Here is a 54797-nt window from a genome sequence, read left to right as displayed (position 1 = left end):
GGCTTCGATCCGGTCCTGCTCACCCAGCGCGCCGACGAGGCGATGTACGTGGCCAAGCGCGATCCGCAGGCGCGGGTGCAGATCGCCACGCTTTGAGCGCGGTCCGCTGACGCCATCCCGATGTCCGTGCCTGCGGCGACGGCGCCCGACGCCGACGTGCCGCGCCGCGGCTACCGCGTGGCGTCCGCGGCGACGCGGCGGAACGCGAAGTGCGCGTCGCCGGCGTCGAGCGTGCCCTGGTCGGCATCGCCGGGCGTATCGAAGCCGATGACGATGTCCTGCGCGCTCAGGAAGAACGCATGTTCCGACGCGGGAATCAGCGGGTACGCCTGGTCCTTGCGCAGCTCCACCAGCAGGCGCCCCTGCGCTTCGCGGATCTGGAACGTGCCCAGCTCGGCGATGGCGAAGTTGCCGACGAAGCGCCGCCCGGCACGTGCAGCGCGTGCATCTGTTCGCGCAGCGTCAGCCGTGCGCCGGCCTGGTCCTGGGCGACGACGGCCGGCAACAGGCCGTGCTCCACCTGCCGCCTCGTCTGGCCGGAACCTGGCGCGGCAGTGGCGGCGAGGGCGCTGGCGGCGATGCCGAGCGCGAGGAAGCGGATCGATGGACGCATGCGTCGCGCCAGGCGGGAGATGCGCTGCGCACCGCGAGCCAGCCGCGGTCGCCACGGCCCTGCAGGGATACGACCTGCGGCCACAGCGTCGACAGGCCCGAAGGTCACTGGCCGTTCCGGCCAACCGCCGCGCCGGCGTTGCTCAGGCGGTGGCGCGCTGCAGCCAGGCCACCGCGCCGCGCCCGGCGCGCACGCCGCTGGCGAAGCACGCGGTGAGCAGGTAGCCGCCGGTCGGCGCTTCCCAGTCGAGCATTTCGCCGGCGCAGAAGGTGCCGGGCAGCGCCCGCAGCATCAGCTGCGCATCCAGCGCCTCCAGGCGCACGCCGCCGGCGCTGCTGATCGCCTCGGCCAGCGGGCGCGGGCGCAACAGCGTCAGCGGCAGGCGCTTGAGCGTGGCCGCGGCCTGCGCCGGGTCCTGGCCGGCCTGCTTGCCGAGGATTTCGAACAGCAGCGCCGCCTTGACCCCGTCGATGCCGGCCTGGCGGCGCAGGTGCTCGCCGAAGCTGCGGCCGCCGCGCGGCTTGCCCAGCTCGGCCTGCAACCGCGACAGGTCCCGGCCGGGGGCCAGGTCCAGCCACAGCGTGGTCGGTCCGTGGGCGGCGATGGCCTCGCGCAGGTCCGCGGCCAGCGCATAGATCAGGCTGCCCTCGATACCGTGCTCGCCGACCACGCATTCGCCCTGCAGCGACTGCGCGCGGCCCTGCGCATCGTGCCAGTGCGCGACCACCGGCTTCAGCGGCGCGCCGGCGTGGCGTTCGCGGAAATGCACGCTCCAGTCCACGTCGAAGCCGCAGTTGGCCGGCTGCAGCGGCGCCAGGTCCACGCCGCGCGCGCGCAGCGTGTCCTGCCAGGCACCGTCGGAGCCGAGCTGCGGCCAACTGCCGCCGCCCAGCGCCAGCACGCAGGCCTCGGCCTGCACGCGCTGCTCGCCGTCGGCGCCGGCGAAGCGCAGCGCGCCGTCCGCGTCCCAGCCCAGCCAGCGCTGCTGCACGTGGAAGCGCACGCCGGCGTCCTTCAGCCGCCGCACCCAGCCGCGCAGCAGCGGCGCCGCCTTGCGGTCCAGCGGGAACACCCGCCCGGAACTGCCGACGTAGGTCTCCACGCCCTGCGCCTGCGCCCAGGCGCGCAGCGCGTCGGCATCGAAGTCGGCCAGCCAGTCGCCGACCGCCGTCGCGCGCTCGCGGTAGCGCGCGACGAAGCGCTCGAACGGATCGGAGTGGGTCAGGTTGAGGCCGCCCTTGCCGGCGATCAGGAACTTGCGTCCGACCGAGCCCTTGGCCTCGTACACATCGACCTCGGCGCCGGCGGCGCGTGCGGTCTCGGCGGCGATCAGCCCGGCCGGGCCGCCGCCGACGATGGCGAGGCGGCCGCGCAGCGGCGCGGCGTGCTTGCTGGCGGACATCGGCGGGTGCGGCTCAACGCGGCTGGACATCGAGCAGTTCGACCTCGAACACCAGTGACGCGCCCGGCGGGATCACCCCGCCGGCGCCGCTGGCGCCGTAGCCGTAGTCCGACGGCAGCATCAGCAGGCGCTTGCCGCCCACGCGCATGCCGGCCACGCCCTCGTCCCAGCCGCGGATCACCTGGCCGGCGCCGAGTACGAAGCTGAAGGGCTGGCCGTGGTCGGCGGAGGCATCGAACTTCTCGCCGCGCTTGTCCTTGGCGTGCTCGTCGTACAGCCAGCCGGTGTAGTGCACGGTGACGCGGCTGCCGGGACGGGCCTCCGCGCCGTCGCCGACGCGCTCGTCGGTGGCCTGGAACGCGGCGATGCTGCCGCCGGGCGGCGGCCCCGGCGGCGTGCAGCCGCCGAGCAGCCAGGCCGGCAACGACAGGCTCAACAGCAGCAGGATTCGGCGCATGCGGGAGGTCCACGGCGGGCAGGGCGTGCAAGGGTAGCGCATCGCCGCAGCGGCTATCATCGGCGCATGGCCAAACTGCTGCTCAATCTGCGCCACGTGCCCGACGACGAACGCGCCGAGGTCTGCGCGCTGCTCGACGCCGCCGGCATCGGCTACTACGAAACCCGCGCCGGCACCTTCGGCATCTCCGCCGGCGGCATCTGGTTGCGCGAGGACGCTGAGCAGCCGCGGGCCAAGGCGTTGCTGGCCGAGTACCAGGCCAGGCGCGGCGAACGCGCCCGCGCCGAGCGCGCCGCGGCGCTGCGCGACGGCAGCGCCGAGACCTTCGCCAGCCTGCTGCGGCAGCGCCCGCTGTTCGTGCTGGCGACGCTGCTGGGCATGCTGCTGGTGGCCTCGCTGGTGCTGCTGCCGTTCCTGCTGCTGCGCGGTTAGCAGCGACGGCGCTGGTGCTTGGGGCGAGGCATCAACACGCCGCCCCGACGCACCCGTGCGCGCAAGGGGCGATCGGTATCCCTGCAGCGGTCATAGGTCGCAAGCTTTAAAATGGGCCGATGATCGCCAACACCGCCGCCTACCACTTCGTCGCCATCGCCGATCCCGACGCGCTCGCCGCGCAATTGCACGCCTGGGCGCAGGACGGCGAGCTGCGCGGCACCATCCTGGTGGCGGGCGAGGGCATCAACCTGTTCCTGGCCGGCGCGCCGGCGGCGATCGACGGTTTCTACGCGCAACTGCGCGCCGATCCGCGTTTCGCCGATCTGCGCGTCAAGACCAGCCCCAGCGCACAGCAGCCGTTCGCGCGGCTGAAGGTCAAGGTCAAGCCGGAGATCATCAGCTTCCGCCGCGACGCCGCCTCGCCGCTGGCGGCGGCGCGCGCGCCGGCGGTGGCGCCGGCCACGCTGCGGCGCTGGCTGCGCCAGGGCCACGACGACGCGGGCAAGCGCGTGGTGCTGCTGGACACGCGCAATGCGCAGGAAGTGGTCCATGGCACCTTCGCCGGCGCGTTGACCCTGCCGATCGTCAAGTTCACCGAGCTGCCGGAGGCGCTGGCCCCGCATCGCGCGGCGCTGGCCGACGCCACCGTGGTCAGCTTCTGCACCGGCGGCATCCGCTGCGAAAAGGCGGCGCTGTGGATGCGCGCCGACGGCATGGACAACGTGCTGCAGCTGGACGGCGGCATCCTCGGCTACTTCGAGGAAGTGGGCGGCGAGGGCTACGACGGCCGCTGCTTCGTTTTCGACGAACGGGTGGCGCTGGATCCGCAGCTGCGGCCGCTGGTGGACGTCGTGGCGTCGGCCAGCGATTGATTGCTGCGGCGGGGATTCGGGAGTCGGGATTGGGGATTGGCAAAGGCGGTTTGCTGCCAGATGGTGCACTCGGCCCGTCAGGTGAGGCACCAGCCGCTCCAACGACTCCCCATTCCCGATTCCCCAATCCCCACGCCGTCAGGCGTATTGCATCTTGCGCGTCATCCCGCCGTCGACCACGAAGTCCTGGCCGGTAATGAAGCCGGCCTGCGCCGACAGCAGATAGACCGCCAGCGCACCGATGTCCGGCGGCGTGCCGACCCGCCCGGCCGGGTGCTGCGCATGGTCCTGCCGCGACAGTTTGGGGGCGCGCCGCGCGGTCGGCTTGCGCCAGGCGTCGGTGGCGATCCAGCCCGGGCTGATGCAGTTGACCCGCACGTCCGGACCGGCGCTGATCGCCAGTGCATGGGTGAACGCCACCAGCCCGCCCTTGGACGCGGCGTAGGCCTCGGTATCCGCTTCGGACTGCTGCGCGCGGCTGGAGGCGATGTTGACGATGGCGCCGCCGCCGGGGCTGTCGCGCAGTGCCGGCAGCGCGTGCTTGCTGCACAGGAAGGCGCCGCCCAGGCTCGCCCCCAGCCGCTGGTTCCATTCGCGCAGCGACAGCCGTTCCAGCGGTCCTGTATGCGGATCGGCGATGCCGGCGTTGTTGACCAGCCCGTCGATGCGGCCGAACCGGGCCAGTGCGGCATCGACGAAGCGGCGCACGCTGGCCTCGGCGGCCACGTCGACGCGGCGGAACAGCAGGCGCTCGCCGGCGTCGAGTTCGGCCACGCAGGCGCGTCCGGCGTCGGCGTCGAGATCGCAGAAGGCGACCCGCCCACCAGCGCCCAGCACCGCTTGCACCACGCCGCGGCCGATGCCCTGGGCACCGCCGGTGACCAGTACCACGCGGTCGCGCAACGGCAGGGCGGGAACGGGGGCGGGCGGCGGAATCAGCGACATGGGGGTGACCAGGCAAGGGCAGGGGGGCGTCAGCGTAGCCAGGGTTCCGTGCAACTGGCGTGGTAGCAGCAGGCCAAAGCCCCTCTCCCCCGGCAGAGGGGTTGGGGTGAGGGTACGGTCGCGCAGCGCTCGCGCCGATCTGACGATACGAGGCTTCGCCCGTACCCTCATCCGCCCCTGCGGGGCACCTTCTCCCGAGGGGAGAAGGGAGACGCCAAAGCCCCTCTCCCCCCGGGAGAGGGGTTGGGGTGAGGGTACGGAGCGCGCAGCGCTCGCGCCGATCTGACGATACGAGGCTTCGCCCGTACCCTCATCCGCCCCTGCGGGGCACCTTCTCCCGAGGGGAGAAGGGAAAGGCCAAAGCCCCTCTCCCCCCCGGGAGAGGGGGTGGGGTGAGGGTCCGACAGCCAGCCAACCGTCCTCCCCAGCCCTCCCACCGCGCACCACGCCCAGCGCAAATCAGCGTTCCGGCCGCGCGCCCTGCAATCGACGCCGCGCGCCCCCACATCGACGGCATCGCCTGCAGGAACCCGTTTCGCCATGATGCCGATCTCCATCCTCGACCTCGCTCCGGTCTGCGAAGGCAGCGACGCCACCGCCGCCTTCGCCAACATGCTGGACCTGGCCCAGCACGCCGAACGCTGGGGCTACCACCGCTACTGGCTGGCCGAGCATCACAACATGCCCGGCATCGCCAGCGCCGCCACCGCGGTGCTGATCGGGCATGTGGCCGGCGGCACCAAGCGCATCCGCGTCGGCGCCGGCGGCATCATGCTGCCCAACCATGCGCCGCTGCAGGTCGCCGAGCAGTTCGGCACCCTGGCCTCGTTGTATCCCGGGCGCATCGACCTGGGCCTGGGCCGCGCGCCCGGCACCGATCAGGCCACCGCGCGCGCGTTGCGGCGCTACTTCGACAGTGCCGACCAGTTCCCGCAGGACGTCGCCGAACTGCTGCGCTATTTCGAGCCGGCGGTGGACGGGCAACTGGTGCGCGCCGTGCCCGGCGCCGGCATCGAGGTGCCGGTGTGGCTGCTCGGCTCCAGCCTGTTCAGCGCGCGTCTGGCCGCGGCGATGGGCCTGCCGTTCGCCTTCGCCTCGCATTTCGCCCCGGATGCGATGGACGAGGCGCTGGCGGTGTATCGCCGCGAGTTCCGCGCCTCGGCGCGGCTGCAGGCGCCGTACGCGGTGCTGGCCTTGAACGTGGTCGCCGCCGCGTCCACCGCCGAGGCGCGACGCCTGTTCACCACCCAGCAGCAGAGCTTCGTCAACCTGCGTCGTGGCCGCCCCGGGCTGATCCCGCCGCCGATCGACGACATCGAGGCGTTCTGGGCGCCGCACGAGAAGCTGGGCGTGGAGCGGGCGCTGGCCTGCACGGTGCTCGGCGATGCCGAGACGGTCGCACGCGGGCTGTCCGACTTCGTCGCGCGGCACCGTCCGGACGAGCTGCTGCTGACCGCGAACATCCACGATCACGCGGCGCGCTTGCGCTCGTTCGAACTCGCGGCCGCGGCCTGGACGCAGGTCGCCGCCGCGGCGTGATGCGCAGGCGTGCGCGTGTGTCTACGAGCGCAGACGCGCGCAGGTGGCAATCGCCACATTTACGTTGATGCGCATCACGCTGTGACGTGCTTTCACGATGTTTTGATTTTGGCGGGTATGTGATCGTCTCGCGACGCGCATTGAGCGTGGCGTTCGGCCCAGCACATGGGCGTATCAACGACGCAAACAGGGGATCGGCAATGAACGCACAGCCTTCGACGACGGCACCGGTGCACGAATGTGGACTGGAAGCGGCCTTGCAACAGCTGAGCAAATGTCTGGAGCGCGTGCGCGGCCAGGCGACGGAACGGGCAAGCCAGGGCGCGTCGCCGCGCCCGTCGCACATGCGCAACGTGTTCGCCAGCGAGGCGGAGCTGTCCCTGGTGAAGTGAGCCGGCAGCGGAACGCTGCGCTGCCGCGCGGCGATCAGCGCAGCTTCTGCATCCATTCCCGGCCCAGGTCCACCACCTGGTCCGAGGCCAATCCCAGGCTCAGCGCCACGGCGACGCTGCCCAGCCACGACAGCAGCATCAGCCCGCCGTCGCGCTCCAGCAAGGCCAGCGCGAACAGCAGCAGCATCGCGCCGAAGGCGTAGTTGGTGAACGGGATCGGCAGCGACAGCAGGATCCCCAGCACGATCAGCAGCAGGCCGCTGAACGCACGCGCCGGCAGGCTGTCGACCAGCATCGGCAGGCGCGGCTTGAGCAGCCGGTCCAGGCGCCGCAGCCACGGCGCGATGCGGCCGACGAAGCGCTGCATGGTGCGGCGGCGCGGCCCGCGTTCGCCGATGAAGCGCGGCAGCCACGGCTTGCGCAGGCCGATCAGCATCTGCACGCCGATCAGCGTCACCAGCGGCCCGCTGATGCCGCCGGCCAGGCCCGGCACCGGCAGGAACGCGGGCAGGATCGCCACGAACAGGAACACGCCGAACGCGCTCTGTTGCAGGTCGGCGAGGATCAGCCGCAGCCGCAGGTGTTCCTCGGGGTCGCCGAGGACGAAGGTGTCGAGCAGGGTGCGGATGCCCTCGGCGCTGTAGCCGTGGCCCCGGTCCTGGTCCTCGTCGCCGGGCGCCTTACCCGGTGATGTCATCGCTGTTCTCGTCCTGCAGCTTGCGCAGCAGCAGCTTGTCCACGCGCGCGCCGTCCAGGTCGACGATCTCGATGCGCCAGCCGGCCCAGTCGAAGAACTCGCCGGCGTGCGGGATGCGCCCGAAGTAGTAGATGCACAGGCCGGCCAGGGTGTTGTAGTCGCCTTCCTCGGCGCTGGGCAGCTCGGCGCCGCCCAGCAGTTCGCGCAGGTCCTCGATGGCCAGCGAACCGTCGATCAGCAGCGAGCCGTCGGCGCGGGTCACCACCAGCGCGTCCTCGTCGGCGGTGTCGGCCGACTGCAGGCGCCCGACCACCGCGCCCATCAGGTCGCTGATCGTCACCAGGCCCTGGATCTCACCGTACTCGTCCACCACCAGTGCCATCGACTGCTGCTCCTCGCGGAAGATCTCCAGCAGCTTCATCGCGTGGGTGGACTCGGACACGAACAGGGTGTCGCGCAGGTTCTGGAAGAGCTGGGTGGCATCGCCGTCCATGCGCGTGACCAGCGATTTCACCTCCAGCACGCCGGCGATGTCCTGGTCGCTGCCGCGGTACACCGGGTAGCGCGAGAACTCGTGTTCGCGCATCACCTGCAGGTTGCGCTGCGGCTCGGCGTTGGCGTCGAGCCAGGCGATGCGGTTGCGCGGGGTCATCAGGCTGTCGGCGGTGCGGTCGCCCAGGCGCATGACCCGGTTCATCATGTCGCGCTCGTGCACGTCGATCACGCCGGCCTCGTGGCTCTCGGCCACCAGCATGCGGATCTCCTCTTCGGTCACCGAGGCCGATTCCTGCTTGCCCAGGCCGAGCAGGCGCAGCACCAGCCGGGTCGAGCGCGACAGCACCCACACGAACGGCGCGGCGATCCTGGCCAGCCAGCCCATGGGGATGGCGACGAAGCCGGCGATGACCTCCGAGCGGGTCAGCGCCAGGCGTTTGGGCACCAGTTCGCCGAAGATCAGCGTCAGGAAGGTGATCAGCACGATCGCCAGGGTCTTGCCGATCAGCGCCGACCACGGCTGCGGATCGCCGAACAGGGTGAAATTGGCCGCCAGCGCCGGGAACAGCGCCTGCAGCTTGGCGGCGATCGCCACGCCGATGGCCTCGCCGCCGAACACGCCGGTCAGGATGCCGATCGCGGTGATGCCGATCTGCACGGTGGACAGGAAGTGCTCGGGGTTCTCGGCCAGCGCCAGCGCCTTGGCCGCGCGCGTGCTGGTCTGCGCCATCTGCTTCAGGCGGCTCTTGCGCGAGGTCATCAGCGACATCTCGGACATCGCGAAGAAACCGTTCAGCAGCACCAGGGCTGCCACGATCAACAGTTCAAGCATGCGCGCGCTCCTTGGCGCCAAGGAAAGCGGGGACATGGGCGCCGTCGCGGCGCGGGGGAGGGGGGCTAGGGTGATCGTCCATAGGGTGCGCCCGCGGAGGGCGCGGCAGCGATGGTAGCAAACCCGGACCGGGGCCGCGTCCACGCCGCGCCGACGGCGCCCGGGCCTGCCGCGGCACCGCGACTACCCTCAGGTGTCAGCAAACAGTCATAATTCCGCCCCAGTGCCGTCCTTCCCGCGACGGCGGGAAGCGCGTTGCATGTTTTCGTTGCAGACCATCTTCGGTTCCGGCAAGCAGTTCTACACCCTGCTCGACGAGGCGGCGCAGGCCGCCTACGACAGCACCAAGGCCCTGCACGCGATGATGCGCGAGTCCGACCGGCAGCCGGCGCTGGACGGCTTCAAGCTGGCGCGCCTGCGCGAGCGCGCGGCCTCCGACAAGATCGGCCAGGCGCTGGTGGACAGCTTCATGACGCCCATCGAGCGCGAGGACATCGAGGCGCTGGGCTCGGCGCTGTACAAGATTCCCAAGCAGGTGGAGAAGTTCGCCGACCGCTACTCGCTGGCGATCCAGCACCTGGAGCACATCGACTTCGCCCCGCGCGCGGCGATGCTGGAGCAGGCCGCGGCGGTGGTGGTGGAGATGGTCCACGACTTGCGCCACATGAACCTGGACCGGATGAGCGCGCTCAACGACAAGCTGCGCTCGCTGGAGAACGAGGCCGACCGGCTGATGCTGGAGCTGTACCGCGACATCTACTCCGGGCGCCTGGACAACCTGCAGATGTTCCTGCTCAAGGAGTTCTTCGAAATCCTGGAGAAGGCCATCGACCGCTGCCGCGAGGCCGGCGTGGTGGTCTACCAGATCGTGCTGAAGAACTCCTGATGGACGCGCTGCGGAGTTGCTGCCTGCGCGGCCGTGGCGCCCTGCGCGCGCCCGCCGCCGCCGCCGCCGCGTGCGTGGAGGCGCGCCGATGCTGACCCTGGTCCTGATCGTGATCCTGGCGGCGCTGGTGTTCGAGTTCATCAACGGCTTCCACGACACCGCCAACTCGATCGCCACGGTGGTCGCCACCAAGGTGCTCAGCCCTGGCTGGGCGGTGATGCTGGCGGCGGCGATGAACCTGGTCGGCGCGCTGACCGGCACCGCCGTGGCGATGACCATCGCCTCCGGCCTGCTCAATACCGAGGTGGTCGCGGTGACCCCGCAGGTGGTGCTGTGCGCGCTGCTCGGCGGCATCGTCTGGAACCTGATCACCTGGTGGAAGGGCCTGCCGTCCTCGTCCTCGCACGCGCTGATCGGCGGCCTGTGCGGCGCCGGCCTGGCCGCCGCGCACAACAACTGGGGCGCGCTGATCTGGTCGCAGAACGTCGGCGACTGGGCCAAGAACAAGGGCCTGCTGTGGAAGGTGTTCGTGCCGATGGTCACCTCGCCGATCGCCGGCTTCCTGCTCGGCATCGCGGTGATGCTGCTGCTGTGGGCGGCGATCGCCGGCCTGGCCAAGCTGGGCGGCCCGCTCGGGCGGCTGGCACGGCCGCGCTGGGTCAACGCCTTCTTCGGCAAGGCGCAGATCGCCTCGGCCGCGTACATGGGCTACGCGCACGGCCACAACGACGCGCAGAAGACCATGGGCATCATCGCCATGACCCTGATCGGCGCGCAGAGCACCGGCGCCCTGGACGAGCTGCCGTCGTGGCTGGCGTTCCTGCACCCCGACGCCCATCAGGGGCCGGGCATCGCCACCTGGATCGTGCTGACCTGCGCGGTGGTGATGGCCGCCGGCACCGCCTCCGGCGGCTGGAAGATCATCAAGACCCTGGGCCACAAGATGGTCAAGCTGCATCCGATCCACGGCTTCGCCGCCGAGACCAGCTCGGCGACGATCCTGACCCTGGCCGCGCACTTCGGCATGCCGGTGTCCACCACCCACAGCATCTCCACCGCGATCATGGGCGTGGGCTTCGCCAAGAACCCGCGCTCGCTGCGCTTCGGCGTCATCGAGCGCATCGTCTGGGCCTGGATCCTGACCATCCCCGCCGCTGCCGGCGTGGCGTATCTGATTTTCCGGGCGTTCGCGGTGTTTGGTTGGGTGTGAGGGGCGGGGAATCGGGAATGGGGAAACGGGAGTCGTAAAGGCGCTGGCGTCCCAGGCATGGCGATGCCGTGTGCCTGGCTCGGCTCGCTTTCTGATGCTGCGATGAGCGCCGCTTCCGTGGCCCTCTTTCAGAGGGGCGGGGAATCGGGAATGGGGAAACGGGAATCGTAAAGGCGCTGGCGTCCCAGGCACGGCGATGCCGTGTGCCTGGCTTGGCTCGCTTTCTGATGGTGCGATGAGCGCCGCTTCCGCGGCCCTCTTTCAGAGGGGCGGGGAATTGGGAATGGGGAAACGGGAATCGTAAAGGCGCTGGCGTTCCAGGCATGGCGGTATCGTGTGCCTGGCTCGGCTCGCTTTCTGATGCTGCGATGAGCGCCGCTTCCGCGGCCCTCTTTCAGAGGGGCGGGGAATCGGGAATGGGGAAACGGGAATCGTGAAGGCGCTGGCGTCCCAGACATGGCGATGCCGCATGCCTGGCTCGGCTCACCTTTCTGGTAGAGTGACGAGGGCCGCTTCCGCGGCTCTCGTTCAGAGGACCGATGTCGGCAGAGGGATGCCGGGAACTGGGAATGGGGAGATCGGAATCGTAAAGGCGCCGGCGTCCCAGGCACGGCGATGCCGCGTGCTTATCGCGACAACGCTCCGAACAAACCAGGTCGCCTCACTGCGTCGCATGCCGGGGAGTCGCTCCTGCGATTCCCCACTCCCGATTCCCCATTCCCATCAATTGGCCCGATACATCGCCAAAACATCCTGCCGCAACGCACGCTGGCTGTCGGCGCGGTTGTAGAACATGTGGCCGCCGGGGTAGTTCTTGACCTGCACGCGGGTCGGGTCGTTGCCCATCACCGGTATCTGGTCCACGGTCAGCACCGAGCCCATGAATGGGCACGACAGGTCGTTCCAGCCGTGCACGATCAGTACGCGCAGCTTCGGGTCGATCGCCACCGCCTGGCGCAGTTGCGTCACCGAGCCCTTGCGCAGTTCGTCGTCCCAGTCCCACAGCCGGTTCACGTCGTAGTTCAGCGCCTGGTAGCGGGCGTCGATCTTCCAGCCGACCACGCGGGTCACGAAATCGACCATCGCGGTGGTGGTGGGGGCGATGATGCTGTCCAGCAGCGGGTCGTTGGCGCGCTGCTCGGGGGCGTTGGGGAAGGGGTCGAAGGCGGTGACGTTGGAGTCGTAGCGGCTGCCCAGTTCGCCCTTGTCGCGGAACACCTCGCGCAGGTAGGCCTGGGTCTCCAGGCGGCCGCCGGCGCGGCGCACGAAGGCCGGGTCCAGACCGGTCATCGCGGTCACCTGCTGGATCATGCGGGTGGTGCCGGCCGGGTCCGAGCGCCCGCGCAGCAGCGCGGTGACGTAGTCGCCGCGGGTGTAGTCGATCACCTGGCGCATCGCCTCCGGGGTCAGCTTGCCCTCGCGCTCCAGGCGCGCGGCGGCGATCGACGGCAGGGTCAGCATCCATGGCAGCGGCGAGACGTCGCCGTTGTCGTCCAGGGTCGGGTTCAGATACGGCGAGACCAGGACCACGCCGTTCATCGCCACGCCGAGCTTGGTCTGCAGGTAATGGGTGATGCGCGGGCCGCGGAAGCCGCCGTAGCTTTCGCCGACCAGGTACTTGCGCGATTGCAGGCGCTGGTTCTTCAGCAGCCAGTCGTAGATGGTGCGCGAGAGGTACTCGATGTCGGCCTGCGGGTTGTAGAACAGCTTCTTGGCCTGCTCGTCGGCCACGCGCGAGCGGCTGAAGCCGGTGCCGACCGGGTCGATGAACACCAGGTCGGTGAAGTCCAGCCAGGTGCCGGGGTTGTCGTGCAGTTGCGCCGGTGCCGAGGCGCTGTCGCCCTCGCTGCCGAACGCCACCACCTTCGGCCCGATCGCGCCCAGGTTGAGATACACCGACGCCGCGCCGGGGCCGCCATTGAGCGCGAAGGTGACCGGGCGGTCCTTGCCGTCCATGGTGTAGGCGGTATAGACGACGTCGGCGACGACCTTGCCCTGCTTGTCCTTCACCGGCAGCGTGCCGACCTTGACCGTGTAGCGCAGCGTCCTGCCATCGAGCTGGGTGGATTGGCTGGTCTGGGCGTCGGCCGGCAGCGGCGCCAGTTCGGCGGCGGCGGGCTTGTCGCCCTTGTCGGCATTCGCCGCATCGGCATCGGCATCGGCGGCCAGCGCCGCGCTCATCGGCATCGCAGCCAGCAGCACGGCCAGCAGGGCGGAGGGGAAGGTCGGCACGGGCAGTCGCTCGCAGAGAGGGGACCGGCATGCTAGGCCGCGGCGCCGGCGCGGCGGATGTGCACAAAGCCATGGTCGCCGGCGGCGCGGCCGCGGGATGGCGAGGCATCGGCGCTGGCTACAATCGCCGGCTCGTCCATGTCCAGTCCGTTCCGCATGCCCATCTTCCGTTCCCGCCTGCTGCCGTGCCTGTCGCTCGCGGCACTGCTGGCCGGCTGCGCCGGCGTGCCGCCGCCGGTGGCCGACGCGCCGTCCGCGCACGATCCGCATGCCCACGATCGCCAGCGCCTGTGGCGGTTGCTGAGCACCCGCTGCCTGCCGCAGGCGCGGGCCGGCGCCGATCCGGCGCCGTGCAGCGAGGTGCATGCCGACCCCGGCCAGCGCTATGCCCTGATGAAGGACCTGCGCGGCGACTACCAGTACCTGCTGATCCCGACCGTGCCGGTCAGCGGGATCGAGGATCCGCGGGCGCGTGCCGCCAGCGCGCCGAACTGGCTGGGCCTGGCCTGGCAGGCGCGGACCCGGGTCGCGCAAGCGCTGGGCCGGCCGCTGCCGCGCGACCTGACCAGCCTGACGATCAATCCGCCCTCGGCACGCTCCCAGGACCAGTTGCACATCCACATCGACTGCCTGGCGCCGCAGGTGCGTGACCAGCTGCAGGCGATGCAGGCGTCGATCGGCCCGGCCTGGGCGCCGTTGCCGCAGCCGCTGCACGGCCACGCCTATCGGGCCATGCGCGTGGAGGGCGAGGCGCTCGATGCGAATCCGCTGGCGCTGCTGGCGCGCGCCTTGCCGCCGCAGCAGCGCATGGCACACCAGACCCTGGCGGTGGTCGGCGCCGACTTCGCCGACGGCCGCCCCGGCTTCGTGCTGCTGGCCGCCACCGCGCTCCCCGGCGATGGTGTCGGTGCGGAGGAGCTGCAGGATCATGCGTGCACGGGCGTGGTGCCGACGGTGCCCGCGCACGGCTGACGGCCTGGGCGTCCGTCAGTGCTGTGCATGCAATCAAGAGGGCGCTACGGCACCCACCGGCCGTGCCGAGCGCAAGCGGGTATGGTGTGGGAGGGACTTCAGTCCCGACTGCACGATGTCCCGACTGCACGATGCCTGGGCATCTGCCTGCTTTGCGCGTCGCGACGGAAGGGCGCCTCGAATAATCCGCTTTTGCCGCGGATCAGGCTGTTTCGTATGGCGGCTTCCGCCGCGACGGGCTTACCCGGGAGCGCCCGTCGAGGCGGAAGCCGCTCCTACAGGACGTGTCCCGGCGTTGTTAGAGGTGCCCTGAAGTCGCTCCCGCACGATGCTCTCGGGAGCAGGCGCAACCCGCTAGCGTAAACGCGATACGGTTGTTGCCGAGCGGGCCGGGGAAGCGGCATCGGCATCGCCACGCACGCGCTGACAGGAAGCGTCAGCGCGCGCGTGCCGCCTCAGACCTCCAGCGACGCCAGGTCGCCCTTGGTCTCCAGCCACTGCTTGCGGTCGCCGGCACGCTTCTTGGCCAGCAGCATGTCCATCAGCGAGCGGGTCTGGTCGCCGTCGTCCACGGTCAGCTGCACCAGGCGGCGGGTGTCCGGATGGATGGTGGATTCGCGCAGCTGCTGCGGATTCATCTCGCCCAGGCCCTTGAAGCGGGTGACGCTGACCTGGCCCTTGATCTTCTCGCGCTCGATCTTGTCCAGCAGCGAGCGCTTCTCTTCCTCGTCCAGCGCGTAGAACACCTGCTTGCCCACGTCCACGCGGAACAGCGGCGGCATCGCCACGAACACGTGGCCGGCGCGCACCAGGGAGGGGAAATGGCGCAGGAACAGCGCGGTCAGCAGGGTGGCGATGTGCAGGCCGTCGGAGTCGGCGTCGGCCAGGATCACCACCTTGCCGTAGCGCAGGCCGTCGATCTCCTCCTTGCCCGGGTCGCAGCCGATCGCGATCGCCAGGTTGTGCACTTCCTCCGAGGCCAGCACGCTGCCGGAGGCCACTTCCCAGGTGTTGAGGATCTTGCCGCGCAACGGCAGGATCGCCTGGAAATCCTTGTCGCGGGCCTGCTTGGCGCTGCCGCCGGCCGAGTCGCCTTCGACCAGGAACAGTTCGGTGCGCGAGAGGTCCTGGCTGATGCAGTCGGCCAGCTTGCCCGGCAGCGCCGGGCCCTGGGTGACCTTCTTGCGCACGATCTGCTTCTCGGTCTTCAGCCGCGCACTGGCGCGGTCGATGGCGATCTGCGCGATGCGCGTGCCGGTTTCCACGTTCTGGTTCAGCCATAGGCTGAAGGCGTCGTGCGCGGCGCCCTCGATGAAGCCGGCGGCCTGGCGCGAGGACAGGCGTTCCTTGGTCTGGCCGCTGAACTGCGGGTCGGTCATCTTCAGCGACAGCACGAACGCCACCCGGTCCCACACGTCTTCCGGCGCCAGCTTGACGCCGCGCGGCAGCAGGTTGCGGAAGTCGCAGAACTCGCGCAGCGCGTCGGTGAGGCCGCTGCGCAGGCCGTTGACGTGGGTGCCGTGCTGCGCGGTCGGGATCAGGTTGACGTAGCTCTCCTGCACCAGCTCGCCGTCCACCACCCAGGCCACCGCCCAGTCGACGATCTCGCGGTCTTTCTTCAGGCTGCCGACGAACAGCTCGGCCGGCAGCAGCTCGCGTTCGGCCAGTTCGCCGCGCAGGTAGTCGCGCAGGCCGTCCTCGAAGTACCAGGTGTCCTGCTCGCCGGTGGCCTCGTCGTGCAGCTTGACGGTCAGGCCCGGGCACAGCACCGCCTTGGCGCGCAGCAGGTGGCGCAGCGCGCGCACCGCGAACTTCGGCGTGTCGAAATACTTCGGGTCCGGCCAGAAGCGCAGGCGCGTGCCGGTGTTCTTCTTGCCGACGCTGCCGACGATCTCCAGCTTGGAGGCGGCGTGGCCATCGGCGAAGGCCATGCGGTACTCGTTGCCCTCGCGCTTGATGAACAGCTCCACGTGCTTGGACAGCGCATTGACCACGCTGACGCCGACGCCGTGCAGGCCGCCGCTGAAGGTGTAGTTGCGGTCGCTGAACTTGCCGCCGGCGTGCAGCCGGGTCAGGATCAGTTCGACGCCGGAGATCTTCTCTTCCGGGTGGATGTCCACCGGCATGCCGCGGCCGTCGTCCGACACCTCGCAGCTGCCGTCCTTGTACAGCGTCACCTCGATGTGCCGGGCATGGCCGGCCAGCGCCTCGTCCACGGCGTTGTCGATGACTTCCTGCGCCAGGTGGTTTGGCCGAGCGGTGTCGGTGTACATGCCGGGCCGGCGCTTGACCGGGTCCAGGCCAGAGAGAACTTCGATGTCGGCGGCGTTGTAGCGGGTATTCATGCGTCTCAGCAGGTGGCGCGAAGCAGATCCGGAAGTGTGCGGTCTGCGGCGCTTTTTTGCACGTCGCCGGTGTTCAGGGCGGGTGCGGTGGCGCCGCGCTACGCTGGCCCTGGAAAAACCGCGACGTCGCCCACATCTTCGTCGCACGTCTCAAAGGAGTCCGCCATGAACGTTCGCAAGCTGTTGACCCTGGCCGCCCTGGTCGCCGCCGCGGTGGCCGTGCCGGTCGCGATGGCCCAGGCGCAGAGCGCCGATCCGGCCGCCTCCGGCGCCGCCGCCTACGAGGCGCAGGTCGCCAAGGAAAAGGCCGAGGCCGACGCCAAGGCCAAGCGCCGCGCCGCCGCGGCCGCCGAGCACAAGGCCGGCAAGGATGCGGCCGCGCCGAAGAAGGAAGAGGAAGAGGAAGCGCGCAAGCCCTGAGCCTGCGCACGCTTTCCGGCACACGACGCCCCGGTCGCCCGGGGCGTCGCTTTTTTGTGGGGCGGCTGTTGCGCGAAAGCGCTTGGGCAAATCCGCTTCACCCGTTAAACTATGGCTTTCCGGGAGGCCTTTGAGCCATGACCCCCCTGATCTTCGTTACCGGCGGCGTAGTGTCCTCGCTTGGCAAGGGCATCGCGGCCGCTTCGCTTGCGTCCATTCTCGAAGCACGTGGCCTGTCGGTCACGATGATGAAGCTGGACCCCTACATCAACGTCGACCCGGGCACGATGAGCCCGTTCCAGCACGGCGAGGTGTACGTCACCGACGACGGCGCCGAGACCGACCTGGACCTGGGCCACTACGAGCGCTTCGTGCGCACGCGGCTGTCGCGCAAGAATTCGGTCACCACCGGGCGCATCTACGAGAACGTGATCCGCAAGGAGCGCCGCGGCGACTACCTCGGCGCCACCGTGCAGGTCATTCCGCACATCACCGACGAGATCCGCCGCTGCGTGGACGAGGCCACCGCCGGCTTCGACGTGGCCCTGGTGGAGATCGGCGGCACCGTCGGCGACATCGAATCGCTGCCGTTCCTGGAGGCGATCCGCCAGGTGCGCACCGAGCGCGGCGCCGAGAAGGCCATGTTCATGCACCTGACCCTGGTGCCGTACATCGCCGCGGCCGGCGAGCTGAAGACCAAGCCGACCCAGCATTCGGTCAAGGAACTGCGTTCGATCGGCATCCAGCCGGACGTGCTGCTGTGCCGTTCGGAACAGGCGATCCCGGATTCGGAGCGGCGCAAGATCGCGCTGTTCACCAACGTCTCCGAGCGCGCGGTGATCAGTGCCGCCGACATCGACGTGCTCTACGGCATGCCGCTGGAGTTGCACCGGCAGGGCCTGGACGAGATCGTCATCGACCAGTTCAAACTGCGCGACAAGGTCGGCGCGGCCAACCTGTCGGAGTGGGAGGCGGTGGTCGACGCGATCAAGCATCCGCTCGACGAGGTCACCATCGCCGTGGTCGGCAAGTACGTGGACCACCAGGACGCGTACAAGTCGGTCGGCGAGGCGCTCAAGCACGGCGGCCTGCGCCAGCGCACCAAGGTCAACCTGAAGTGGCTGGAAGCGCAGGACCTGGAAGGCAGCGACATGGCGGCGCTGGCCGACGTGGACGGCATCCTGGTCCCGGGCGGTTTCGGCGACCGCGGCTTCGAAGGCAAGGTGCTGACCTCGCGCTACGCGCGCCAGCACGGGGTGCCGTACTTCGGCATCTGCTACGGCATGCAGGCGGCGGTGGTCGACTACGCGCGGCACGTCGCCGGGCTGGACGCGGCCAACAGCACCGAGAACGACCGGCAGTCGCCGTACCCGGTGATCGGCCTGATCACCGAGTGGCGCACCGCCAGCGGCGATGTCGAGAAGCGCGACGAGAAGTCCGATCTCGGCGGCACCATGCGCCTGGGCCTGCAGGAACAGCGGCTCAAGCCGGGCACGCTGGCGCGCGAGCTGTACGGCAAGGACGTGGTGGCCGAGCGCCATCGCCACCGCTACGAGTTCAACAACCGCTACCGCACCCAGCTCGAGGACGCCGGCCTGGTGATCGCCGCCAAGTCGATGGACGACACCCTGGTGGAGATGGTGGAGCTGCCGCGCGAGACGCATCCGTGGTTCCTGGCCTGCCAGGCGCACCCGGAATTCCTGTCCACGCCGCGCGACGGCCATCCGTTGTTCATCGGCTTCGTGCGCGCTGCGCGCGAGAAGAAGGCCGGCGGCAAGCTGCTGAAGGAAGCGCGGGCGTAATGCCCGCGCCGACAACGTGGCTCAGCGCTGCCTGCGAGCGCTTGCTCGTGCTGGGGCTGTTGCTGGTGGCGCTGGCCGCGGCGGCGTTCTGGCTCGCAGTGCTGGTGCGGTATGTGCCGTTGGGCGGTGTGTTGGCGCGGCCCGGGCTCGGCGACGGCTATTACATCGTCGTGACCGTGGTCGCCGCCCGTCGCGCCGCGTCCGTACTTTTTCTCACTGGCACGCCGCTTCTGCTGCTTGGCGGCCTGGTGCATTTGCTCAAACATAGGAATTGACGACATGAAGCTCTGTGGATTCGAGGTCGGCCTTGACCAGCCGTTGTTCCTGATCGCCGGCCCGTGCGTGATCGAGTCGATGCAGCTGCAGCTCGACGTCGCCGGCAGGCTCAAGGAGATCACCGGCCGGCTGGGCATCAACTTCATCTTCAAGTCCAGCTTCGACAAGGCCAACCGCACCTCCGGCACCAGTTTCCGCGGCCCCGGCCTGGAAGAGGGGCTGAAGGTGCTGGAAGCGGTGAAGACGCAGATCGGCGTGCCGGTGCTGACCGACGTGCACGAGTACACGCCGATGCACGAGGTGGCGGCGGTGGTGGACGTGCTGCAGACCCCGGCGTTCCTGGTGCGGCAGACCGATTTCATCAAGAACGTGTGCGCGGCCGGCAAGCCGGTCAACATCAAGAAGGGTCAGTTCCTGTCGCCGTGGGACATGAAGCCGGTGGTGGAGAAGGCCAAGTCCACCGGCAACGAGCAGATCATGGTCTGCGAGCGCGGCGCCAGCTTCGGCTACAACAACCTGGTCAGCGACATGCGCTCGCTGAGCGTGATGCGCGAGACCGGATGCCCGGTGGTGTTCGACGCCACACATTCGGTGCAGTTGCCGGGCGGGCAGGGCAGCAGTTCCGGCGGCCAGCGCGAGTTCGTGCCGGTGCTGGCGCGCGCGGCGGTGGCCGTGGGCGTGGCCGGTGTGTTCGCCGAGACCCATCCGGATCCGTCCAAGGCGCTGTCCGACGGCCCCAACGCGTGGCCATTGGACCAGATGGAAGCGCTGCTGGAAACGCTGATGGAACTGGACGCGGTGACCAAGAAGCACGGCTTCTCGCGCTTCGCGTGAGGCCTGCGCTACCGTTGCGGGCTGCGCGCTGCGCCTGGCTGGATGCGCCATCCTGCCGGGTGCCCGCGCCCGCGTCGGGATGACCGCGATGACCGCGCGTGGCCGGTGCTCCTGGGGGCTGTGCGCGCTGCTGCTGTCGCTGCTGGCCTGGGCGGCGTTGGGCGTGGTGCTGTTCGCCTTCACCCGCGCGATCGGCGCGCCCGGCGACGGCGACCACGGCATTCTGGCCATGCAGCCCTGGATCGTCGGCGGCCTGCTGGTGCTGGCGGTTGCCGGGCTGGGGACATTGATCGCTGCCGCGCTGGGCTGGGCGCTGCGGCGCGGCCGGGTCCTGGCCGGCATCGCCGCCGGCCTGCTGCTGGCGATGCTGGCCTTGATCTTGCTGTTCCTCGGCGGGATCCCGCTGGGCGCGGTGGGCCTCGGCTGAGGCGGCATTTGGCAAGGAACGGGCGGCCGGGGATAATCAGCCGGCATTCGTTTCCGCCCCCTCTTCCTACAGGTAACCGGCCCGCCCATGAGTACGATCCGCAGCATCCACGCCCGTGAAATCCTCGACAGCCGCGGCAATCCCACGCTGGAAGCCGATGTCATCCTGGAGGACGGTTCGTTCGGTCGTGCCGCGGTGCCCTCGGGCGCGTCCACCGGCACCAAGGAAGCGGTCGAACTGCGCGACGGCGACAAGACCCGCTACCTGGGCAAGGGCGTGCGCAAGGCGGTGGAGAACGTCAACACCACCATCGCCGGCGCGCTGCAGGGCTTCGACGCCGCCGACCAGCAGGGCCTGGACCGCCGCCTGATCGATCTGGACGGCACCGAGAACAAGGGCCGCCTCGGCGCCAACGCGCTGCTCGGCGTCTCGCTGGCCAATGCGCATGCCGTCGCCGCCTCGCGCAAGCAGCCGCTGTGGCAGTCGCTGGCCGCGGGCAATACCGCCAACCTGGCGCTGCCGGTGCCGATGATGAACATCATCAACGGCGGCGCGCACGCCGACAACAACGTCGATTTCCAGGAGTTCATGGTGCTGCCGGTCGGCGCCGCCTCGTTCTCCGAGGCGCTGCGCGCCGGCACCGAGATCTTCCATGCGCTGAAGTCCGTGCTCAAGGGCCACGGCCTGTCCACCGCGGTCGGCGACGAGGGCGGCTTCGCCCCGGACTTCCGCAGCAACGTGGAAGCGCTGGACACCATCCTGGAAGCGATCGGCAAGGCCGGCTACACCGCCGGCGAAGACGTGCTGCTGGGCCTGGACGTGGCCTCCAGCGAGTTCTACGACAACGGCAAGTACCATCTGGTGGGCGAGGGCAAGCGCCTGACCAGCGAGCAGTTCGTCGACTTCCTCGCCGACTGGGCCGCGCAGTACCCGATCGTCAGCATCGAGGACGGCCTGGCCGAGGACGACTGGGCCGGCTGGAAGCTGCTCACCGACCGCATCGGCAGCAAGGTGCAGCTGGTCGGCGACGACCTGTTCGTGACCAATCCGAAGATCTTCAAGCAGGGCATCGAGTCCGGCACCGCCAACGCGATCCTGATCAAGGTCAACCAGATCGGCACCCTGACCGAGACCCTGGAAGCCATCGCCATGGCCGACAAGGCCGGCTACGCGGCCATCGTCTCGCACCGTTCCGGCGAGACCGAGGACACCACCATCGCCGACATCGCCGTGGCCACCACCGCCACCCAGATCAAGACCGGCTCGCTGTGCCGCAGCGATCGCGTGGCCAAGTACAACCAGCTGCTGCGCATCGAGGAGGCGCTGGGCAGCGCCGCCCGCTACGCCGGGCGCAGCGCCTTCGTTTCGCTCAAGCGATAAGCCGTGCGCAACTGGCGCTGGCTGCTGCTGGTGCTGGCGGGACTGCTGGCGTGGCTGCAGTACCGTTTCTGGCTCGGTCCGGGGAATTCCGGCGAAGTGCTGGTGCTCGAAAGCCAGGTCGAGCACCAGAAGCGCGACAACGAAGGACTGCAGCAACGCAACGCCGCGCTCGCCGCCGAGGTCAAGGACCTCAAGGACGGCGAGGCGGCGATCGAGGAACGCGCACGCAGCGAGCTGGGCATGATCAAACCGGGCGAGAAGTTCTACCGCGTGGTCGAGAACGCGCCGGTGTCGACGCCGGCCGGCACGGCGGCGGGCGCGCAGCCGGCGCCTGTTGCGCCGGCGCCGGGCGAACAGCCCTGATGGCCACGGTCTGGGCCGTGGTCCCGGCGGCTGGCCGCGGCACCCGTTTCGGCGGCGCTACCCCCAAGCAGTATCTGCAGGCGGGCGGGCGCCCCTTGCTGGCGCATGCGCTGGAAGCGCTGCTGGCGCATCCGGCCGTGGCCGGGGCGATGGTCGCGCTGGGCGCCGACGATGCGCAGTGGCCGGGCTGGACCGAACTGGCCGGCAAGCCGGTGCTGACCTGCCTGGGCGCCGGCAGCCGCGCCGGCTCGGTGCTGGCCGCACTGCACGCCTTGCCCGAGTCGGTGAAGGCGGACGATTTCGTGCTGGTGCACGATGCGGCGCGCCCGAACCTGGCGTTGGCCGACCTGGACCGGCTGCTGGAAGCGGGGCGCGGCGATCCGGTCGGCGCGATCCTGGCCGCGCCGCTGCGCGACACGCTCAAGCGCGCCGGCGACGACGGCGGCATCGACGGCACCGAACCGCGCGCGCGCCTGTGGCGCGCGCTGACCCCGCAGCTGTTCCGGCGCATGCAACTGAGCCGCGCGCTGGAGCAGGCCGCCGCGGCCGGCGTGGAAGTCACTGACGACGCCATGGCGATGGAGTTGCTGGGGCTGCGGCCGCTGCTGGTGGAAGGCGCCGAAGACAATTTCAAGGTGACCACGCCGGCCGACCTGGCGCGTTTCGAGTTCGAACTGTCCCAGCGACGGAGCGGCTGATGCGGTTCGAGGATGCCGTGGCGTTCGCCTGGCTGCAGCAGGCCAGCGGCGAGGCGATCGTGGTCGATGGCGAGGACATCGGCCACGAGGCCCACGCCAACCTGTGGGCGTTCTCGCCGTCCGCGGAGCAATCCGCAGGCATCGACGTCGCGAGCGTGGCACGGTTCGTGGAGGCGGTCGCCGACGATCGGCAGGCCACGCTGCGTGCGCAAGCGGCGCCGGCGATGACGTTCTACTGCTGGCACGACGGGCAGGCGCGGCAATTGCGCTTCAGCCTGGTGTCCTCGGCGCATGGCCGCTTGCCGTTCCGCGTGCCCATCCGGCAGACGCCGTTGCCGGCGCTGGTCGAGCGCATCGTCCAGGCCGACTGGCGCAACCCGCGGTGGGGCGCAGCGGACGTGGAAGAAGACGCGATGCCGGCTTCCGAGGCCTTGCCGGTCTACATGCGCACGCTGCACCCCGGCGTCTGACCGTCAGGCGGCCTCGACGCTTTTCACGAACAGGATTCCCATGTCACACAGTGCTTCTGCTCCTCCCTCCTTCCGCATCGGCCAGGGTTACGACGTCCACGCCTTCGGCGAGGGCGACCACATCATGCTCGGCGGCGTGCGCGTGGCGCACGAGCGCGGCGTGCTCGCCCACAGCGACGGCGACGTGGTGATCCACGCGCTGTGCGACGCCTTGCTCGGCGCCTTGGCGCTGGGCGACATCGGCCAGCATTTCCCGCCGTCCGATCCGCGCTGGAAGGGGGCCGACAGCGCGCAGTTCCTCGATCACTGCGTGGGCCTGCTGCACGCGCGCGGCTGGCGCCTGGGCAATGCCGACGTCACCGTGATCTGCGAGCGGCCCAAGGTCGGCCCGCAGGCGCAGGCGATGCGCGAACGCCTGGCGGCGCTGCTGCAGGTCGAGCTGGACTGCGTCAGCGTCAAGGCCACCACCAGCGAAAAGCTCGGCTTCACCGGCCGTGGTGAGGGCATCGCGGCGCAGGCGGTGGCCCTGCTGGTGGCGCTGTGAGCGAGCTGCCGCGCGCGTTCGGCGCCGCGCCGCTGCAGGCGCGCATGCGCAGCACCGCCGAGGATTTCCAGGTGGACGAACTGCCCGCGTTCGCGCCCAGCGGCGAGGGCGAGCACCTGCTGCTGAGCGTGCGTAAGCGCGGCATGAATACCGCCTTCGTCGCGCGTCGCCTGGCGCAGTGGGCCGGGGTCGCGGAACTGGCGATCGGCTATGCCGGCATGAAGGACCGCCACGCGGTCACCACCCAGCGCTTCTCGGTGCATCTGCCCAAGCGCGTGGCGCCGGCGCTGGAGAGCCTGCAGGACGCGGACCTGCAGGTGCTGGAGGCGCACTGGCACAACCGCAAGCTGCCGCGCGGCGCGCTGGCCGGCAACGGCTTCGTGCTGGTGTTGCGCGAGGTGCGTGGCGAGCGCACGGCGATCGAGGCGCGGCTGGCGCAGATCGCCGCGCGCGGGATTCCCAACTGGTTCGGCGAGCAGCGCTTCGGCCGCGACGGCGGCAACGTCGGCGCCGCGCTGGCGATGTTCGGCGGCCGCCGGGTGCGGCGCGAGCAGCGCTCGCTGCTGCTGTCGGCGGCCCGGTCGGAACTGTTCAACCGGGTGTTGGCCGCACGCGTGGCCGCCGGCAACTGGGACGGCGCGCTGGACGGCGAGGTGTGGATGCTCGATGGCAGCCGCAGCGTGTTCGGTCCGGAACCCTGGTCGGAGGCGCTGGCCGAGCGCCTGCAGCGCTTCGACATCCATCCGTCCGCGCCGCTGTGGGGCGCCGGCGAGCTGCGCAGCACCGAGGCGGCGCGTGCGCTGGAACTGGCGGCGCTGGACGAGGCGGTCGCGCTGCGCCTGCGCGAAGGCGTGGAGCGCGAGGGCCTGAAACAGGAGCGGCGCGCGACCCGCCTGCGCGTGGCGGACCTGCAGTGGCGCTGGCTGGACGGGCAGGGCGATGCGCTGGAACTGCGGTTCGCGCTGCCGCCGGGCAGCTACGCCACGGCGCTGTTGCACGAACTCGGCCAGGTCGAAGAGGCGCCGCAGGCGTCCACCGAGGCTTGAGCGTCGCGCGGCGGGCGGGTCTGCACGCGGCCGCTGGCGAGGCTGGCGCCAGGCCATGGCATGCGAGCGATTCGCCGAGTGGGAGAGGCAACGCCTGGCGCGTCGGCCGCGACGCGCGCTAGAACCGGTAGGTGCCGGTCAGCAGCAGGTTGCGGCCATCGGGCAGCGGCACGAAGGTCTCGTCGAACTCGTCGGCATACAGCCGGCGGTTGAAGACATTGCGCATGCCCACGGTCACGTCCCAGGCATCGGTGCGGTAGGACACGTTCGCATCGACGCTCGCTTGCCCGGGGATCCTGATGTATCCCCCGCCCAGGCGCCGGCCGAGGGTGTGGTCGCGCGCCAGGATGCCGCCCGCCACGCCCCAGCCGCTCCAGCGGCTGTCCTGGAACTGGTAGCTGCCCCACAGGGTGAAGCGCGTGCGCGGCACGCCGGTGGTCGGCATGCCGTCGCGGCGGCCGATGCGCGCCAGCGCCAGGCTGCTGCTCAGCTCCAGGCCCGGGGCGGGCGCGCCGACGAAATCGAGGTCCAGCCCATGGTTGCTCTGGCTGTCGATCGGCCTGGCGAAGTACGACGGATGCGCCAGCACCAGATCGAAACTGCGGTCGACGGTGATCACGTAGTACGCGACGGTGAGCCGGGCACGGTGTTCGAACAGATCGACCTTCGCACCGGCCTCCACCTGTCGCGACAGCGCGGGCGGCAGCGGCCGGCCGTTCCTGCCGAGCACGGTGCTCGGCGCGAAGCCGTTCATGCTGCTGGCGTACAGCGACGCCTCCGGACTCAGCTTGTAGACCACGCCGACATTGGGCACCCAGCGGCGCCTGCGCAGCTGGCGCAGCTTGCCCTTGGCGTCGTAGTTGGAAATTTCGTAGGCCGAGCGGCGCAGCGCCAACAACACGTCCCAGTGCTCGCCGATGCTGATCTGGTCCTGCAGCAGGATGCCGCTGCGGCTCGACCAGGGGCTGCCGGGGTAATGCAGGATCCCGCGCCGCGAATGCGGCCAGTTCACCGGTCCCAGTCGCTCGTCGCCGAAGACGTCGTAGTGGCGGCGGTGCATCCGGATGAAGTAGTCGCTGCTGCCCAGGCGCGCGCGCGTGTAATCCAGGCCCAGGGTCACGGTCTGCGTCAGCGCTCCGTCGCCGAACGTGCCGACCAGGTCGTTCTGGACGGTGTAGTACGCCGTCGTGTTGCGGTAGGCCTCGGCATAGGCCCGCACGACGCCCTTCGGCGAAGGCGACAACATGCCCCAGTTGCGCGCCTCGATCGCCTGGGTCACATACTGGCCGCGGCTGCGCAGTTGCCAGCGGTCGCTGAGCCGCTGATCGAACAGGTAGTAGGCGCGCTGGGTGCGGTAGGCGGTGTGGTCCTGCCGATTGCCGAGGCGCAAGCTCCTGGGCGTCATCGCCGACACGCGGTTGCGCAGCAGCAGCGCGTGGTCGGCGGCCGGCTGGCGATCGGTCACGCGCTGCACGCCGAGCACCAGGCGGTTGTCGTCGCCCTGCCAGGCGATGGACGGCGCCAGGTAGGCGGCGTTGCGCGGGCCGTAGCCCTGCGCCGTGGCATCGGCATGCTGGCCGGAGACGATGAGGCGATAACGCAGCGGCGTGGCGCCGATCGGCCCGGTGGCGTCGAGCCCGGCCTGCACGTCGCCGCGTTCGCCGAGGGCATAGCGCAGCGCGCGCTGTGGCGTGCGCTGCGGCTGCTTGGTGACGACGTTGATCAGTCCACTCATGTCGCCGCCGTTGCTGTCGCCGAGGATCGACTCCGGGCCCTTGAGCACCTCGACCCGTTCCACGCCGATCATCGGCGGATAGCCGCCGAGCCCGACGAAGCTGTTCGGCATCCCGTCGGTCATGCCGTTGCCGGTGTAGATGCCGCGGATCTTGAACAACGGCGCGCGCAACGGGTTTTCGATGTGCTGCACGCTGGCCACGTTGCGCAGGGCGTCGGCGACGGTGCGGGCCTGTTGCGACGCCATCAGGTGCGGGGCGACGACGTTGACCGACTGCGGCACGGCGATGGCGTCGGCGGCATAGCGCAGCGCGTCGCTGGCATAGGCGGGCACGTCGCCCATGGTGCGCTCGGTCAGCGCCGCGACGTCGATCTGTTCCAGCAGCTTGGGCGGGGTGCCGGCGCTGTGGCCATCCGGGGCATCGGCCGGTACCGCCTCGGTGGCGGCCGGCGTGACCGCCACCGTGTTCGCGTCGAGCAGGCGATAGGCCAGGCCACTGGACTGCAGCAGGCGCTGCAGCGCCGTTTCCGGCGCGAGCACGCCTTGCACCCCGTCGCTGTGCAGCCCGGCCAGCGTCGGGCTGGCGGTGACGACCTGCACGTTGGCCTGCTTGGCATACGCGATCAGCGCCGTGGACAGCGGCTGCGGCGGGATCGAGAAGGCGATCTGCCGTGCGTCGGACGCGAGGGCGGTGGCGAGGGCAGGGTTCCCGGGTACGACTTGCAGCGCCAGGCTGCTACAGATGATCAGTCGCCTCAGCCCACGCACTGCACTTCGCCCCCCAGCGGAAGCGCAAATTATGCCATGCGCGACAGCGCCGACGGCGTGCCTCTGGGCCAGGCGATCGCCGCCGGCCGCCCAGGGCGGCCGGGGCGGGGACGGCATCGCCTAGCGGCGGCTCAGCACGATCTCGTCCTTGCCCTGGCGCACCTGCAGCGGGAACACCTGCGGCAAGGCCGCGGTCCACTGCGCCGTCGCTTCGGTGTCCACGCTGCCGGTGAACCTCAGTCGCGCCAGGTCCGGGTCGGCCAGGCGCAGCGGACGGTCGCTGTAGCGGTTGACCCTGGCGATCACCGTGTCCAGCGGCGTGTCGACGAACTCCAGCCGATGATCGCGCCAGGCCGTGGCCTGCTCCACGCTGATCTTGCTGACCTGCAGCGTCGGCCGGGCCGGATCGTAGGTCACGCGCTGGCCGGCCACCGCTTCCAGCCCGCCGCTGCCGTCGGCCGGTACCTGGCCGGCGCCGTAGATGCGGACCCGGCCTTCGGTGACCGCGACTTCCACGCGTTCGCCGTCGCGGCTGACATCGAAGGCGGTGCCCACGTCCAGGATCGACACGCCGCCGGCATCGACCACGAACGGACGCCCGGGGTGATGCGCCACTTCGAAGAAGGCCTCGCCGGCGATCAGGTCCACGTGGCGCTGCGCGGCGCTGAACCGCGTGCTCAGCCGCGAGGCGCCGCCGAGCGCGATCTTCGAGCCGTCCGCCAGCACGATGTCCTGGTGGCGGCGGATCGCGCTGCCGTAGACCTGGGTGACCGGTGGCGCATGCAACTGCCGCCACGCCAGGGCGCCGCCGAGCGCCAGCACGCCGATGCAGGCCGCCACCTGCAACGGCCGCCAGCGCGAGCGTGAGCGCGGCGGCGCGAAGGTGCGCACGAGTTCGTCGCGGGCGGCGGCATCGAGCGCACGCAGGTCGCCGCCGAGCGCGTTGATCCGTTCGAACGCCTGCAGATGCCGCGGGTCGGCCGCGGTCCAGTCCAGCCAGCGCGCGACGGTGTCCTCGCTGCTGTCGGGTTCGCGCAGCAGGGTCCACCAGCGCGCGGCGTCGTCGAGGATGTGCTTGTCGATGCCGCTGTCCATTACGGGATCTCCGCTTCGTCGAAGCGTTTGCGGCAATGCGCGAGCGCGTTGGCCACATGGTAGCGGACCATCCGTTCGCTCACGTTCATCGCCTTGGCGATCATGCCGAAGTCCTTGCCTTCGATCACGTGCAGCACGAAGGCGCGGCTGGTCTTGGCGGGAAGTTCCTTCAGTGCCCGGGTCAGCTGGCGCAGTTGTTCGCTGGCCGTGGCGTGCCGCTCCGGAATCGGCGACAGCGGCAGATCCTGCTCCGGCAGGTCCACCGCCGCGTTTTCGCGGACCTTGCGCATGCGCAGCCGGTCCACCGCCAGGTTCGAGGCCACATGGAACAGGTAGGCCCGCGGCGACGCCAGCGCGTCTTGACGCTCAAGGGTCACGATGCGCATGTATGCCTCCTGTGCCACGTCCTGCGCGTCCGCCATCGAGCCGAGCTTGCAGTGCAGGAAGGCGAGCAGGGCATGGTGATGTTCCTTGAACAACGCGGCGACGTGCTGCGCATGCGCCTGTTCCGGCGACGGCGCGCCCTCGGTGTGCTCGGCCCGGCTCACGAATGCTGATGCTCCTGGAGGGAAGCGGCCGCGGCAGTATAGCCAGGCTCACTGGTCGCCACGCGGCGCGGCGGCGCAGGCCGCCGGCAGCGCGGCGGCCAGCAAGCCCTCGGCGTGCGTCCGCAATGCCTCGCGGCGGCGAAACGCCGCGCGATGCTGGCTGGGCACATCGGCCACGGTCTTGCGCGCCGGGGTCAGCGGCAACGCGAACCAGCCGTCGGCGATGGGCGTACCGCCTTGCTCGATCCAGAACGCGTCGTAGTCGGCCAGGAACACGTCTCGCTTGCGCTGCAGCGGATGCGCAGAATTGCAGACGGCGCGGATCGCCTGCGCGCCGATGCGCTCGGCGAAGGTGCAGGCCAGGGACAGCATCAGTTGCTTGGGCCGCAGCCCGTGCATCTGCTTGGTCAGCGCGCGCACCACGTCCCGGGCGTCGGCGCCGTTGGGCCCCTGCAGGCAACCGATCAGCACCGTCGGATGGGCGGCGTCGCCGGTCACGGTCAGCACCAGGCGATACAGCTGGCGTCCCGCCGCGTCGCTGAGCTGCAACCAGAGCTCGCCTTCGCAGCTCATCGGCGCCGGCGGCAGCAGCGACAGCGTCAGTGCGCTGCCGTCGTGCAGCGGCAGCGTCCCCAGGTCCGCCTGGCCTTGCCGGTAGATGGCGTCGAACAGCGCGTGCGGCAGGCGATCGAGCAGGAACCGGTAGTGTTGCCGCAGATGGCGCAGGCGCGCCGAACGGTTCCAGCGGGTGTTGACGAAGCGGTGCAGGTGGCGCTCGAGCAGGCGCGGATCGCGCGCCGCATAACCGTGCATGCGCGGCTCGCGCTGCAGTTCTTCCAGAAAGCGGCGGTGCGCGGCCGGTACGGACAGCGCGCGCACCAGGTACTTGCCCGCCTTGATCACGCGCTGCCAGCGATTGCCGTGCCAGTCCGTGCGCCCCTTGAACGAAGCCAGGAACAGTGCCGGCCACTGCGCGGGCGTCGTGGAGCCGGCGACCCGCGACGGCGCCGGTAGCGGCCGCCGTGGCCGGGCGGTGTGCGCCGGCGCTGCCTCGAAGTTCGCGGCGCTCGCGGAAACATCCACGATATCAGTGGGTTGCAGAAGGAATTCGGTGGTTGCGTCGGTCACTTTCGGCTCGCAGAGGGGCGGTACTCTCTGACAAGACGTTTCAGCGGGCGAAAATTGAAATGCGATCGTGCATTTCCAGCACGGGGCGCGCGACGGTGGTCCGGTCGGGTGGGATGTGGTCGAGCTGGAGGCTGCCGCGCCGGGGACGAAGGCGTCTCGGCTGCCGCTTTTGCGGCGACCGACAGGGACGGCTTCAGGGCACCTCCCACTCACGAGGAGACGAAATGTCCTGTAGGAGCGGCTTCAGCCGCGACCGGCCCTCCCGGTAACGCCCCGTCGCGGCTGAAGCCGCTCCTACATCCGTCCCGCGCGAGCCGATGAGCACAGCACTGACGGCGTGCGCAGCCAGCGATGGCGCACCCGAACCGGAGCACAGGCGCCACGCCCGGCCCGAGCGTGACCGGCGTCGCGCGCAGTGCCGCTCAGCGTCGCGCCAGCAGCACCAGCATCGCGCCGGTGCCGCCCTGCGCGGGCGGCGCCGAATGGAACGCCAGCACATCGTTGCGCTGGCGCAGTGCGCGGTCCACCAGGTTCTTCAGCAGCGGCACGCCGCCCGATTGCAGGCCCTTGCCGTGCACGATGCGCACGCAGCCGAACTCGTGCGCATGCGCCTCGGCCAGGAACTGGCGCAGCAGCGCCTCGGCCTGGGCGGCGGTGGCGCCGTGCAGGTCCAGTTCGTCCTGGGCCGAGAACTGGCCCTTGCGCAGGCGCTGGAACAGCCGCGCCGGCAGATGCTCGCGGCGGTAGCTGGCCACATCGCCGGCTTCCAGCGGCGCGCGCTCGCGCAGCAATTGCTGGAACTCGCCCTGCGCCTCGGCCTCGTCGCGCTCGGCCATGCGCGCACGCGGCTTGGGGCGCGGTTTGGGGTTGGCCGGCGGCGTCGCGTTGAGCGGGGCCACCTTGCCGATCGCCGCGCGGAACAGCGCGGCGGGGTCTTCGTCGTCGGAATGCGCCATGCGCACAGCTTAGAGCGTGCTGCGCGGTTTGAGGTGACCGTGGCGTCGCCGGCAGTGCCGGGGCACGGCGTCGCCGGCGCGGAACGGTCGCGCTGTATTCCTCGGGCGCGCAGCGCATCTGGCGCGCGGTGCGACGGTGGTCGCCGCGATCGCCGGCGCGCTGTCAGCGACCTGGCAGGGCGCATCCGGTATCATGCACCGGTTTTCGAGGAGCACCATGCGCGTATTAGTGAGCAACGACGACGGCGTCGACGCCCCCGGCATCCGCATGCTGGCCGAGCAGTTGCGCGGCGCCGGCCACGAAGTGACGGTGGTCGCACCCGACCGCGACCGGTCCGGCGCCAGCAATTCGCTGACCCTGGATCTGCCGATCCGGCTCAAGCGCATCGATCAGCACACCTGCAGCGTCGCCGGCACCCCGACCGACTGCGTGCACCTGGCGCTCACCGGCATGCTGGAGTTCGATCCGGACATCGTGGTCTCCGGCATCAACAATTCCGCCAATCTCGGCGACGACGTGATCTATTCCGGCACCGTCTCGGCGGCCATGGAAGGCCGCTTCCTCGGCCTGCCCGCAGTGGCCGTGTCGCTGGTCTCGCACAACCACGACCCCCGGCATTTCCAGACCGCCGCGCGCGCGGCGGTGGAGATCGTGGCACGGCTCAAGGCCGATCCGCTGCCCGCCGACACCATCCTCAACGTCAACGTGCCCGACCTGCCGTGGCAGGAGATCAAGGGCTTCGAGGTCACCCGGCTCGGCAACCGCCACCGTTCCGAACCATGCCTGCCGCAGACCGACCCGCGCGGCGCCACCGTGTACTGGATCGGCCCGGCCGGGCGCGAGCAGGACGCCGGTCCCGGCACCGACTTCCATGCGGTGCGCACCGGCTTCATCTCGATCACCCCGATCCAGGTCGATCTGACCCGCTACCAGGCGTTGGAAAAGGTCGCCAGCTGGGTCGGCGGCCTGACCGAAGCGCTGGGCCGCCCGGCATGACCCCGCGGTTGCGTCTGCAGCCGGAAGCGATCGGCATCGGCATGACCTCCCAACGCGTGCGCGACCGCCTGGTCGAGCGCCTGCGCGAGGCCGGCATCCGCGACGAGAGCGTGCTCAACGCCGTGCGTACCGTGCCGCGGCATCTGTTCATCGACGAGGCGCTGGCCTCGCGCGCCTACGAGGACACGGCGCTGCCGATCGGCCACGGCCAGACCATCTCCCAGCCCTGGGTGGTGGCGCGCATGACCGAGACGGTGCTGGAGGCGACGCCGAAGAAGGTGCTGGAAGTCGGCACCGGCTCCGGCTACCAGGCGGCGATCCTGGCCGCGCTGGGCCTGGAAGTGCACACCGTCGAGCGCATCGGCGACCTGCTGCGGCAGGCGCGCAAGCGCTTCCGCCAGCTCGGCATGAACGTGCGCAGCAAGCACGACGACGGCCGCATCGGCTGGCCCGAGCACGGCCCCTTCGATGCCATCGTGGTCACCGCCGCGGCGCCGGCGCTGGTCGATGCGCTGGTCGAGCAGTTGGCCCCCGGCGGCTGCCTGGTGGCCCCGGTCGGCGGCCCGTCCGCGCAATCGCTGATCCGCCTGCGCCGTGCTGCCGACGGCCAGATCGAACAAGACGTCCTGGCGCCGGTGACCTTCGTCCCGTTGCTGTCGGGCATGCTGGATTGACCTCCCGGAGCCACACTGGATGAAGATTTTTGGGCCGTTGTACGAACGTGCCATCGCCTGGTCGCGGCATCGCCGCGCGCCCGCGCTGCTGACCGGTCTCAGTTTCGCCGAGGCCATCGTGTTCCCGGTGCCGCCGGAAGTGATGCTGGCGCCGATGTCGCTGGCGCAGCCGCGGCGCGCGCTGTGGTTCGCCACGCTGAGCCTGCTCGGCTCGATCGCCGGCGCCGTGATCGGTTACCTGCTCGGCCATTTCGCCTTCGCCGCGGTGCAGCCGCTGATCGAATGGCTGGGCTGGACGCAGAAGATCGACGCGCAGGTCAACTATCTGCGCGAGGTCATCGCCGAGTCGCCGTGGCGTGCGTTCTGGTTGCTGGTGCTGGCCGGCTTCACGCCGATCCCGCTGAAGATATTCACCTGGGCCTCAGGCATCGTTGGAGTGCCGCTGCTACCGTTCCTGGCGAGCATGCTGGTCGGGCGCGGCAAGCGCGTGTACCTGGTGGCCGGAGCGATCCGCCTCGGCGGGCCGCGCGCCGAAGCGGCGTTGCGCCGCTGGATCGAGCCGCTCGGCTGGGTCGCCTCGGCGATCCTGGCGCTGCTGGTGGTGTGGGTCATATGGAGAGCGAAGGTCGGATGAGCGTCGATCGGGTGGTGCGGAACGGCCTGCGTGGCGGCCTGGGTGTGCTGGTGGCGTTGGCGCTCGGCGCCTGCAGCAGCGCCACGGTGGTCCGCACGCCTGGCGGCGCGCCCGTGCGCGGCAGCGCAGCGGCCTCGGCACCGCGGGTCTCCGTGCCCAAGCCCGGGGTCAGCGCCACCGTGCGCCGCGGCGACACGCTGTACGCGATCGCCCGCGCCAACAACATCACCCCGCAGGACCTGGCGGGCTGGAACGGCCTGCAGCCGCCGTACACGATCTATCCCGGGCAGTCGCTGCGGCTGTACCCGCCCGGCGGCGGCAGGGGCGCCGCACGTCCCGGCACCGCCACCGCGGTGGTACCGCCGGCCGCCGGCAGCGGCGCGGCGGCACGGCCGCCGGCGGCCGCTGCGCCGGCGCCGGTCAGCAGCGGCTTCTCCTGGCGTTGGCCGGCCGATGGCGTGGTGGTCAGCCGCTTCGTCAGCGGCGAAACCACCAAGCAGGGCGTGGACATCGCCGGCAACAACGGCGAAGCGGTGCGCGCCGCCGCCGATGGCGTGGTGGTCTATTCCGGCGCCGGCCTGGTCGGTTATGGCGAACTGATCATCGTCAAGCACAACGAACAGTGGCTGTCGGCCTACGGCCACAACCGCAAGCGTCTGGTCAACGAGGGCCAGAACGTCAAGGCTGGCCAGCAGATCGCCGAGATGGGCCACAGCGGCGCGGCCCGCGACATGCTGCACTTCGAGATCCGCTACAACGGCAAGCCGGTCGACCCATTGCTGTACCTGCCGCCGAAGTAACCGGCCGCAGCAGCGTATCGGCTGTCCGCCTTTGCCTTCGCAAGAGGAGGACGGTCATGCGAGCGTGATCGCACGCGCGCGTTCGACGGTCCGTTGAACTGCCTCGCCGCTGACGGCCGGCAGGCTAGGGAGAGCCGATCTCACACGGGGCGCCACCGGGCACGCACTCCTCTGTGGGAGGGGCTTCAGCCCCGACGCGCGGCGCTCGACTCGCGCGGCAGACCTCGCGCAGCAATCTGCGGAAGGCCAAAAAACTCAGGCGGCTTCTCCGCCGTGATCGCATTGTGCCCGCCGCGCGAATAGGCGGTGGTTGAGGCCGCTGGGGCCAACAGCCAGGGCGGTCGCGGCGCCCGGCGACGACGCCGGACTCAGTCTTCGAGCAGGAACCCGACCGCCACGCGCCGGCCTTCGGCGGCCAGCACGTTGTAGGTGCGCGCGGCGGCGGCATTGTTCATCACCTCGATGCCGATGCCGCGGGTCAGGAACAGCGCCATCACCGCCGCCGCGGGAAACACCTGGCGTTCGCCGGTGCCGAGGATCACCAGCGCCGGGTTGAGTTCCAGCAGCGGCTGCAGATGCAGCGGCTGCAGTTCGCCGGCCAGCGGCGCCTGCCAGTCCTCGACCAGGGTGTCCGGCGCGAGGATGAAGCTGCGGGTCAGCACGCGGTCGTTCACCTTGGCCTGGCGGCCGTCGGCCATGCGCAGGGCGTAGGCGTAGTCGGGCAGGTCCTGGGTCAGTTGCATGGGGGCACCGGAGGCGCGCTCAGGCGCGCGGCAGCACGATCTGCCGGTCTTCCTTGGCCGGGCGATACAGGATCGCGGTATGGCCGATCCGCTGCACCAGCACGCTGTGCGACTGTTCCACCAGGCTGCCGATGGCGGCGTCGCGGGCCTCGCGGTCGTCGCCGCCGACCTTCACCTTGACCAGCTCGTGGCGCTCCAGCACCTCGTCCAGTTCGGCCAGGAAGGCCGGGGTGACGCCCTTGCTGCCGATCTGCAACAGGGGTTTGAGGTCGTGGGCCAGGCCGCGCAGGAAGCGGTTCTGGGCCGAGGTCAGGCTGATCGACATGCAGGCGGGAGCAGGGTTGGCAAGGGCGATCAGGGTATCATGGCCGCCCCTCCCGACCGTGCGTCCATGGCCACCCGCAGCAAAAGCAGCCAACGCTGGCTCCGTGAACATTTCGCCGATCCCTTCGTGAAGAAGGCCCAGGCCGAAGGCATGCGCTCGCGCGCGGCCTACAAGCTGGAGGAGCTGCTGCAGCGCGACCGGCTGCTCAAGCCGGACATGGTCGTGGTCGACCTCGGCGCCGCGCCGGGCGGCTGGTCGCAGCAGGTGCGCAAGTCGATGGGCGACCGCGGCCGGGTGCTGGCCCTGGACATCCTGGAGATGCCGCCGCTGGCCGGCGTCGAGTTCCTTCACGGTGACTTCAGGGAGGACGCGGTGCTATCGCAGTTCGAGGCCATGCTGGGCGACACCCCGGTGGACCTTGTGCTGTCGGATATGGCCCCCAATAAGAGCGGAATGGATGCGGTCGACCAGCCGCGGATGATGCATCTGGCGGAACTGGCGATGGCGTTCGCCGACAGCCACCTGAAGCCGAATGGCGCGTTCCTGATCAAGCTGTTCCAGGGCGTGGGGTTCGACGACTACATCCGCGACATGCGCCGCCGCTATGAGAAGGTGACCATTCGCAAGCCGGCCGCGTCGCGCAAGCGCTCGCCGGAGGTCTACGCCCTCGGACAGGGCAAGCGCACCCAGATCAAGTAAGCTGAACGCAAGGCTGAACCCGCAATGCCACGCATCGAGACAGAGTTGAAGGGACACCGGAGCCAATGAGGATGAACGACTTGACCAAGAATCTGCTGTTGTGGGTAGTCGTCGCCGTCGTGCTGATGGTGGTGTTCCAGAGCTTCTCGCCGCGGCTCGCCGGCGGCCAGGGCAGCGACACCGTGACCTACTCCCAGTTCCTGAAGGACGTGGACGCCGGGCGGGTGAAGTCGGTCGATTTCACCGACGCCACCAACCTGTCGGTCAACGCGATTCGCTTCAAGCGCGCCGACGGCAGCGAGGGCACGGTCTATGGCCCGAGCGACGACAAGCTGATCGACGTGCTGTACAGCAAGAACGTGGACATCACCCGGCAGAAGCCCGACAACGGGCCGAGCTTCTGGTCGTTGGTGCTGAACTTCCTGCCGGTCATCCTGATCATCGGCTTCTGGCTGTTCATCATGCGCCAGATGCAGGGCGGTGGCGGCGGCGCCAAGGGGGCGATGTCCTTCGGCAAGTCGCGCGCCAAGCTGCAGGGCGAGGACCAGGTCAAGATCACCTTCGCCGACGTCGCCGGTTGCGACGAGGCCAAGGAGGAGGTCGGCGAACTGGTCGACTTCCTGCGCGACCCGACCAAGTTCACCAAGCTCGGCGGCAAGATCCCGCGCGGCGTGCTGATGGTCGGCCCGCCCGGCACCGGCAAGACGCTGCTGGCCAAGGCCATCGCCGGCGAGGCCAAGGTGCCGTTCTTCAGCATCTCCGGTTCGGACTTCGTGGAAATGTTCGTCGGCGTCGGCGCCAGCCGCGTGCGCGACATGTTCGAGCAGGCCAAGAAGCACGCGCCGTGCATCATCTTCATCGACGAAATCGATGCGGTCGGCCGCCACCGCGGCGCCGGCCTGGGCGGCGGCCACGACGAGCGCGAGCAGACCCTCAACCAGTTGCTGGTGGAGATGGACGGCTTCGAAGGCGGCGAGGGCGTGATCGTGATCGCTGCGACCAACCGCCCCGACGTGCTGGATCCGGCGCTGCTGCGTCCGGGCCGCTTCGACCGCCAGGTCGTGGTCGGCCTGCCGGACGTGCGCGGCCGCGAGCAGATCCTCAAGGTGCACATGCGCAAGCTGCCGCTGGCCGACGACATCGAGCCGATGGTGATCGCGCGCGGTACCCCGGGCTTCTCCGGTGCCGACCTGGCCAACCTGTGCAACGAGGCGGCGCTGTTCGCCGCGCGCGAATCGGTCAAGGAAGTGCGCATGGACCACTTCGACCGCGCCCGCGACAAGATCCTGATGGGCGCCGAGCGCCGCTCGATGGCGATGAGCGAGGACGAGAAGACGCTGACCGCCTACCACGAGGCCGGCCACGCCATCGTCGGCCGCCTGGTGCCCGAGCACGACCCGGTCTACAAGGTGACCATCATTCCGCGCGGCCGCGCGCTGGGCGTGACCATGTACCTGCCGGAGGGCGACAAGTACTCGATGAACCGCGTGGCGATCGAGTCGCAGCTGTGCTCGCTGTACGGCGGCCGCGTCGCCGAGGAACTGATCTTCGGCACCGACAAGGTCACCACCGGCGCCTCCAACGACATCGAACGCGCGACCAAGATGGCGCGCAACATGGTCACCAAGTGGGGCCTGTCCGACGAGCTGGGGCCGATCGCCTACGGCGAGGAGGACGATGAGGTGTTCCTGGGCCGCTCGGTGACCCAGCACAAGAGCGTCTCCGACGACACCGCGCGGCGCATCGACGAGGTGGTGCGCTCGATCCTCGACAAGGCGTATGCGAAGACCACGCAGATCCTCACCGAGAACCTGGACAAGCTGCACACCATGTCGCAGTTGCTGCTGCAGTACGAGACCATCGACGCGCCGCAGATCGACGCGATCATGGAAGGCCGCGATCCGCCGCCGCCGATGGGCTGGAACAGGTCCGGCAAGGACGGCGGCAACGACAAGGGCAATTCGCGGCCGCTGCCGCCGATCGCCGGGCCTGCCGAGCAGGTGTAATCCCGGCGCGGTCACGCGGAGACAGAAAGCCAGGGAGCGATCCCTGGCTTTTTTTATCGGCGCCGGCCTGCCCCTGGCGGTGCCAGGCTCGTCGCCGCGCCACGGGTGGGCGACAATGCCCGCTTCGCTGTCGGCACGAGGCCGGTCGATGCGCGCGTCCTGCGGATCGCTGCAGCGTCGGTCCCGGCGCCGTCGTCCAGGGCGGCGCCATCGCCGCGCTCGCCGAGCCGCTTCGCCGCCTGCCGCGGCCACCACCAGGAGACCCGCCGATGTTCGACACCTCGCCCAGCCTGCAGTGCGGCGCTCGCCGGCTTTCGCTCGATCGTCCGCAGGTGATGGGCATCGTCAACGTCACTCCGGATTCGTTCTCCGATGGCGGCGCCCACGCCAGCGTGGAGGCGGCGGTGGCGCATGGCCTGCGCTTGGCCGAGGAGGGCGCCGACCTGCTCGACATCGGCGGCGAATCGACCCGTCCGGGCGCGACCCCGGTGTCGGTGGAGGAGGAACTGCGGCGGGTGATCCCGGTGATCGAGCGGCTGGCCGCGCAGACCGCGTTGCCGCTGAGTGTGGACACCTTCAAGCCGGAGGTGATGCGTGCCGCAGTCGCCGCCGGTGCCGGCATGATCAACGACGTGCAGGCGCTGCGGCAGCCCGGCGCGCTGGACGCGGCCGCCGAACTGGGCGTGCCGGTGGTGCTGATGCACATGCCCGGCGACCCCTATGCCGCCGGCAGCGCGCCCGGCTACGACGACGTGGTCGGCGAGGTGCACCGGTTCCTGGCCGAGCGGATCTTCGCCGCGGAGATGGCCGGCATCGACAAGCGGCGCATTCTGGTCGATCCGGGTTTCGGCTTCGGCAAGAGCACGGCCGACAATCTGCAGCTGTTGGCGCAGTTGCGACGGCTGGTCGGGTTGGGCGTGCCGGTGCTGGCCGGGCTGTCGCGCAAGCGCAGCATCGGCGAGCTGACCGGGCGCCAGGCGCCGGAGCAGCGTGTGGCCGGCTCGGTGGCCGCGCACCTGCTGGCCGCGCAGCGCGGCGCGGCGCTGCTGCGCGTGCACGACGTGGCCGCCACCGTCGACGCGCTGAAGGTCTGGCAGGCGTTGCAGGCGGTGCCGGTGCCGCGCGCCGCCAACGCGTCCGCTGCGGCGACGATCCGCTGGCCGGACGAGGACTGATGGCGGCCGACCGGCGCCCGCGCGCGATCGCGCTGATGGGCCCGACCGCCTCGGGCAAGACCGCCGCGGCGATCGCCCTGGCCGAACGCTGCGGCGGCGAGATCGTCAGCGTCGATTCGGCGCTGGTCTACCGCGGCCTGGACATCGGCGCGGCCAAACCGGATGCGGCCGAGCGCACGCGGGTGCCGCACCACCTGCTGGACCTGCGCGATCCCTGGCAGTCCTATTCGGCGGCCGAGTTCGCCGCCGACGCGCGCGCCGCGCTGGCCGCGATCGTCGCCCGCGGGCGCCTGCCGATCCTGGCCGGCGGCACCGGGCTGTACTTCCAGGCGTTGCTGGAGGGGCTGGCGCCGATGCCGGCGGCCGACCCGCAGCTGCGCGCGGCGCTGGCCGCGCAAGCGCAGGCCGAAGGCTGGGCGGCGCTGCACGCGGAACTGCAGCGGGTCGATCCGCTGGCTGCCCAGCGCATCCGTCCGGGCGATGCCCAGCGCATCCAGCGGGCGCTGGAGGTGTACCGGCTCAGCGGGCGGCCGATCAGCGCCTGGCAGGCGCAGCCCGGTCCGCCGCGGTTGCCGCTGCGGGTACTGAAGCTGGTGCTGGCGCCGGCCGAGCGCGCCGTGCTGCACGAGCGCATCGAAGCCCGCTTCGATGCGATGCTAGGGCAGGGCTTCCTCGACGAGGTGCGCGCCCTGCGCGCGCTGCCGGAGATGCGGGCGGTGGCGCAGCCGCTGGCGCTGCCGGCGGTGCGCGCGGTCGGCTATCGCCAGGCCTGGGAGTACCTGGAGGGCGCCGGCGACGCGGCGGACTTCCGCGCCCGCGCCATCGCCGCCACCCGCCAGTTGGCCAAGCGCCAGCTCACCTGGCTGCGCGGCGAGCAGGACGCGCGCTGGTTCGACCCGGCGCGAGACGCCGGGCGCCTGCAGGCGGCCGTGGATGCCTTCTTGGGCTGATCCGGACGCCGGCTGCGCTGTGTTGGGGCCCGCGGGCGTGTAACATCGGCGTTCCGGACCGCGGCAGGGGAGCTGGAGTGCCGACCCGGACAATAAAAACAATAATTTGGGAGTCAAGCATGTCCAAGGGGCAATCCTTGCAGGATCCTTTCCTCAACGCGCTGCGGCGCGAACGGGTGCCTGTCTCGGTGTATCTGGTCAACGGCATCAAGTTGCAGGGCACGATCGAGTCGTTCGATCAGTTCGTGGTGCTGCTGCGCAATACCGTGAGCCAGATGGTCTACAAACACGCCATTTCCACCGTGGTGCCGGCGCGCAACGTGCGCGTGGGGCCGGGCGGCGGTTATGTGCAGCAGAACGAAGGTGGCAGTGCGGGTGATGACGAAGTCGAGTAGTTCGGTGGTAAAGCGCGGAGCCGCGGGTGTTTGATCGGTCGCGCCGCGGCGAGCACGCACTGCTGATCCAGCCCTACGCGGGTGGTCCGTTGGAAGACGATGTGCTGGAGGAGTTCGCCGACCTGGCGCGCTCGGCCGGCGCCAGCATCGCCGCCACCGTGACCGCGCGCATCGACAAGCCGAGTCCGGCGACGCTGATCGGCAGCGGCAAGCTGGAGGAGGTCAAGGCCGCCGCCGATGCCAGCGGCGCCGATCTGGTCCTGGTCAACCACGCGCTCAGCCCCGGCCAGGAACGCAACCTGGAGAAATACCTGGAGCGGCGCGTGATCGACCGCACCGGGCTGATCCTGGACATCTTCGCCCAGCGCGCGCGCAGCCACGAAGGCAAGCTGCAGGTCGAACTGGCCCAGTTGCGGCACATGGCCACGCGGCTGGTGCGCGGCTGGACCCACCTGGAGCGCCAGCGCGGCGGTTCGATCGGCCTGCGCGGTCCTGGCGAAACCCAGCTGGAAACCGACCGCCGCCTGCTGCAGAAGCGGGTGGAGCAGTTGCAGAAGCGGCTGGAGAAGGTCGAGGTCCAGCACACCCAGATGCGCCGCGCGCGGGTGCGCAGCGAACTGCCGCGGATCGCGGTGGTGGGCTACACCAACGCCGGCAAGTCGACCCTGTTCAATGCGCTGACCGGCGCCCAGGCCTACGCCGCCGACCAGCTGTTCGCGACCCTGGATCCGACCGTGCGGCGCATCGCCCTGCCTGGCGGCAACGCCATGCTGGCCGATACCGTCGGCTTCGTGCGCAACCTGCCGCACGAGCTGGTGGCGGCGTTCCGTTCGACCCTGTCCGAGGCGCGCGAGGCCGATCTGCTGCTGCACGTGGTCGACGCCGCCGATCCGCTGCGCGAGGAGCGCATCGCCCAGGTCGACGAGGTGCTGCACGCGGTCGGCGCCGGCGAACTGCCGCAGTTGCTGGTATTCAACAAGATCGACCGCATCGACGGCGCCGAAGTGCGCCACGACGCGCAGGACGGCGTGCCGGACGCGGCGCGGCGCGAACGGGTGTGGATCTCCGCCCGCGACGGTCGCGGCCTGGACCTGTTGCAGCACGTGCTCGGCCAGCGCCTGGGGCTGCGCCACGTGCAGGGCAGCCTGCGCCTGCCGCCGGATGCCGGACGCCTGCGCTCGCAGTTGCATCAGTTGCAGGTGATCCGCAGCGAGCAGGCCGACGAGGACGGCTGGCTGCTGCAGGTGGACATCCCGATCACCGAGGCCGAGCGCCTGGCCGCCGCGGCCGACGGCGCGCCGATCCGCGCGCTGCTGCCGCCGCGCGAGCGCGAGGAGTGGCAGCAGCGCTAGCCGCATCGCGTCGCCGATGCGGCGCCTGCGCGCGCCCGCGGTGCCGTGGCTGACGGCCGGCCATCGGCCGGCGCGCGCAGGCGCGACAGCCACGGCGAATTGGGCTACAAAGCGCATTGGTTTCCCGAGCTGTGCCATGACGCTTCCCACCGATTCGGATCTGTTGCAACAGGCCACCGCGCTCAGCGAGCGCTTGCGCACCGCGCGCGAGCGCCTGGTCACCGCCGAAAGCTGCAGCGGCGGTTGGATCGCCAAGGTGATGACCGACGTCGCCGGGTCCTCGGCCTGGTTCGACTGCGGCATCGTCGCCTACAGCTACGAGGCCAAGCAGGCGCTGCTGGGCGTGCGCCCGCAGACGCTGGAGCATCACGGCGCGGTCAGCCGCGAGACGGTGATCGAGATGGTCTCCGGCGCGCTGGTCAACTCCGGCGCCAGCGTCGCGGTCGCGGTGACCGGCATCGCCGGCCCCGGCGGCGGCTCCCCGGACAAGCCGGTCGGCAGCGTCTGGCTGGGCTGGAAGCGCCGCGGCGGTTATGCCAGCGCGCAGTTGTTCCACTTCCCGGGCGATCGCGACGCGGTGCGCCGGCAGACCGTGGCCGCCGCCCTGCGCGGCCTGGCCGCGCTGCTGTGATCGTGGCCGCGCGCCTTCCCCGAGGATGAGCGCGATGTGGGAGGCGCTGAGCACCGTCCGCGACCTGGGACGCCTGCAGGAAATCGCCTCGGTGCTGATCCGCTACGGGTTCGGCGACGTGGTCCGGCGCATCGGCATGGCCGACGTGCTGGAGCGCGCCGGCCGCCTGCTGCATTGGCACAACGCCGAGGAGATGCTGCGCATGTCGGCGCCGCAGCGGGTGCGGCGCGCGCTGCAGGATCTCGGCCCGACCTTCGTCAAGCTCGGCCAGGTGCTGGCCACCCGCGTGGACCTGTTGCCGCCAGAGTGGACCGACGAACTGGGCGAACTGCAGAACGCCGCGCCGGCATTGGACTACGCGCAGATCCTGCCGCAACTGATCGAGGCGCTTGGCGAGGCGCCGACGGCGATCTTCGCCGAGGTCGAGGAGGCGCCGCTGGCCGCCGCCTCGCTGGCGCAGACCCACCGCGCCTGGCTGCACGACGGCACCGCGGTGGTGATCAAGGTGCGCCGCCCCGGCATCCGCGAGGTGATCGAGGCCGACCTGCGGCTGCTGGCGCGGCTGGCCGAGATCGTCGAAGCGCGCGCGGCGGACCTGAAGCGCTACCACCCGGCCGCGGTGGTGCACCAGTTCACCCTGTCGCTGCGCCGCGAGCTGGACTTCGCCGGCGAGGGCCGCAACGCCGAGCGCATCGCCGCCAACTTCCAGGGCCACGACGAGATCGTGATCCCGCGGGTGCACTGGCAGTGGACCTGCGAGACGCTGAACGTGCAGGACTTCGTCGCCGGCATCGGCGGCCGCGACCTGGCCGGGGTCGAGGCCGCCGGCCTGGACCGGCGCCGGCTGGCGCGCACCGGTGCCGACATCGTGCTGAAGATGGTGCTGGAGGACGGCTGTTTCCACGCCGATCCGCATCCGGGCAACATCTTCTACCTGCCCGGCGAACGCATCGCGGTGATCGACTTCGGCATGGTCGGGCGCATTTCCGAGCAGCGCCGCTACCAGGTGGTGCAACTGCTGCACGGGCTGGTCACCCAGGACGCCGAGGCGGTCGCCGACATCCTGCTGGAGTGGACCGACGGCGAGGTCGAGGTCGACGAGGCGCACCTGCAACTGGAGATCGCCGCCTTCGTCGATCAGTACCGCGGCGTGCCGCTGAAGGACCTGCGCGTGGGCGCGATGCTCGGCGAGGTCACCGCGCTGCTGCGCCAGCACGCGCTGGCCCTGCCGGCCGACCTGGCGCTGATGATCAAGACCTTCCTGACCCTGGAAGGGGTCGGGCGCCAGCTCGATCCGGACTTCGACATGGCCGGCGCCGCCGCTCCGTACCTGGAGCGGGTGATGCTGCAGCGGTTCGCGCCGCGGGCGATGGCCCGGCGCGGCCGCCGCACCGTGCTGGGCGCGCTGGAACTGCTCGGCGACCTGCCGCGCGATGCCCGCCGCCTGCTGCAGGCGGCGCGGCGCGGGCGGTTGCAGTTGAACGTGGAGACGGGCTCGCTGAAGGGCTTCGGCGACCAGGTCAACCGCGCCGCCAACCGCCTGACCATGGGCATCGTCACCGCCGCGCTGATCATCGGCTCGTCGATCGTGATGAACAGCGTCGGTGGCATTTCCAGCCGCTGGCTGCTGGCGATCGGCGTCTGCGGCTTCATCGGCGCGGCGCTGTCGGGCGTGTGGATCCTGTTCTCGATCTGGCGCAGCGGGCGCTGAGCGTGGCGGGCGCCTTCGGGCATAGTCCGCCGCAGGCGTCGAGGGGTCTGTTGGCCCAGGCATCGCCCCGCTTCCACAGGAGCGCCGGCGCACACGTTCTCCTCTGTGGGAGGGGCTTCAGCCCCGACGCGACGTACCCAAACCGTGCGGCACACATCGCTCTGACGTTCTGTAACGCCCTGGGAGGACGCGAGAGGCCGCGACGCACCTATCGATGATAGGCGGCCATCGCAGGCTGTCGTGCGGCCCAGCCGAATAGGCCGGCGATGCTGTCCGCCGGCACCCTCGATCCACACATCAGTTGCTCGTCAGTCGATTTAGTAGTATTACTACTAACCATGGACCTGACCGAAACCCAGCAGGCGATCCTCGACCTGATCGCCGAGCGCATCGAACACGATGGCGTGCCGCCGTCGCAGACCGAGATTGCCCGCGCCTTCGGCTTCAAGGGCGTGCGCGCGGCCCAGTACCACCTGGAAGCGCTGGAACAGGCCGGGGCGATCCGCCGCGTGCCCGGGCAGGCGCGCGGCATCCGCCTGCTCGGCGGGGCGGCGGCGCCGGCGCCAGCGGCGCAGGTGGACAGCGCCGACGTGCTGCGCCTGCCGGTGCTCGGACGCGTCGCCGCTGGTCTGCCGATCGGCGCGGACATCGGCTCCGACGACTTCGTGGTGCTGGATCGGGTGTTCTTCTCGCCGGCCCCGGACTACCTGCTGAAGGTGCAGGGCGACTCCATGCGCGACGAAGGCATCTTCGACGGCGACCTGATCGGCGTACACCGCACCCGCGATGCGCGTTCCGGGCAGATCGTGGTGGCGCGCATCGACGAGGAGATCACCGTCAAGCTGCTGAAGATCGGCAAGGACCGCATCCGCCTGCTGCCGCGCAACCCGGACTACGCGCCGATCGAAGTCCTGCCGGACCAGGAGTTCGCCATCGAAGGCCTGTACTGCGGGCTGCTGCGGCCTAACCGCTGATGCCGCGTCCGCAGCAAGGCATGCACTACAGCGCCGGCCGGACTTTTCCGACCCCAGACATCGCCATTCGCCGCTGCCGTTGCCCGGTCCGGACGAATTATTTTCATCTCGCCACGCACTGTCTCAGTCCGTGCGATACCAGGCCCTTACATTGACCTCACTCCGCAAATCCTCCTCACCTTCCAAGGACACCACAATGGACGAGAACAAGAAGCGCGCGCTTGCTGCCGCCCTGAGCCAGATCGAGAAGCAGTTCGGCAAGGGCTCGGTGATGCGGATGGGCGATCGCGTCATCGAAGCGGTGGAAGTGATTCCGACCGGCTCGCTGATGCTGGACATCGCGCTGGGCATCGGCGGCCTGCCGAAGGGCCGCGTGGTCGAGATCTACGGTCCGGAATCCTCGGGCAAGACCACCCTGACCCTGCAGGCCATCGCCCAGTGCCAGAAGAACGGCGGCACCGCCGCGTTCATCGACGCCGAGCATGCGCTGGACCCGATCTACGCCGCCAAGCTGGGCGTCAACGTCGACGAGCTGTTGCTGTCGCAGCCGGACACCGGCGAGCAGGCGCTGGAAATCGCCGACATGCTGGTGCGTTCCGGTTCGGTGGACATTGTGGTGGTCGACTCGGTCGCCGCGCTGACCCCGAAGGCCGAAATCGAGGGCGAGATGGGCGACCAGTTGCCGGGCCTGCAGGCGCGCCTGATGAGCCAGGCGCTGCGCAAGCTCACCGGCAACATCAAGCGCTCCAACACCCTGGTGGTGTTCATCAACCAGTTGCGCATGAAGATCGGCGTGATGATGCCGGGCCAGAGCCCGGAAACCACCACCGGCGGCAATGCGCTGAAGTTCTATGCCTCGGTGCGCCTGGACATCCGCCGCATCGGCGCGATCAAGAAGGGCGACGAGATCATCGGCAACCAGACCAAGATCAAGGTCGTCAAGAACAAGCTGGCGCCTCCGTTCAAGCAGGTCATCACCGAAATCCTCTACGGCGAAGGCATCAGCCGCGAGGGCGAACTGATCGACATGGGCGTGGAAGCAAAGCTGGTCGAGAAGGCCGGTGCCTGGTACAGCTACGGCAGCGAGCGCATCGGCCAGGGCAAGGACAACGCCCGCGGTTACCTGCGCGACAACCCGCAGGTCGCGGCCAAGCTGGAAGGCGAGCTGCGCGAGAAGTTCCAGCCCACGGAAATCGCCCCCAGCGAGGCCGAGGCGGAAGACGACGACGCGTAATGGTTTTCTGCCGGGGGAGCGGTGGAGTCAGTGCCGCTCGTCTCCCTCGGCAGTCTTGAGCAAGCCAGGAGGGCGCGCGCCAGGGACGGCGCATTTCGAGAGTAGGGTGGCTGGCGCATGAGCGACGAACACGCGCAGGAACCACGCCGGCGTCGCCGGCAAGCGGAGCAGACGCCGCTGCAGAAAGCGCTGGGCCTGCTGGTGCGGCGCGAGCATTCGCGCAAGGAACTGACCCGCAAGCTGCGTGCGCGTGGGGTGGAGGCCGAGGCCGCCGCAGCGGCGGTGGAGCGCCTGAGCGACGAGGGCTGGCAGGACGATGGCCGTTTCGCCGAACTGCTGGTGCGCAGCCGCGCCGGAGCAGGTTACGGCCCTTTGCATATCCGCGCCGAACTCGGCACCCACGGCCTGGACAGCGAGGCCATCGCCACCGCGATGGGGGCCTTCGAGGGCGATTGGACCGAAAACGCCCGCGATCTGGTCCGGCGTCGCTTCGGCGCTGCCGGGGCGATGGACCTGCCGCAGCGGCGCAAGGCCGCCGATCTGCTGGCGCGGCGCGGCTTCGACGGGGACAGCATCCGCGCCGCAGTGCGCGACGCTGCGGAGGACTGAGCGGGCCGGGCCTGCTACCCTTGGCGGGTTGTCTTGTCCGGTTTCCTTGGCGCCCTCACTTATGAGGGAGCTCCAGGAAGCCCGTCCGCTCGTCTATAGCCAGCCCATGAACGCACCCGCCAAATTCTCCACCTCCCAGATCCGTAGCGACTTCCTCGATTTCTTCAAGGGGAAGGGCCATACCATCGTGCCGTCCGCGCCGCTGGTGCCCGGCAACGATCCGACGCTGCTGTTCACCAACTCCGGCATGGTGCAGTTCAAGGACGTGTTCCTGGGCGCCGAGAAGCGTAGCTACGTGCGTGCGGCGGACGTGCAGCGCTGTCTGCGCGCCGGCGGCAAGCACAACGACCTCGATTCGGTCGGCTATACCGCACGTCATCACACCTTCTTCGAAATGCTCGGCAACTGGTCGTTCGGCGACTACTTCAAGAAGGACGCCATTGCCTGGGCCTGGGAGCTGCTGACCCAGGTCTGGAAGCTGCCGGCCGAGCGCCTGCTGGTCACCGTCTACCACACCGACGACGAGGCCTATGCATTGTGGCGCGACATGATCGGCGTTCCCGCCGAGCGCATCGTGCGCATCGGCGACAACAAGGGCGCGCCCTACGCCTCGGACAACTTCTGGCAGATGGCCGACACCGGTCCCTGCGGCCCGTGCACCGAGATCTTCTACGACCACGGCGCGCACATCGCCGGCGGTCCGCCGGGATCGCCCGACGAGGACGGCGACCGCTTCATCGAGATCTGGAATCTGGTGTTCATGCAGTTCGACCGCCAGCCAGACGGCACCCTGGTGCCGCTGCCGGCGCCTTGCGTGGACACCGGCATGGGCCTGGAACGCCTGGCGGCGATCCTGCAGCACGTGCACACCAACTACGAGATCGACCTGTTCCAGACGCTGATTCGCAAGGCGTCCGAGCTGACCGGCACCGCCGACCTGGAAAACAAGTCGCTGCGCGTGATCGCCGACCATATCCGCGCCTGCGCGTTCCTGATCGTCGACGGCGTGCTGCCGTCCAACGAAGGCCGCGGCTACGTGCTGCGCCGGATCATCCGCCGCGCCCTGCGCCATGGCTGGATGCTCGGCGTGCGCCAGCCGTTCTTCAGCAAGCTGGTGCCGACCCTGGTGGAGCTGATGGGCGAGGCCTATCCGGAACTGGCCGCGGCCCAGGACACCGTCCTGCGTGCCCTGCAGGCCGAGGAGGAGCGTTTCGCCGAAACCCTCGATGCCGGCATGAAGATCTTCGAGGACGTCGCCGCCAAGGCGCGGGATGGGGTGATCGCCGGCGAAGACGCCTTCCGCCTCTACGACACCTACGGCTTCCCGCTGGACCTGACCCAGGACATCGCCCGCGAGCGCGCCTTGCGCGTGGACGAGCAGGGCTTCGAGACGGCGATGGACGAGCAGCGCCGGCGTGCGCGCGAAGCCGGCAAGTTCGGCGGCGGCGTGCAGCTGCCGGCGGACCTGGTGGCGACCCTGGCCCCAACCGTGTTCCTGGGCTACGACAGCCTGCAGGCCGATGGCCTGCGCGTGGTCGCCCTGCTCAAGGACGGTCGCCCGGTGCAGTCGGCCCAGGCCGGCGACGCGGTGATCGTGTTGACCGACAAGACCCCGTTCTATGCCGAATCCGGCGGCCAGGTCGGCGATCTCGGCACATTGACCGCCGCCGGCACCCGCCTGGCGGTCACCGACACGCAGAAATTCGCCGGCCAGTTCCATGGCCATGTCGGCACGCTGGAAGAAGGCAGCCTGAAGATCGGCGACGTGCTCGCCGGCCAGGTCGATGCCGAACGTCGCGGCGCCACCATCCTCAACCATTCGGCGACGCACCTGCTGCATGCGGCCCTGCGCGAGGTGTTGGGCACCCACGTGCAGCAGAAGGGCTCGCTGGTGGCGCCGGACCGCCTGCGCTTCGACTTCTCGCACTTCCAGCCGATCGGGGCCGAGGAACTGGCGCTGATCGAGCGCAAGGTCAATCAACAGGTCCGCGCCAACAATGCCGCCGAAGTGCATCAGATGGGCATGCAGGAAGCGCTGGATTTCGGGGCGATGGCGCTGTTCGGCGAGAAGTACGGCGAGCGCGTGCGCGTGCTCAAGATGGGCGACTATTCCACCGAACTGTGCGGCGGCACGCATGTCGGCCGAACCGGCGACATTGGCCTGTTCAAGATCACCAGCGAGGGCGGCGTGTCGGCCGGCGTGCGCCGCATCGAGGCGGTGACCGGGCAGGGCGCGCTGGACTACGTGGCGGCCGAAGAGGCCCGGCTGCGCGAGGCGGCCGATCTGGTCGGCGGCAACAGCCATGACGTGGTCGACAAGATCCGCCAGCTCGGCGACCGCTACAAGCGCATGGAGCGGGAACTGGAGGCGCTGAAGGCCAAGCTGGCGTCCGGCGCCACCGCCGACCTGGCCGGATCGGCGGTCGACGTTGCCGGCGTGAAGGTCCTCGCGGTGCGGCTGGAAGGCTTCGACGCCAAGGCCCTGCGCGACGCGATGGACCGCCTGAAGCAGCAACTGGGCGACAGCGTGATCGTGTTGGCCGGCGCCAGCGAGGGCAAGGTCGCCCTGGTCGCCGGCGTGAACGGCAGCCCAATGGGACGGGTCAAGGCCGGGGAACTGTTGAGCCACATCGCCGGTCAGATCTCGGGCAAGGGCGGCGGCCGCCCGGATCTCGCCCAGGGTGGTGGCGAGGACGGGCCCGCCCTTGCTCCTGCGCTCGCGGGCGTCCCCGCCTGGGTCAAGCAACATCTCCCCTGAACATCAAAGCCGCGCGCCTTGCTGGCAAGGCGCGGCTTCCCGTAACATCACCCCTCTTTTCACTTTCATTATGAGGCGTGCCGCAGTGCGGGCGCCGTGCCGGTGAGACCCACCGGTTCCCTGGAGAATTTTAAAAATGTTGATCCTGACTCGCCGGGTAGGCGAAACCTTGATGATCGGCGATTCGGTCACCGTGACGGTGCTTGGGGTCAAGGGCAATCAAGTGCGTATCGGCATCACTGCGCCGAAGGACGTCGCGGTGCATCGCGAGGAGATCTACCAGCGCATCCAGCGCGGTGACGAGCCCAGCTCGCACGGCGGCGGTCACGGCGATCAATCTGCCGATTGATGCGCGGAAAGGGTTTACCTGAGGCCCCATAACCCGGTATTCTTCGCGCCCGGTCGCGGAATATCCGCAGCGCATAAATCCGGAGTGATGCCCGAGTGGCTGAAGGGGCTCCCCTGCTAAGGGAGTATAGGGTCAAAAGCTCTATCGAGGGTTCGAATCCCTCTCACTCCGCCAGTGTCAAAGAAACGCCCGCAAATCAACGATTTGTGGGCGTTTTTCTTTTTCGCCACCTTGGACACTCGCTTGGACACTTCCATGCGAGTAGCGCACTCCCTCACGCGCGGCGAGACCGGCCGCTACTACGTTCGTTTGCGCGTTCCTGCTGACCTGCAGGCACGCTTCGGGCGCAAGGTGATCAAGCGCAGTGCCGGCACGACGTGCGATCGCGCCATGCGTGCGATGCGCTGCTGCTTGCGGTGCCTCAAGCCTTCGTAGCGCATCAGGCATCAGGAACGGCCGCCAGGGTCGGCGCTGGAGGAGCTGGTGAGGAGTCGGAGGGCAGGTCATCGCTTGATGAGTTCTGGCCTCAAGCGCGTGAAGCGCTCAGGTGCAGCCTTGTGCGGGTCATTGGAGAGACGAGGCCAAGGATCTGTCGCTGTTTCGGCAACTGACCACAGCGTGCAGCCGTGCAGCGATATCGGAGAGACGTAGGTGAAGCGCGTCGCTCAGCGCCAGCGCGGCGTCCAGTGTTTGGATCGCGGCGGGGGCCGTCCGCAGTCCATCGCGCCTTGGCGAAACATCCACCAATGCGGGCGCGTCGCGAGCGCCAGCATGGCGGTGTGTGCATGGAATGGCGCCACCTCGCGTGGGCTGGCATGCAGCATGCAGTTCCAACACAGCACTATCGGCTAGATCACATCCGCACCGACCTGCTAGGGCGATACACAGCTGCTTCCGAGCGCAGTCGAGCCCGCAATGCGCGGTGCCTCATAGCGCTGCCGACACGGCCCATGAGCATAGGAGCGGCAAGCGACTTCAGGACGTTCTGATGTCTGATCGCCATGCACGTCGTCGACTGGACGTTGCGACACAGCGGATTGAACGCGGCAGTGATTGCGATGCCGCGTTCGATTCACAACCAATTCCAAGACGTGTGCGACTCCTGAGAATCTATGGCGCCGGGCGAATCGGCAGATCAGCGCGTCGGCAACGTGCCAGTCGTTCCCAGAAGCTCCCCGGCCCTGGAAGGCAAGGGAGCACGAAGGCCTGAAACTCAGCCGCGCGCGTGGTCGCGCGCCTTGCCCACTTCGCTTTGTACCTTGCCGGCATTCTTCTGCAACTTGCCTTCGACTTCCTTCATCTTGTTGCCGGTGACCTTGCCGGCGACTTCCTTGATGGTGCCCTTGATCTGGTTCTTGGCGCCTTCGGTGCGATTCTTGTCCATCGTTGACTCCGCAGTAGGGATGCCCTCAAGTGGGCATCGCCAAGCTGCGCGCCGGCCGGTGGCGCGCGAGTGAAAATTGGGTGGACTCGCATGCGCCATTTAGGCGGCGGACGGGTTGCGCGCCGACGCTTGCGCTGCGCGTTCAGTACCAGCCGAGATACAGGGTGGCTACGCCCCAGGTGTCGATCAGGCCGTGCGCGAGGATCATCGCCCACAGGTTGCGCCTGGAACGCAGATAGGCATAGCCGAACAGCATGCCGACCACGCCGGTCAGCAGGATGCCGGAGGCGCCTTGCGCGGCGTGCATCAGGCCGAACACCACGCCGCCGGCCAGCGCGGCGATCCAGCGGCCGCCGCGCAGGCGCCCGAGCAGCGCATCGAGTTGGTGCATCAGGAAGGCACGGAACACCAGTTCTTCGCCGAGCGCCGCGCTCAGCCATGCCGCGCCGATCAAATGGGTCGTGGCCTGGACGTTGCCCTTGAGCGCGCCGTAGGCGCTGTAGTCGGTCTTGTGCCCGGTGAGGGTGTCGATCAGCGGCTGCAGCACCGGCGTGATGCAGCCGATCGTCAACAGCACCAGCAGCGCCGTCCAGCCCAGCAGTGCGCCGACGCGCGGTCGCTGCACGCCGCAGGCTGCGAGCGTGCGCGTCTCCAGCCACACCAGCGCCAGCCCGAGCAGGCCGACGACGGGCATGCGCCAGGGGAACGGCAGCCAGGGATAGGACGCCAGCACGAGGATCGCCGCGCTCAGCGCGATGCGCAGCAGTGGATGGCGCATCACGGAGATGCCGGGAGTCGCGTGGATGGTGCCTTGGGTCGAGTGGTGCATGCCGGGCGGTGCGATGAGTGGACGCTCAGCGTAGCGAGCTGCCACGCTCGGGCACCGTGCCAAAGGCCATGCAGGCCATGTGCACTGCAGGACGCGGTTGCCGGTCTGCAGGCTGCGAAGATGACGCGCTGATTCGCCAAGCGGGGTTGCGACCGATCTGTGCGTGGCCGCGCGCGCTGCAATCGGTACGCGCGTCTTTGCTGGTGCCTAGTCTCGCCGCCAGGTCCTGTCCGAGCATCACTGCATTCGCATTCGTGGTCTCGTATCGGAGGTTGTCTGGCGATTGCTGCGAGGGAGCGTCAGGTCGAGTGCGACACGCTCGCGCGGTGAAGACATCGCTCCATCACTCCTGTTCGCTTGCTCATGTCTGCGCGCGACCTTCCGTAGAAGCCGGATGCCACGATTGAACGCATGCAAAAGCGGCGGTCGATGTCGTCAGTCGGTGCGTTTGCGCGGGCAGGGCAGGCTTGTGGACCTACCGACACCACTGCGCATCGCGTCGCACGCATTACCTTGCTCGCAGCAAGAGTGCCAGCGACGCCATATGCCTATCCCCCCGCGCGCGCGTGCTGTCAGCGCACGAGAGCACGCCCCCGCGCGTCGCCAACACCTGATTGCTGGCGACGCGCGATATCGTCCGCTGTCGAGCGTGCGGTGGTGTGCGCCCGTTAAGCGCCCGGCGCCTGGCACTCGAACACGCTGACGCTGCGCGGCGGCGCCAGGAACTCGCTGGCGTCAGTCGGCATGCTGTCGACCTGCAGCGCGTCGTCGGTGGACAGCACCAGCTTCCAGTGCAGTTGCTCCTCGGAGGAGGGCAGCACGAAGCTCACGCCTTCGTGGTAGGCATTGATGACGATCAGCAAGGTGGCGTCGTTGGCCAGTTCCTTGACGCCTGAGGTCTGCGCCTTACCTTCCAGCAACAGGCCGACCGAGCGTGCGCCGGCATCGGTCCAGTGCGCCTCGTCCATCTCGGTGCCGCCGGGATTGAGCCAGGTGAGGTCGCGCACGCCGGCTTCCTCGTTGTACTGGCCGTTGAGGAAGCGGCCGCGGGTGAGGATGGGATAGCGTCGGCGCAGCGCGCTCAGCGCCTTGACGAAGGCGGTGAGGCGGCCCTCGGTCGGGTCGCGCTTCCAGTCGATCCAGGTGATCTCGTTGTCCTGGCAATAGGTGTTGTTGTTGCCGCCCTGGGTCTGCGCGCGCTCGTCGCCGGCCAGCAGCATCGGCGTGCCCTGCGACAGCAGCAGCGTCGCCAGCAGGTTCTTCATCTGCCGCTCGCGCAGTTGCAGGATGCCGGCGTCCTCGGTGTCCCCCTCGGCGCCGTAGTTGCACGAGCTGTCGTGGTCGGAGCCGTCGCGGTTGTCCTCGCCGTTGGCGTCGTTGTGCTTGCCGTTGTAGCTGACCAGGTCGTGCAGGGTGAAGCCGTCGTGCGCGGTGATGAAGTTCACCGAGGCCCACGGCCGCCGCCCGCGCCGGTCGAACAGGTCGGCCGAGCCGGTGAAGCGGGTGGCGAACTCGGCGAGCTTGCCCTCGTCGCCCTTCCAGAACGCGCGGGCGTTGTCGCGGAACTTGTCGTTCCACTCCGACCAGCCCGGCGGGAAGTGTCCGACCTGGTAGCCGCCGGGACCGCAGTCCCAGGGCTCGGCGATCAGCTTGACCTGCGACAGCAACGGATCCTGATTGCAGGCGTCGAGGAAGCCGCCGCGCTGGTCGAAGCCGGTCGGCTCGCGGCCGAGGATGGTGGCCAGATCGAAGCGGAAGCCGTCCACGTGCATCTCGCCTGCCCAATAGCGCAGCGAGTCGTTGACGAACTGGATCACCCGCGAATTGCTCAGGTTGAGCGTGTTGCCGGTGCCGGTGTCGTTGATGTAGTAGCGCTTGTCCTCGGCCAGGCGGTAGTAGCTGGCGTTGTCGATGCCGCGGAAGGACAGGGTGGGGCCCAGTTCGCTGCCTTCGGCGGTGTGGTTGTAGACCACGTCGAGGATCACTTCCAGGCCCTGGCGGTGCATGGCCTTGACCATGTCGCGGAACTCGTCGCGGTGGCCGCTGGCCAGGTAGCGCGACTTGATCGCGAAGAAGCCGAGCGTGTTGTAGCCCCAGTAGTTGCGCAGGTCCTTGTCGAGCAGGTGCTGGTCGTCGAGATAGGCGTGGACCGGCAGCAGTTCCACCGCGCTGACGCCCAGTTCCTTGATGTAGCGCAGCACCGCTTCCTGGGCCAGTCCGGCACAGGTGCCGCGCAGCTCCTCCGGCACCTGCGGGTGGCGCATGGTGTAGCCGCGCACGTGGGTTTCGTAGACCAGGGTCTGGTTCCACGGCGTGAGCAGGCGCACGTCGTCCTCCCAGTCATAGGTGTCCTCGACCACCACGCACTTGGGCATGAACGGCGCGCTGTCGCGTTCGTCGAAGCTGAGGTCTCCGTCCGGATGGCCGACGGTGTAGCCGTACAGCTCGTCGGCCCAGATCAGGTCGCCCTCGAGTTCGCGCGCATAGGGGTCGAGCAGCAGCTTGTTGGGATTGAAGCGATGGCCTTCGCTGGGCGCGTACGGGCCGTGCACGCGGTAGCCGTAGCGCTGGCCCGGCTTCACGTCGGGCAGGTAGCCGTGCCAGATTTCGTTGGTGTACTCGGGCAGGTCCAGCCGCGTCTCGGTGCCGGCCTCGTCGAACAGGCACAGCTCCACGCGGGTGGCATGCGCCGAGAACAGGGCGAAGTTGGTGCCCTGTCCATCGAACACGGCGCCGCGCGGAAAGGGACGCCCT

The 54797-nt window shown here is 69.6% G+C and carries 55 protein-coding genes and 1 tRNA gene (2 of these 56 running past the window's edge); 38 read left to right on the top strand and 18 right to left on the bottom strand.

Features of this window, described 5'->3' with window-relative positions:
* Positions 1 to 96, top strand: partial view of a diguanylate cyclase domain-containing protein gene (locus AC1PME_RS11980; protein ID WP_302329794.1) — the end only. It extends 2091 nt beyond the left edge of the window; 96 of the gene's 2187 nt are visible here — the last part of the coding sequence; the start codon falls outside the window, past its left edge; the stop codon is at positions 94 to 96.
* A gap of 74 nt (positions 97 to 170) precedes the next feature.
* On the opposite strand, the gene AC1PME_RS11975 is transcribed toward AC1PME_RS11980, so the two are convergent.
* The 3 genes from AC1PME_RS11975 to AC1PME_RS11965 all read right to left on the bottom strand — a co-directional run bounded on the left by AC1PME_RS11975 (position 171) and on the right by AC1PME_RS11965 (position 2472).
* The gene (locus AC1PME_RS11975; RefSeq protein ID WP_307550866.1) at positions 171 to 350 is read right to left on the bottom strand and encodes a hypothetical protein; all 180 of its coding nucleotides are present in this window, start codon (positions 348 to 350) and stop codon (positions 171 to 173) included.
* A 405-nt stretch (positions 351 to 755) separates the two neighbouring features.
* A complete protein-coding gene (locus AC1PME_RS11970) occupies positions 756 to 2015 on the bottom strand; it encodes a TIGR03862 family flavoprotein (protein WP_481095989.1) in 1260 nt (419 codons plus the stop codon).
* A 13-nt stretch (positions 2016 to 2028) separates the two neighbouring features.
* Positions 2029 to 2472, bottom strand: a complete 444-nt coding sequence (locus tag AC1PME_RS11965; protein ID WP_481095988.1) for an FKBP-type peptidyl-prolyl cis-trans isomerase — start codon at positions 2470 to 2472, stop codon at positions 2029 to 2031.
* 66 nt (positions 2473 to 2538) lie between these two features.
* Between AC1PME_RS11965 and AC1PME_RS11960 the strand changes: the two genes are divergently transcribed.
* Together AC1PME_RS11960 and AC1PME_RS11955 are read left to right on the top strand one after the other, a co-directional pair.
* Entirely contained in the window at positions 2539 to 2904 is a 366-nt protein-coding gene (locus AC1PME_RS11960) for a DUF6164 family protein (protein ID WP_254458233.1), read from the top strand.
* 119 nt (positions 2905 to 3023) lie between these two features.
* Positions 3024 to 3779 (top strand): sulfurtransferase, encoded by a 756-nt coding sequence (locus AC1PME_RS11955; RefSeq protein WP_254458232.1) that lies wholly within the window; start codon positions 3024 to 3026, stop codon positions 3777 to 3779.
* 138 nt (positions 3780 to 3917) lie between these two features.
* Here AC1PME_RS11955 and AC1PME_RS11950 read toward each other — a convergent pair whose 3' ends face one another.
* Positions 3918 to 4724, bottom strand: a complete 807-nt coding sequence (locus tag AC1PME_RS11950; protein WP_481095987.1) for an SDR family oxidoreductase — start codon at positions 4722 to 4724, stop codon at positions 3918 to 3920.
* A gap of 540 nt (positions 4725 to 5264) precedes the next feature.
* Between AC1PME_RS11950 and AC1PME_RS11945 the strand changes: the two genes are divergently transcribed.
* Positions 5265 to 6263, top strand: coding sequence for an LLM class flavin-dependent oxidoreductase (locus AC1PME_RS11945; RefSeq protein ID WP_254458230.1), 999 nt, complete (start codon positions 5265 to 5267; stop codon positions 6261 to 6263).
* Between the two features lie 200 nt (positions 6264 to 6463).
* Positions 6464 to 6655: a hypothetical protein gene (locus AC1PME_RS11940; RefSeq protein WP_254458229.1), complete on the top strand. Its 192-nt coding sequence runs from the start codon at positions 6464 to 6466 to the stop codon at positions 6653 to 6655.
* Positions 6656 to 6689: 34 nt separating this feature from the next.
* Here the strand turns inward: AC1PME_RS11940 and AC1PME_RS11935 are convergent, their stop codons facing one another.
* Both AC1PME_RS11935 and AC1PME_RS11930 read right to left on the bottom strand, forming a co-directional pair.
* Complete coding sequence (locus tag AC1PME_RS11935; RefSeq protein WP_481095986.1) at positions 6690 to 7352, bottom strand: exopolysaccharide biosynthesis protein; 663 nt, start codon at positions 7350 to 7352, stop codon at positions 6690 to 6692.
* Positions 7336 to 8679 carry a hemolysin family protein gene (locus AC1PME_RS11930; RefSeq protein WP_254458227.1) on the bottom strand — a complete coding sequence of 448 codons (1344 nt, stop codon included), beginning with the start codon at positions 8677 to 8679 and terminating at the stop codon, positions 7336 to 7338. Before AC1PME_RS11930 ends, AC1PME_RS11935 begins: the two co-directional genes overlap by 17 nt.
* Before the next feature lie 259 nt (positions 8680 to 8938).
* Between AC1PME_RS11930 and AC1PME_RS11925 the strand changes: the two genes are divergently transcribed.
* Positions 8939 to 9565, top strand: a complete 627-nt coding sequence (locus AC1PME_RS11925) for a DUF47 domain-containing protein (RefSeq protein WP_295923392.1) — start codon at positions 8939 to 8941, stop codon at positions 9563 to 9565.
* An 88-nt stretch (positions 9566 to 9653) separates the two neighbouring features.
* A complete protein-coding gene (locus AC1PME_RS11920) occupies positions 9654 to 10775 on the top strand; it encodes an inorganic phosphate transporter (RefSeq protein ID WP_254458226.1) in 1122 nt (373 codons plus the stop codon).
* A 723-nt stretch (positions 10776 to 11498) separates the two neighbouring features.
* On the opposite strand, the gene AC1PME_RS11915 is transcribed toward AC1PME_RS11920, so the two are convergent.
* The gene (locus tag AC1PME_RS11915) at positions 11499 to 12962 is read right to left on the bottom strand and encodes a S10 family peptidase (RefSeq protein WP_481098106.1); all 1464 of its coding nucleotides are present in this window, start codon (positions 12960 to 12962) and stop codon (positions 11499 to 11501) included.
* Between the two features lie 183 nt (positions 12963 to 13145).
* Between AC1PME_RS11915 and AC1PME_RS11910 the strand changes: the two genes are divergently transcribed.
* A complete protein-coding gene (locus AC1PME_RS11910; RefSeq protein WP_481095985.1) occupies positions 13146 to 13979 on the top strand; it encodes a CDP-diacylglycerol diphosphatase in 834 nt (277 codons plus the stop codon).
* Positions 13980 to 14434: 455 nt separating this feature from the next.
* On the opposite strand, the gene parE is transcribed toward AC1PME_RS11910, so the two are convergent.
* Positions 14435 to 16324: a DNA topoisomerase IV subunit B gene (parE, locus tag AC1PME_RS11905; protein WP_254458223.1), complete on the bottom strand. Its 1890-nt coding sequence runs from the start codon at positions 16322 to 16324 to the stop codon at positions 14435 to 14437.
* 165 nt (positions 16325 to 16489) lie between these two features.
* Here parE and AC1PME_RS11900 point away from each other — a divergent pair, with 165 nt between their 5' ends.
* The 11 genes from AC1PME_RS11900 (at position 16490) to truD (ending at position 24584) form a co-directional block, all read left to right on the top strand.
* The gene (locus AC1PME_RS11900; protein ID WP_010343426.1) at positions 16490 to 16744 is read left to right on the top strand and encodes a hypothetical protein; all 255 of its coding nucleotides are present in this window, start codon (positions 16490 to 16492) and stop codon (positions 16742 to 16744) included.
* Positions 16745 to 16881: 137 nt separating this feature from the next.
* Positions 16882 to 18546, top strand: coding sequence for a CTP synthase (locus AC1PME_RS11895; protein WP_307550847.1), 1665 nt, complete (start codon positions 16882 to 16884; stop codon positions 18544 to 18546).
* Positions 18546 to 18821, top strand: coding sequence for a hypothetical protein (locus tag AC1PME_RS11890; protein WP_481095984.1), 276 nt, complete (start codon positions 18546 to 18548; stop codon positions 18819 to 18821). Before AC1PME_RS11895 ends, AC1PME_RS11890 begins: the two co-directional genes overlap by 1 nt.
* Before the next feature lie 4 nt (positions 18822 to 18825).
* Positions 18826 to 19656, top strand: a complete 831-nt coding sequence (kdsA, locus tag AC1PME_RS11885) for a 3-deoxy-8-phosphooctulonate synthase (RefSeq protein ID WP_307550844.1) — start codon at positions 18826 to 18828, stop codon at positions 19654 to 19656.
* 88 nt (positions 19657 to 19744) lie between these two features.
* Positions 19745 to 20083: a hypothetical protein gene (locus tag AC1PME_RS11880; protein ID WP_481095983.1), complete on the top strand. Its 339-nt coding sequence runs from the start codon at positions 19745 to 19747 to the stop codon at positions 20081 to 20083.
* 87 nt (positions 20084 to 20170) lie between these two features.
* The gene (gene eno, locus AC1PME_RS11875) at positions 20171 to 21463 is read left to right on the top strand and encodes a phosphopyruvate hydratase (protein ID WP_307550840.1); all 1293 of its coding nucleotides are present in this window, start codon (positions 20171 to 20173) and stop codon (positions 21461 to 21463) included.
* Positions 21464 to 21466: 3 nt separating this feature from the next.
* The gene (gene ftsB, locus AC1PME_RS11870; protein ID WP_254458217.1) at positions 21467 to 21826 is read left to right on the top strand and encodes a cell division protein FtsB; all 360 of its coding nucleotides are present in this window, start codon (positions 21467 to 21469) and stop codon (positions 21824 to 21826) included.
* Positions 21826 to 22524 (top strand): 2-C-methyl-D-erythritol 4-phosphate cytidylyltransferase, encoded by a 699-nt coding sequence (gene ispD, locus AC1PME_RS11865; protein WP_481095982.1) that lies wholly within the window; start codon positions 21826 to 21828, stop codon positions 22522 to 22524. The genes ftsB and ispD overlap by 1 nt, the downstream gene beginning before the upstream one ends.
* Positions 22524 to 22994: a hypothetical protein gene (locus tag AC1PME_RS11860; protein WP_481095981.1), complete on the top strand. Its 471-nt coding sequence runs from the start codon at positions 22524 to 22526 to the stop codon at positions 22992 to 22994. Before ispD ends, AC1PME_RS11860 begins: the two co-directional genes overlap by 1 nt.
* Positions 22995 to 23034: 40 nt before the next feature.
* Positions 23035 to 23538 carry a 2-C-methyl-D-erythritol 2,4-cyclodiphosphate synthase gene (gene ispF, locus AC1PME_RS11855; RefSeq protein WP_254458215.1) on the top strand — a complete coding sequence of 168 codons (504 nt, stop codon included), beginning with the start codon at positions 23035 to 23037 and terminating at the stop codon, positions 23536 to 23538.
* A 44-nt stretch (positions 23539 to 23582) separates the two neighbouring features.
* A complete protein-coding gene (gene truD / locus AC1PME_RS11850; protein ID WP_481098105.1) occupies positions 23583 to 24584 on the top strand; it encodes a tRNA pseudouridine(13) synthase TruD in 1002 nt (333 codons plus the stop codon).
* A gap of 118 nt (positions 24585 to 24702) precedes the next feature.
* On the opposite strand, the gene AC1PME_RS11845 is transcribed toward truD, so the two are convergent.
* The 5 genes from AC1PME_RS11845 to AC1PME_RS11825 form a co-directional block, all read right to left on the bottom strand.
* Positions 24703 to 26919 (bottom strand): TonB-dependent siderophore receptor, encoded by a 2217-nt coding sequence (locus tag AC1PME_RS11845; protein ID WP_481095980.1) that lies wholly within the window; start codon positions 26917 to 26919, stop codon positions 24703 to 24705.
* Positions 26920 to 27207: 288 nt separating this feature from the next.
* The gene (locus AC1PME_RS11840; protein WP_481095979.1) at positions 27208 to 28182 is read right to left on the bottom strand and encodes a FecR family protein; all 975 of its coding nucleotides are present in this window, start codon (positions 28180 to 28182) and stop codon (positions 27208 to 27210) included.
* Entirely contained in the window at positions 28182 to 28730 is a 549-nt protein-coding gene (locus tag AC1PME_RS11835; RefSeq protein WP_307550829.1) for an RNA polymerase sigma factor, read from the bottom strand. The genes AC1PME_RS11840 and AC1PME_RS11835 overlap by 1 nt, the downstream gene beginning before the upstream one ends.
* A 48-nt stretch (positions 28731 to 28778) precedes the next feature.
* Positions 28779 to 29858, bottom strand: coding sequence for a VirK/YbjX family protein (locus tag AC1PME_RS11830; protein ID WP_481095978.1), 1080 nt, complete (start codon positions 29856 to 29858; stop codon positions 28779 to 28781).
* A 422-nt stretch (positions 29859 to 30280) separates the two neighbouring features.
* On the bottom strand, positions 30281 to 30814 hold the full coding sequence (locus AC1PME_RS11825; protein WP_481095977.1) for a Smr/MutS family protein: 534 nt from the start codon (positions 30812 to 30814) through the stop codon (positions 30281 to 30283).
* 217 nt (positions 30815 to 31031) lie between these two features.
* Here AC1PME_RS11825 and surE point away from each other — a divergent pair, with 217 nt between their 5' ends.
* The 4 genes from surE to AC1PME_RS11805 are packed head-to-tail and all read left to right on the top strand — an operon-like array spanning position 31032 to position 33919.
* Positions 31032 to 31811, top strand: coding sequence for a 5'/3'-nucleotidase SurE (gene surE / locus AC1PME_RS11820; protein WP_254458208.1), 780 nt, complete (start codon positions 31032 to 31034; stop codon positions 31809 to 31811).
* Positions 31808 to 32485: a protein-L-isoaspartate(D-aspartate) O-methyltransferase gene (locus AC1PME_RS11815; protein WP_307550822.1), complete on the top strand. Its 678-nt coding sequence runs from the start codon at positions 31808 to 31810 to the stop codon at positions 32483 to 32485. The genes surE and AC1PME_RS11815 overlap by 4 nt, the downstream gene beginning before the upstream one ends.
* Positions 32486 to 32504: 19 nt before the next feature.
* The gene (locus tag AC1PME_RS11810) at positions 32505 to 33119 is read left to right on the top strand and encodes a YqaA family protein (RefSeq protein WP_307550820.1); all 615 of its coding nucleotides are present in this window, start codon (positions 32505 to 32507) and stop codon (positions 33117 to 33119) included.
* Complete coding sequence (locus AC1PME_RS11805) at positions 33116 to 33919, top strand: peptidoglycan DD-metalloendopeptidase family protein (protein WP_481095976.1); 804 nt, start codon at positions 33116 to 33118, stop codon at positions 33917 to 33919. Before AC1PME_RS11810 ends, AC1PME_RS11805 begins: the two co-directional genes overlap by 4 nt.
* A 368-nt stretch (positions 33920 to 34287) precedes the next feature.
* Here the strand turns inward: AC1PME_RS11805 and AC1PME_RS11800 are convergent, their stop codons facing one another.
* Together AC1PME_RS11800 and yhbY are read right to left on the bottom strand one after the other, a co-directional pair.
* Complete coding sequence (locus AC1PME_RS11800) at positions 34288 to 34662, bottom strand: Mth938-like domain-containing protein (protein WP_307550818.1); 375 nt, start codon at positions 34660 to 34662, stop codon at positions 34288 to 34290.
* 19 nt (positions 34663 to 34681) lie between these two features.
* Positions 34682 to 34987, bottom strand: coding sequence for a ribosome assembly RNA-binding protein YhbY (gene yhbY / locus AC1PME_RS11795; RefSeq protein WP_010341321.1), 306 nt, complete (start codon positions 34985 to 34987; stop codon positions 34682 to 34684).
* A 66-nt stretch (positions 34988 to 35053) separates the two neighbouring features.
* Between yhbY and rlmE the strand changes: the two genes are divergently transcribed.
* The 15 genes from rlmE (at position 35054) to AC1PME_RS11720 (ending at position 50265) form a co-directional block, all read left to right on the top strand.
* Positions 35054 to 35686 carry a 23S rRNA (uridine(2552)-2'-O)-methyltransferase RlmE gene (gene rlmE / locus AC1PME_RS11790; protein WP_254458204.1) on the top strand — a complete coding sequence of 211 codons (633 nt, stop codon included), beginning with the start codon at positions 35054 to 35056 and terminating at the stop codon, positions 35684 to 35686.
* Positions 35687 to 35757: 71 nt separating this feature from the next.
* Complete coding sequence (gene ftsH / locus AC1PME_RS11785) at positions 35758 to 37692, top strand: ATP-dependent zinc metalloprotease FtsH (protein WP_254458203.1); 1935 nt, start codon at positions 35758 to 35760, stop codon at positions 37690 to 37692.
* 269 nt (positions 37693 to 37961) lie between these two features.
* Complete coding sequence (gene folP, locus AC1PME_RS11780; protein WP_481095975.1) at positions 37962 to 38867, top strand: dihydropteroate synthase; 906 nt, start codon at positions 37962 to 37964, stop codon at positions 38865 to 38867.
* Positions 38867 to 39817 (top strand): tRNA (adenosine(37)-N6)-dimethylallyltransferase MiaA, encoded by a 951-nt coding sequence (gene miaA / locus AC1PME_RS11775; RefSeq protein ID WP_481095974.1) that lies wholly within the window; start codon positions 38867 to 38869, stop codon positions 39815 to 39817. Before folP ends, miaA begins: the two co-directional genes overlap by 1 nt.
* 119 nt (positions 39818 to 39936) lie before the next feature.
* Entirely contained in the window at positions 39937 to 40212 is a 276-nt protein-coding gene (gene hfq, locus AC1PME_RS11770) for an RNA chaperone Hfq (protein WP_010341316.1), read from the top strand.
* A 26-nt stretch (positions 40213 to 40238) separates the two neighbouring features.
* On the top strand, positions 40239 to 41564 hold the full coding sequence (gene hflX / locus AC1PME_RS11765) for a ribosome rescue GTPase HflX (protein WP_481095973.1): 1326 nt from the start codon (positions 40239 to 40241) through the stop codon (positions 41562 to 41564).
* Between the two features lie 136 nt (positions 41565 to 41700).
* Positions 41701 to 42195 carry a CinA family protein gene (locus AC1PME_RS11760; protein ID WP_254458199.1) on the top strand — a complete coding sequence of 165 codons (495 nt, stop codon included), beginning with the start codon at positions 41701 to 41703 and terminating at the stop codon, positions 42193 to 42195.
* 34 nt (positions 42196 to 42229) lie between these two features.
* Complete coding sequence (locus AC1PME_RS11755; protein ID WP_254461416.1) at positions 42230 to 43906, top strand: ABC1 kinase family protein; 1677 nt, start codon at positions 42230 to 42232, stop codon at positions 43904 to 43906.
* Between the two features lie 338 nt (positions 43907 to 44244).
* Complete coding sequence (gene lexA, locus AC1PME_RS11750; RefSeq protein ID WP_254458198.1) at positions 44245 to 44880, top strand: transcriptional repressor LexA; 636 nt, start codon at positions 44245 to 44247, stop codon at positions 44878 to 44880.
* A gap of 196 nt (positions 44881 to 45076) precedes the next feature.
* A complete protein-coding gene (gene recA / locus AC1PME_RS11745) occupies positions 45077 to 46114 on the top strand; it encodes a recombinase RecA (protein ID WP_254458197.1) in 1038 nt (345 codons plus the stop codon).
* 117 nt (positions 46115 to 46231) lie between these two features.
* Complete coding sequence (gene recX, locus AC1PME_RS11740) at positions 46232 to 46723, top strand: recombination regulator RecX (RefSeq protein WP_307550808.1); 492 nt, start codon at positions 46232 to 46234, stop codon at positions 46721 to 46723.
* Positions 46724 to 46829: 106 nt separating this feature from the next.
* The gene (gene alaS, locus AC1PME_RS11735; RefSeq protein WP_254458195.1) at positions 46830 to 49481 is read left to right on the top strand and encodes an alanine--tRNA ligase; all 2652 of its coding nucleotides are present in this window, start codon (positions 46830 to 46832) and stop codon (positions 49479 to 49481) included.
* Between the two features lie 136 nt (positions 49482 to 49617).
* A complete protein-coding gene (csrA, locus tag AC1PME_RS11730; RefSeq protein ID WP_254458194.1) occupies positions 49618 to 49830 on the top strand; it encodes a carbon storage regulator CsrA in 213 nt (70 codons plus the stop codon).
* An 81-nt stretch (positions 49831 to 49911) separates the two neighbouring features.
* Positions 49912 to 50004 (top strand) — tRNA-Ser (locus AC1PME_RS11725).
* An 81-nt stretch (positions 50005 to 50085) separates the two neighbouring features.
* Positions 50086 to 50265, top strand: a complete 180-nt coding sequence (locus tag AC1PME_RS11720) for a DUF6538 domain-containing protein (protein WP_481098104.1) — start codon at positions 50086 to 50088, stop codon at positions 50263 to 50265.
* A gap of 778 nt (positions 50266 to 51043) precedes the next feature.
* Here the strand turns inward: AC1PME_RS11720 and AC1PME_RS11715 are convergent.
* From AC1PME_RS11715 to glgX, 3 genes are all read right to left on the bottom strand, one after another.
* Positions 51044 to 51214 carry a CsbD family protein gene (locus AC1PME_RS11715; protein WP_254458192.1) on the bottom strand — a complete coding sequence of 57 codons (171 nt, stop codon included), beginning with the start codon at positions 51212 to 51214 and terminating at the stop codon, positions 51044 to 51046.
* Positions 51215 to 51356: 142 nt separating this feature from the next.
* The gene (locus AC1PME_RS11710; protein WP_481098103.1) at positions 51357 to 51908 is read right to left on the bottom strand and encodes a CPBP family intramembrane glutamic endopeptidase; all 552 of its coding nucleotides are present in this window, start codon (positions 51906 to 51908) and stop codon (positions 51357 to 51359) included.
* 803 nt (positions 51909 to 52711) lie between these two features.
* On the bottom strand, positions 52712 to 54797 hold the 3' portion of the coding sequence (glgX, locus tag AC1PME_RS11705; protein ID WP_481095972.1) for a glycogen debranching protein GlgX. The gene runs 50 nt beyond the window's last position; the window shows 2086 of its 2136 coding nt (coding positions 51–2136); its start codon lies beyond the right edge, outside the window — the gene reads right to left on this strand; it ends in the stop codon at positions 52712 to 52714.

This window comes from Xanthomonas sp. NCPPB 901 (genome assembly GCF_056725085.1).
Note: the sequence above shows the minus strand (reverse complement) of the source record. Positions and strands in the feature narration are given on the sequence as shown.

Excerpts from the sequence above, each read along its gene's own strand:
- AC1PME_RS11970 (WP_481095989.1), bottom strand. The coding sequence starts at position 2,015 with ATGTCCGCCAGCAAGCACGCCGCGCCGCTGCGCGGCCGCCTCGCCATC.
- AC1PME_RS11965 (WP_481095988.1), bottom strand. The coding sequence starts at position 2,472 with ATGCGCCGAATCCTGCTGCTGTTGAGCCTGTCGTTGCCGGCCTGGCTG.
- AC1PME_RS11960 (WP_254458233.1), top strand. The coding sequence starts at position 2,539 with ATGGCCAAACTGCTGCTCAATCTGCGCCACGTGCCCGACGACGAACGC.
- AC1PME_RS11955 (WP_254458232.1), top strand. The coding sequence starts at position 3,024 with ATGATCGCCAACACCGCCGCCTACCACTTCGTCGCCATCGCCGATCCC.
- AC1PME_RS11950 (WP_481095987.1), bottom strand. The coding sequence starts at position 4,724 with ATGTCGCTGATTCCGCCGCCCGCCCCCGTTCCCGCCCTGCCGTTGCGC.
- AC1PME_RS11945 (WP_254458230.1), top strand. The coding sequence starts at position 5,265 with ATGATGCCGATCTCCATCCTCGACCTCGCTCCGGTCTGCGAAGGCAGC.
- AC1PME_RS11940 (WP_254458229.1), top strand. The coding sequence starts at position 6,464 with ATGAACGCACAGCCTTCGACGACGGCACCGGTGCACGAATGTGGACTG.
- AC1PME_RS11935 (WP_481095986.1), bottom strand. The coding sequence starts at position 7,352 with ATGACATCACCGGGTAAGGCGCCCGGCGACGAGGACCAGGACCGGGGC.
- AC1PME_RS11930 (WP_254458227.1), bottom strand. The coding sequence starts at position 8,679 with ATGCTTGAACTGTTGATCGTGGCAGCCCTGGTGCTGCTGAACGGTTTC.
- AC1PME_RS11925 (WP_295923392.1), top strand. The coding sequence starts at position 8,939 with ATGTTTTCGTTGCAGACCATCTTCGGTTCCGGCAAGCAGTTCTACACC.
- AC1PME_RS11920 (WP_254458226.1), top strand. The coding sequence starts at position 9,654 with ATGCTGACCCTGGTCCTGATCGTGATCCTGGCGGCGCTGGTGTTCGAG.
- AC1PME_RS11915 (WP_481098106.1), bottom strand. The coding sequence starts at position 12,962 with ATGCCGATGAGCGCGGCGCTGGCCGCCGATGCCGATGCCGATGCGGCG.
- AC1PME_RS11910 (WP_481095985.1), top strand. The coding sequence starts at position 13,146 with ATGTCCAGTCCGTTCCGCATGCCCATCTTCCGTTCCCGCCTGCTGCCG.
- parE (WP_254458223.1), bottom strand. The coding sequence starts at position 16,324 with ATGAATACCCGCTACAACGCCGCCGACATCGAAGTTCTCTCTGGCCTG.
- AC1PME_RS11900 (WP_010343426.1), top strand. The coding sequence starts at position 16,490 with ATGAACGTTCGCAAGCTGTTGACCCTGGCCGCCCTGGTCGCCGCCGCG.
- AC1PME_RS11895 (WP_307550847.1), top strand. The coding sequence starts at position 16,882 with ATGACCCCCCTGATCTTCGTTACCGGCGGCGTAGTGTCCTCGCTTGGC.
- AC1PME_RS11890 (WP_481095984.1), top strand. The coding sequence starts at position 18,546 with ATGCCCGCGCCGACAACGTGGCTCAGCGCTGCCTGCGAGCGCTTGCTC.
- kdsA (WP_307550844.1), top strand. The coding sequence starts at position 18,826 with ATGAAGCTCTGTGGATTCGAGGTCGGCCTTGACCAGCCGTTGTTCCTG.
- AC1PME_RS11880 (WP_481095983.1), top strand. The coding sequence starts at position 19,745 with ATGACCGCGCGTGGCCGGTGCTCCTGGGGGCTGTGCGCGCTGCTGCTG.
- eno (WP_307550840.1), top strand. The coding sequence starts at position 20,171 with ATGAGTACGATCCGCAGCATCCACGCCCGTGAAATCCTCGACAGCCGC.
- ispD (WP_481095982.1), top strand. The coding sequence starts at position 21,826 with ATGGCCACGGTCTGGGCCGTGGTCCCGGCGGCTGGCCGCGGCACCCGT.
- AC1PME_RS11860 (WP_481095981.1), top strand. The coding sequence starts at position 22,524 with ATGCGGTTCGAGGATGCCGTGGCGTTCGCCTGGCTGCAGCAGGCCAGC.
- ispF (WP_254458215.1), top strand. The coding sequence starts at position 23,035 with ATGTCACACAGTGCTTCTGCTCCTCCCTCCTTCCGCATCGGCCAGGGT.
- truD (WP_481098105.1), top strand. The coding sequence starts at position 23,583 with ATGCGCAGCACCGCCGAGGATTTCCAGGTGGACGAACTGCCCGCGTTC.
- AC1PME_RS11840 (WP_481095979.1), bottom strand. The coding sequence starts at position 28,182 with ATGGACAGCGGCATCGACAAGCACATCCTCGACGACGCCGCGCGCTGG.
- AC1PME_RS11825 (WP_481095977.1), bottom strand. The coding sequence starts at position 30,814 with ATGGCGCATTCCGACGACGAAGACCCCGCCGCGCTGTTCCGCGCGGCG.
- surE (WP_254458208.1), top strand. The coding sequence starts at position 31,032 with ATGCGCGTATTAGTGAGCAACGACGACGGCGTCGACGCCCCCGGCATC.
- AC1PME_RS11815 (WP_307550822.1), top strand. The coding sequence starts at position 31,808 with ATGACCCCGCGGTTGCGTCTGCAGCCGGAAGCGATCGGCATCGGCATG.
- AC1PME_RS11810 (WP_307550820.1), top strand. The coding sequence starts at position 32,505 with ATGAAGATTTTTGGGCCGTTGTACGAACGTGCCATCGCCTGGTCGCGG.
- AC1PME_RS11805 (WP_481095976.1), top strand. The coding sequence starts at position 33,116 with ATGAGCGTCGATCGGGTGGTGCGGAACGGCCTGCGTGGCGGCCTGGGT.
- AC1PME_RS11800 (WP_307550818.1), bottom strand. The coding sequence starts at position 34,662 with ATGCAACTGACCCAGGACCTGCCCGACTACGCCTACGCCCTGCGCATG.
- yhbY (WP_010341321.1), bottom strand. The coding sequence starts at position 34,987 with ATGTCGATCAGCCTGACCTCGGCCCAGAACCGCTTCCTGCGCGGCCTG.
- rlmE (WP_254458204.1), top strand. The coding sequence starts at position 35,054 with ATGGCCACCCGCAGCAAAAGCAGCCAACGCTGGCTCCGTGAACATTTC.
- ftsH (WP_254458203.1), top strand. The coding sequence starts at position 35,758 with ATGAACGACTTGACCAAGAATCTGCTGTTGTGGGTAGTCGTCGCCGTC.
- folP (WP_481095975.1), top strand. The coding sequence starts at position 37,962 with ATGTTCGACACCTCGCCCAGCCTGCAGTGCGGCGCTCGCCGGCTTTCG.
- miaA (WP_481095974.1), top strand. The coding sequence starts at position 38,867 with ATGGCGGCCGACCGGCGCCCGCGCGCGATCGCGCTGATGGGCCCGACC.
- hfq (WP_010341316.1), top strand. The coding sequence starts at position 39,937 with ATGTCCAAGGGGCAATCCTTGCAGGATCCTTTCCTCAACGCGCTGCGG.
- AC1PME_RS11760 (WP_254458199.1), top strand. The coding sequence starts at position 41,701 with ATGACGCTTCCCACCGATTCGGATCTGTTGCAACAGGCCACCGCGCTC.
- AC1PME_RS11755 (WP_254461416.1), top strand. The coding sequence starts at position 42,230 with ATGTGGGAGGCGCTGAGCACCGTCCGCGACCTGGGACGCCTGCAGGAA.
- lexA (WP_254458198.1), top strand. The coding sequence starts at position 44,245 with ATGGACCTGACCGAAACCCAGCAGGCGATCCTCGACCTGATCGCCGAG.
- recA (WP_254458197.1), top strand. The coding sequence starts at position 45,077 with ATGGACGAGAACAAGAAGCGCGCGCTTGCTGCCGCCCTGAGCCAGATC.
- recX (WP_307550808.1), top strand. The coding sequence starts at position 46,232 with ATGAGCGACGAACACGCGCAGGAACCACGCCGGCGTCGCCGGCAAGCG.
- alaS (WP_254458195.1), top strand. The coding sequence starts at position 46,830 with ATGAACGCACCCGCCAAATTCTCCACCTCCCAGATCCGTAGCGACTTC.
- csrA (WP_254458194.1), top strand. The coding sequence starts at position 49,618 with ATGTTGATCCTGACTCGCCGGGTAGGCGAAACCTTGATGATCGGCGAT.
- AC1PME_RS11720 (WP_481098104.1), top strand. The coding sequence starts at position 50,086 with ATGCGAGTAGCGCACTCCCTCACGCGCGGCGAGACCGGCCGCTACTAC.
- AC1PME_RS11715 (WP_254458192.1), bottom strand. The coding sequence starts at position 51,214 with ATGGACAAGAATCGCACCGAAGGCGCCAAGAACCAGATCAAGGGCACC.
- AC1PME_RS11710 (WP_481098103.1), bottom strand. The coding sequence starts at position 51,908 with ATGCCCGTCGTCGGCCTGCTCGGGCTGGCGCTGGTGTGGCTGGAGACG.